Source organism: Actinoplanes sp. NPDC089786, assembly GCF_040684855.1.
In the GTDB taxonomy this organism is placed as follows: domain Bacteria; phylum Actinomycetota; class Actinomycetes; order Mycobacteriales; family Micromonosporaceae; genus Actinoplanes.
Genome location: NZ_JBFBGU010000006.1, coordinates 1 through 57,671, shown reverse-complemented (window position 1 = coordinate 57,671; position 57,671 = coordinate 1). Strand labels below are relative to the sequence as shown.

Sequence of the window (57,671 nt, the reverse complement as noted above, 5' to 3'; positions counted from 1 at the left end):
CACGGCGGTTGGTCTCGACTACGTTGAGCTGCGGTCCTACCGTGTCAGCCATGACTGAACCGCCTCGTCCGCCGGGTGACGGAAATCCGTACGACCCGACGACGCCGCTCAACCCATATCCGGGTAACGAGCCGACCTCCGGATCGGCCCCGCCTCCGCCTCCGACGCCGCCGACGTACGGCTCGCCGCAGCCGCCGACCTACGGCTCCCCGCCACCGTCCTCCGGCGCCGGTGGATACGGCCCGCCGCCCAGCTCAGGGGCGGGTGGGTACGGTCCGCCGCCGTCCTCCGGCGCCGGTGGCTACGGCCCGCCGCCCGGCTCGGGCGCGGGGGGCTACGGCGCGCCCCCGCCCGATCCCGGCTACGGCCAGCCCGGGGCCTACGGCCAGCCCGGTGGTTACGGGCAGCCCGGCTACGGCGCGGCCGGCGCCGGTCCCGCCCCGGTCGGCTATGCCAACAATGACGAGAAGACCTGGGCCCTCGTCGCCCATTTCGGTGGCATCCTCGTCGGCTTCATCGCGCCGCTGGTGGCGATGTTGGCCAAGGGCAACGAGTCGCCGACCGTCCGCGCGCACTCGGTCGAGGCGCTGAACTTCCAGATCACCTGGGGCATCGCCACGATCGTCGCCTCGATCCTGGCGGCGTGCACGGTGGGCATCCTGTTCTTCCTGCCGATGATCACCTGGGTGGTCGTCATCGTGTTCTCGATCATCGCGGGCATGAAGGCGAACGAGGGTCAGCTCTACCACTACCCGGCCACGTTCCGGATGGTCAAGTAACGAGGTCGCGTACCACGGCGTCGGCCAGGAGCCGCCCGCGAAGGGTGAGTTCGAGCCGGCCGGCGCCGTAGGCCGCCGCGTCGAGCAGGCCGTCGCCGAGGAACCGCGCGGTCACCGACGGGTCGAGCCCGGCCAGCGGCATGCCGTCGCGCAGCCGCACGCGCAGCATCACATCTTCCATGCGCTGGTCCGAGGCGGTGAGGATCTCCCGGCCGTGTCCGGGCGAGTCGCCGTCGGCGAGCTTCCGGGCGTACGCGGACGGGTGTTTGACGTTCCACCACCGGACGCCGCCGACGTGGCTGTGTGCGCCCGGGCCGGCGCCCCACCAGTCGCCACCGGTCCAGTAGAGCATGTTGTGGGCGCAGCGGGCGGCCGGGCCGGACGCCCAGTTGGACACCTCGTACCAGGTCAGACCGGCCGCGGCGAGCCGCTGGTCGGCGGCCAGGTAGCGGTCGGCGGCCACGTCGTCGTCGGGGTAGGGCAGGTCGCCGCGGCGCATCCGGGCGGCCAGCCGGGTGCCGTCCTCGACGATCAGGGCGTACGCGCTGACATGGTCGACGCCGGCCGCGACCACCGTGTCGAGCGACCGGGCGAAGTCGTCCGCGGTCTCCCCCGGCGTGCCGTAGATCAGGTCGAGGTTGACGTGCTCGAACCCGGCCTCGCGGGCCTCGGTCGCGGCCTCGGGCGCGCGCCCGGCGGTGTGCCGGCGGTCGAGCACGGCCAGCACGTGTGGTGAGGCCGACTGCATGCCCAGCGAGATGCGCGTGAAGCCGGCCCGGCGCAGCGCCCGCAGCGAGCCGGGGGTGACCGACTCGGGGTTGGCCTCGGTGGTGATCTCGGCGCCCGGCGCGAGTCCCCAGGTGGCGTCGATCGCGTCGAGCACCCGGGCCAGGTCGCCGGGGTCGAGCAGGGTGGGCGTGCCGCCGCCGACGAACACGGTGTCCACCCGCCGGGGGCTGACCACCTTGCCGGCCAGGCGGAACTCGGCCAGCACCGCGTCCAGGTAACCCTCCTGGCTCGCCTCGGTCGAGGTGTACGTGTTGAAGTCGCAGTAGCCGCAGCGGCTGGCGCAGAACGGCACGTGGACATAGACCCCGAATCCGTTTTGTCCGGCTCCGGCGGCGACATCGTCGGGCAGCGACCCGTCGGCGGGGACGGGCTCACCCTCGGGCAGCGGACCAGGCATCCGTCAAGTGTGCACCGCCGCCGATAGGGTCTCCGCATGGAGCTGGTCCACACCTCGACGTCCGCCGGGATCACCACGCTGACCCTGGACAGCCCGGCCAACCGCAACGCGCTGTCCAGCACGCTGATGTCCGAGCTGCTCGACGCGCTGGCGACCGTGCTCACCGACGCCTCCGCCCGCGCCGTGGTGCTCACCCACACCGGCCCGGTCTTCTGCGCCGGCGCCGACCTGAAGGAGACCCAGCAGGTCACCTCCGGCCGCGGTCGGCTGCCGGCCGAGATGATGTCCGATCTGCTCGCGGCCATCTGGGAGTTCCCCAAGCCGGTCGTCGCGCGGGTCGGTGGTCCGGCTCGGGCCGGCGGGCTCGGCCTGATCGCGGCGGCGGACATCGCGGTGTGTACGCGGGACGCGACGTTCGCCTTCACCGAGGTGCGTCTCGGGGTGATCCCGGCCGTGATCAGCGCCACCGTGCTGCCCCGGCTGGCCCCTCGCGCCGCGGCCGAGCTCTACCTCACCGGCGACACCTTCGACGGGGCCCGCGCGGCCGAGATCGGCCTGGTCACGGCGGCGGTGCCGGCCGACGAGCTGGACGACACCGTGGCCCGCTACTGCGACTCGCTGGTCCGCGGCGGTCCGCTCGCGCTGGCCGGGACCAAGCAGATTCTGCGGCGTACGCCGGCCGAGTCCGTCCGCGCCGATCTCGCCGACCTGGCCGCCAGGTCGGCCGGATACTTCAAGTCCGAGGAGGGTCGCGAGGGCGTGGCGGCGTACCGCGAGAAGCGGCCGGCCGCGTGGATCCCGCAGTGACCATCTCCTGATGCGCTCGTTGTCTACGCTTGGCGTCCGTCAGCGAGAGGGGTGTGGGTGAGCAAGAAGCCGGTCGCGGTGCTGCTGGTGCTCGGCATCGCCGCCGTGGCCGGGGTGATCGCCGTGGTCAACTCGATGGGCAGCTCGATCAAGTCGATCAACCTGCCGCGCATCGGACCGGCCTGCGTGGTCTCCGCCGACGGCGGCGAGGTCGCCCTCGACACCGTCCAGATGGCCAACGCCGCGACCATCACCGCGGTCGGCGTCATCCGGAAGATGCCCGAGCGGGCGATCGTGGTCGCGCTCGCCACCGCGCTCCAGGAGTCCAAGCTGGAGAACCTGGAACACGGCGATCGTGACTCGCTCGGCCTCTTCCAGCAGCGTCCCAGCCAGGGCTGGGGCAAGCCGGACCAGCTCGTCGACCCGCGCTACTCGTCGAAGAAGTTCTACTCCTCGCTCAAGCGGGTCAAGGGTTGGCAGAACATGCGGGTCACCGACGCGGCCCAGCGGGTGCAGAAGTCGGCCTACCCGGAGGCGTACCAGAAGTGGGCCGAGGAGGCCGAGGTGCTGGCCAAGGCCCTGACCGGCAAGGCCACCGGCGCGGTCGCCTGCACGATCACCGGCGAGCCGGCGATGCGCGGCCAGACCGCGATCCGCAAGGTGACCGCCGGGCTGAAGCTGGACTGGGGCCGCGGGCTGGGCCAGCCGGTGACCCAGCCGACCGGCCTGACCCTCGCCATCAGCAACATCGACACCGGTTGGCGGTACGCGCACTGGCTCGTCTCGCACGCCCGGGACACCGGTCTCGAACGAGTACGTTTCGCTGACCTGGAGTGGCATGCCCCTACCGGCAAGTGGCAGCCGGTAACCGACGATCGCAAGGCCGGCAATGCTCATGTGGTCGTCGAAGTCTTCAGCTGAACAGAGAGCCAACACATTCACATTGCTCTCCGTGATGTCGACCGGGTTCGCAGGTCATAGCGCTGCGTATACACCGCCATGGACAGATAGCGACCGCGGCTGGTACTAGTTAGTCGTGCTGAGCGCCCTCGAGTGGATCGTGCTGGGAGCCGGCAGCGCCGCCGCAATCGTCTTCGGGGTCTGCCGCCACCGACCGGCCCGAGTCGGACCCTGGCTCCTGCTGGCCGGGTCCATCGTGGTGCTCGCCATCGGCGACGCCGCCCTGGCCCTCGACCACGGCGCGTTCGCCGAGGCCTGCTACTACGGCATGTTCGTGCTGGTCGCCTGTGGACTGATGCAGTTCACCCGCGGTGGCGCGGTGCTGGTCGACCGCGCCCGCCTGATCGACCTGCTCGCCTTCTCCTGCTCGGCGCTGCTGGTCGTCTGGGTCTTCGTGATCGGCGACACCGGCCAGTTCGGGCAGATCTCGGCCGCCGACGTGATCGGCGACGTGCTGCTGATCGGGGTGGCCGCCCGGCTGATCGTGGCGAGCAACCGCAACGTGTCGGCGATCCTGCTGCTGGTCGGGGCGGTCGGCATGCTGGGCTCGGACATCGCCTGGGGCCTGGCCGAGAACTGGGCCACCGAGTCCGGCTACCGGGTGCTCTACCTGGCCTGGGGCGCGGCCGCGCTGCACCCCTCGATGGCCCGGCTCACCGCGCCGATGCCGGTCCGCCCGTCGCCCTGGCGCGGGCACTGGGCGGCGCTGCTGGGCATCTCCGTCGCCACGCCGCCGGTGGTGCTGTTCGTCGAGGCGGTCAGTGGTGGCGTCACCGACGGCGTGCTGATCGCCGTGGTGGGCGCGCTCACGCTCACCATGACGATCACCCGCCTCGCCGACTCGGTCGGGCAGAACAGCCGGGCCCTGTCGCGGGAGCGAGCCCTGCGGGAGGCCAGCGCGGCGCTGGTGGCGACGGCCGACCTGGATGGCGTGGACCGGGCGGTGCGGGCGGCGGTCCGCGGCCTGATGCCGGCGTACGCGCTGGAGAAGGTCGTCTTCGCGATGGACGACCGCCAGCTCACGTGCGAGGCGGTGCCGCCGGCCGGCGCCGATCCGCGCGGCCGCAGCTGGTGGGTCGAGGACTCGGACAACGACGCCGCCACCCTGGTCTGCCCGCTGTGGCTCGAGCCGCTCGCGGTGGCCCGCCCGAGCGGCGGCGCGCTGGTCGTGGCCGGTCGCCGCGAGGACCTGACCGCCACCCAGGACGCCCTCGAGGTGCTGGCCGGCCAGGCCGCGCTCGCCCTCGACCGGATCTCCCTGGTCGAGGCGGTCGGCCGCCGCGACAGCGACCTCTACCTGCGGGCGGTCATCAGCAACACCGCCGACCTGATGATGGTGATCGACGAGGACCAGCGCATCCGGTACGCGAGCCCCGCGCTCCGCGACCTGATCGGCGCGGACGAGCTCCCGCCGCTGGCCACCCTGACCGAACTGGTCCACCCCGACGACCGCACCCAGGTCCGCCAGGCCCTCCAGGACGACGGCGACGGCGTGCTCTTCTGCACCCTGCAACGCGCCGACGACCGGCAGGTCCTGGTCGAGGCGACCTACCGCGACCTGCGCGACGACCGCCTGGTCCAGGGCTACGTGGTGACCATGCGCCACGTGCCGACCGGCCACGAGCCCGACGAGCGCCTGCCCCACGTCGACCACCTCGACGACATGCCGGCCTGGGTCAACCGCCGCAACGCCCGGCAGAAGTTCCGCTACTGAACCGTCACCGGGATACGCACCGGCCCGCGCACGAGGACGAAGACCAGCAGGAGCGCCATCACGCCGACACCGGCCCACATGGCCCGCTGCCGGCCGTCGACGAAGGCCCTCGTGCAGGACGAAGGTCAGCCCGACCGTGGCCACCATCGAGGTCAGCGAGCCGACGACGTCGAAGCCGTGCCGCGTCTCCTCGCGGGAGTTCGGCACCGCCCGCAGCGCCAGCACCGCCGCCACGATCACCAGGACGACCGGCAGGACGAACAGCCACCGCCAGGTCGCCACGTCGACCAGCAACGCCGACAGGTACATGCCGAGCAGGCCACCGCCGGCCGCGACGCCGGTCCACACGCCGATCGCCTTCGACCGCTGCTCGTCGGGGAACGTCGAGGTGATGACGGCCAGGGTGACCGGCATGATCATCGCGGCGCCGACCCCGCCGGCGACCCGCGCGGCCAGCGCGGATGCGGCCGCGGACCACCTCGGACAGATCGACCTGCGACATGGCCGTCATGCTGCGGCTCGGCCGGACCCTCGACCGGGAAAGGCGAGAGCGCCGGACCCGTGGGGGAAACGGGCCCGGCGCTCTCTTGCCCTTCGGGCGCCTCGCGTCTTTCTCGGCGCCTCGCGTGCTTCTCTTGCCTGTCTTGCCTGGCGTCTTGCCTGTCTTGCCTGGCGCCGTCTTCGGCGCTTCGCGTGCTTCCGCTTGCCTGGCGCCGTCTTTGGCGCTTCGCGTGCTTCCGCTTGCCTGGCGCCGACTTCGGCGCCTCAGGTCAGCGGGTCAGGCGCCGGCGACGGGTGCCGACGCCGGCGACCAGGGCGACGCCGATGGCCGCGAGCACGACCTGGAAGGCCAGCTCGGCCCAGTTGATGAGGCCGCCGGAGTCGGTGTTGACGCCGAACGCGCGGGCCAGCACGGTGCCGAGAAGCGCGGCCACGACACCGACCAGCATGGTCAGCCAGACCGGGATGTGCTGCTTGCCGGGTACGACCAGGCGGCCCAGCGCGCCGATGACCAGACCGATGATCAGGGCCATGATGATTCCGGTGACAGTCATTGGGGGTCCCTCCTCAGGGATGGAGCAAGGTGTTGCGTCCGTCGAACCGAGGAGTTCCCGACCCTTCCAGAACCCAAACCGCTCGATCGAGATCTAGTCCCGTTCGAGCGGTTATGACCCTGAATTACTTCTTGTTCGCCCCTTTTGCGTCGGGGGAATCGGAGGTGCTCAGCGCCGCGATGAAGGCCTCTTGCGGCACCTCGACCCGGCCGACCATCTTCATCCGCTTCTTGCCTTCCTTCTGCTTCTCGAGCAGCTTGCGCTTCCGGCTGATGTCACCGCCGTAGCACTTCGCGAGCACGTCCTTGCGGATGGCGCGGATCGTCTCGCGGGCGATGATCCGGCTGCCGATGGCCGCCTGGATCGGCACCTCGAACTGCTGGCGCGGGATCAGCTTCTGGAGTTTCGCGGCGATCCCCACGCCGTACCCGTAGGCCTTGTCCTTGTGGACGATCGCGCTGAACGCGTCGACCGGCTCGCCGTGCAGCAGGATGTCGACCTTCACCAGGTCGGCGACCTGCTCGCCGGACGGCTCGTAGTCGAGCGACGCGTACCCCTTGGTCTTGCTCTTGAGCTGGTCGAAGAAGTCGAAGATGATCTCGGCCAGCGGCAGCGTGTAGCGCAGCTCGACCCGCTCGGTGGAGAGGTATTCCATGCCGAGCAACTGGCCGCGGCGGCCCTGGCACAGCTCCATGACCGCGCCGACGTACTCGTTGGGCACCAGGATCGTGGCGCGCACCACCGGCTCGTGGATCTCGGCGATCTTGCCCTCGGGGAACTCGCTCGGGTTGGTGACCGTGGACTCCTGAAGATCCTCGGTGATCACCTGGTAGACCACGTTGGGCGCGGTGGAGATCAGGTCGAGGTTGAACTCGCGCTCCAGCCGCTCGCCGATGATCTCGAGGTGGAGCAGGCCGAGGAAGCCGCAGCGGAAGCCGAAGCCGAGCGCCGTGGACGTCTCGGGCTCGTAGGTGAGCGCGGCGTCGTTGAGCTTGAGCTTGTCGAGCGCGTCACGCAGCGCCGGGTAGTCCGAGCCGTCGATCGGGTAGAGGCCGGAGTAGACCATCGGCCTCGGGTCCTTGTAGCCGCCCAGGGCCTCCTTGGCCGGCCGGGCGTGGCCGGTGACGGTGTCGCCGACCCGGGACTGGCGCACGTCCTTCACGCCGGTGATCAGGTAGCCCACCTCGCCGACGCCGAGCGCGCCCGCCTTCTCCATCTCGGGCGAGACGACGCCGATCTCCAGCAGCTCGTGCACGGCGCCGGTGGACATCATCTTGATCTTGTCGCGGGCCTCGATCCGGCCGTCGATCACCCGGACGTAGGTGACCACACCGCGGTACACGTCGTACACCGAGTCGAAGATCATCGCCCGGGCCGGCGCGGCCGCGTCGCCCACCGGCGCCACGAAGTTCCGCACGATCTCGTCCAGCAGGTGTTCCACGCCGACGCCGGTCTTGCCGGAGACGCGCAGCACGTCGTCGGGCTCGCAGCCGATCAGTTTGGCGAGTTCCTCGGCGTACTTCTCGGGCTGGGCCGCCGGCAGGTCGATCTTGTTGAGCACCGGGATGATGCGCAGGTCGTTCTCCATCGCGAGATAGAGGTTGGCCAGCGTCTGCGCCTCGATCCCCTGGGCCGCGTCGACCAGCAGCACGGCGCCCTCACAGGCGGCCAGGCTGCGCGACACCTCGTAGGTGAAGTCGACGTGGCCCGGAGTGTCGATCATGTTGAGCACGGCCGTGTCGCCCTTGCGGTCGCCCTGACGGATCACCCAGGGCATGCGCACGGCCTGCGACTTGATCGTGATGCCGCGCTCGCGCTCGATGTCCATCCGGTCGAGGTATTGCGCTCGCATCTGCCGTGGGTCGACCACCCCGGTGATCTGCAGCATGCGGTCGGCCAGCGTGGACTTGCCGTGGTCGATGTGCGCGATGATGCAGAAGTTGCGGATGCGACCCGGGTCGGTCGCCCCGATGATGTTCACGACGGGGTCGGGCAACGGTCGTCCGTTCTCGTAGTAACTCAGGGTCCAAGCGCCTCCCATCGTCCCACGCCGCGCCGCGTGGTTTTACTCCGGCGGCTCCAGGCTGCTGCTTCGGAGGCTCCCGCTGTTACTCCGGAGGCTCCAGAAACAGCGCGGACAGCCTCGGAAGGCGCTTGCCCATCTCGTCCTCGTCGTCGAAGTCCCACAACTCGGCCGGGTCGGGACGGGTCACCTTGACATCGGACGGCGGCAGGTCGGTGCCCGTGGCCTGCTGGTAGGCGGACTGCGCGATGGACAGCACCTCGCCCGCCTCGAACACCGCGCCGCTGGCCGCCGCCGCCCGCACCGCCGGCAGCTCGGCCAGCGAATCGGGCTCGCGCACCGACCGCGCCACCACGTCACGCCCATGGGCGATCAGCCACCCCCGGAACGAGTCGAAGCCCTCCTCGGAGCACCCGCCGTTGATCAGGTAGGCCGCCGCCCACAGGTCTTCGGTGCCGGAGGCCGCCATCACCTTGTCGAGGTGTCGCCCCCAGGCCGCGATCTCCTCGGGGTCACGCGAGGTCAGCTCGTCGACCGCGCGCTCGGCCACCACCGCGGGCGAGCCCGGCCGGTCGGCGGTCGCGCGGGCGATGACCGCCCAGAAGTCGTCGGTTCTCATGGAACAGGATCGTGCCATTCGGGTACGACAAAATGCGGCCGAGCCTCGAACGGCAGGATGGACGTCATGCGTCCGGTATCGCTGCCCGAGATCCCGTACTCGGCGACGGCCGTACGCCCTGATTGGGATGATCTGCCGGCCGCCGTGCGCGACGCCGTCTCGCGGCGCCTGGACGCGCCGATCACCTCCGCCACGAGCGCGACCAGCGGATTCACCACCGCGTTCGCCGGGGTGCTGACGACCGGGTCCGGCCGGCGCGTGTTCGTCAAGGCCGCACCCTTCGGAAACACCGGCTATGCGTACGCCCGCGAGGCGCACATCACAGCCCTGCTGCCGGACGGCGTGCCCGCCGCGCGCCCGCTGTGGACCTGCGAGGTGGACGGCTACTACGTGCTGGCCCTGGCGGCGATCGACGGCCACATCCCCGCCCTCCCGTGGCGGCCGGCCGAACTGGCGGCCACGCTGGCGGCGTGGCGCTCGGCCGCTCTCGCCCTCACCGATCCACCGGCGGCGCTGCTGGCGGCCGGGCTTCCCCGCCTGCCCGACCTGGTCCGCGACGAGCTCTCGTGGTGGAGCGCGGGCGGCGTACCCCCCGATCTGGTTCCGCCGTGGGCTCGGTCACACCACGCCGAGCTGGCCGCTCTCGAACAGGGACTCCCGCCCCTGGTCGCGGGCGGCGGAGTGGCACACGGCGACCTCCGCATCGACAACGTCATGATCGACACCGCGGGCGACGCCTGGCTCTGCGACTGGACCTGGCCCTGCCTGGGCGCACCCTGGTTCGACACGGTGACGCTGCTGGTCAGCGCCTGGGCGAGCGGGCACGACGCCGACGCCATGCTGGCCGATTGGTCACCCCCGCCGGAGGGCGTGGACGGCGCCCTGGCCGCGATGAGCGGCTACTGGCTGACCCGGGCCGGCGGCGCCACCGGCACGGCCGCGCCGACCGCCCGGCAGCACCACCGCTACAGCGGCGTCCAGGCCCTCGCCTGGCTGGCCGCCCGCCGGGGGTGGCCGACCGGTTTTGGTGGGACTGGGGCGGACTGGTAACGTGGTTCTTCGCGTTGTGGTGACGCGCCGCTGACTGCTGGCGTGACCCGCGACGGAAGACATCATCCGCTCGGAACCTTCCGAACTAGTCAGGACAAGGCTGTCGCGTGGCGAACATCAAGTCCCAGATCAAGCGCAACCGGCAGAACGAGAAGGCCCGGCTGCGCAACAAGTCGGTCAAGTCGTCGCTGAAGACGGTCATCCGCAAGCTCAACGAGGCGAGCGACGCCGGTGACTCCGCGACGGCCACGACCCTGCTGCGCGTTGCGTCGCGCCAGCTCGACAAGGCCGTGAGCAAGGGCGTCATCCACAAGAACCAGGCGGCGAACCGCAAGTCGGCGATCGCCAAGCGCGTTACGTCGCTGTCCGCCTGATCCCGCGCGGCCGCGGCTCAACCCGCGGCTGACGCCGGCGCATCGGCACACCCGGGCATCGCCGGTTCTCCTTCGGGGGTTCCGCCGCGGTGCCCGTTTGCCGTGTCCAAGCCAGGCCCGCCGCGCCCGCATTCAGGGCTTTGCGGTTGCCTTGAGCTCCCGGCGGCCGCAATCAAGGTTCCTGCGCCCACCCTGAGGTCCTGCGCCCGCGACCAGGTCTCTCTCGCCCGGGATCGCGCCGGCGATGACCGAGTCCGGCTTCCCGCTTCGCCAGCATCCCGCCTCGCCGGCTTCCCCATCGCGGCCGGCCCTCATCGCGGCCACGCTCCGCTTTGGGGGGCCGGCCACCGCCGGAAAACGGTGGCCGGCCCAAGGGGCGAGGAAGGACTTGCTCTCGCGTTCCAACAGCGCGCGGGCACCGCGACCGTATGATCGCAACGCAGCCCTCGTGACCAGCCAAAGCCAAAAACGAACAGGTTCTAAGCTGTTCCTCAGAAAGAAAGTGACGAACCGGTCACTCGTAGCGGCGCGCGGCCGACTGCCGGGACCGCCGCCGAGTGGTCTCGGGGTCTTCGGCCCAGACGTGAGCGGCCTCGTTCGGCGAAGCCGGGTCGGGAACCGTCGTGATGTTCGACTCCCCGGAATGCCCGCGGTCGGCGGGCGCCTCACCGGACAGCCCCCGCTCGCGCCGCACCTCACCGGACCCCCGTCGCTCCCCCGGCAGATCACCGGACTTGCGCCGCTCACCGGGCAGATCACCGAACCCGCGCCGTTCTCCAGACAGATCGTCGAACCCGCGCCGCTCACCGAGCCCACGCTGGTCATCCGACCGGCTGAGATCCCAGAACGCCCCGATCGGCCCACCCGGCTGCTCTTCCGGCCGACCATGTTCAGGACTCGGCTCAGCCGACTCCCCCGGCCGACCGCGCCCCCGACCGGCTTCGCCCGGCCCAACGGGTTGAATCGGCAACTCGGCCGGCCCACCGGGCGGACCCAGCAGGTCGCCGGGCCACGCCCGCTCACCGCGCGTCTCCCCCGAGTCGGACGCGCCGCCCAGCCAGCCACTGCCGAGGCCGACGCCGGGCCCGGTCTGGTCGGCCGGATCGTCGAGGAGGTTGCCGGGCCACACGTCGCGCCGGATGACACTGCGCTGACCCGGCGTCGTGCCGGACCTGAGCCGATCGCCCCCATCGCTCTCGGCCAGGCCGGGGAACGAGGGGCCGAGGCTTCGCAGGTCGACGGTCCGCGCGCGGGACAGCGAAAGGTCGTCCATCGCGAACTCGGAATGGGCCGGCGCCGGGGCCGAGGCCGCCACGGCCGGACGGACCAGCGGGCGCTCGCCGCCCGGTCCGCCGGAGGTAGCGGTGGTCGCCGGGCGGCTGAGCACGCCGGCGATGATGTCGTTGAGCTTGACCATGCCGGCGACGGTCAGCGGCAGCACCAGCACGCCCCACCAGCTGACCAGTTCGGCCAGGGCCAGCAGGACGCCGAGCGCCACCGTGCCCTCGAGGAACACGAAGCAGAGGAAGCCGCTCGGCGCGAGTTGTCGCAGGCCGAGCAGGCGGGCGTACAGCGGAAGGTCGTGCGCGGGAGCCGCCCGGCGCGACCGGATCATGCGGCTCATCTCGCCGGGCCCTTGCGGGCCGCGGCCACGGCGAAGACCGCCTGCTCCAGGGCCCAGCCGCGATCTTCGGCCCCGCCCTTGACGGCCGCGTTGCAGTCGGCCGCCGCCTGCATCGCGTCGACCAGGCCCTCGGGGCTCCAGCCGCGGGCACGTTCCTGGGCGCGCTGGATCTTCCACGCCGGCATGCCGAGGCTGCTGGCCATCTGGTAGGGATTTCCGCGCCCGGCCGACGCCACCCGGGCGACGGTGCGCACGCCGTCGGCGATGGCATCGGCGATCGGCACCGGGTCGACGCCGACATGCAGCGCCCAGCGCAACGCCTCCAACGCGCCGGGCACGTCACCGATCATGGCCGCGTCGGCCACCGTGAAGCCGCTCGCCTCGGCCCGCCCGCGGTAGTAGCGCGCCACCACACCCGGCGTGATCTTGCCGTCGGTGTCGGCCAGCAACTGTGAACAGGCCGCCGCGATCTCGCGCAGGTCGTTGCCCACCGCCTGGATCAGCGCCGACGCCGCCGCCTCGTCGCACTTGCCGCCGTGGCGCCGGAACTCGTCGCGCACGAACGCGACCCGCTCACGGTCGCCCTTGAGCTTGGCCGCGGCCACCACGGTCGCGCCGGCCGATTTCAGCCCGTCGGCAAACGCTTTTCCCTTGGCGCCACCCGGGTGGGTGACGATCAGGGTCACGTCGGGGTCGGGATTCTTCGCGTACGCCAGCAGCGCCGCCGCCAGATCCTTACGCGCGTCTTGACCACCGCGGACGACCAGCACCCGCCGCCCGCCGAACAGCGACGGGCTCAGCATCTCGGCGACCTCACCGGGCGTGAGCTGGCCGGCCTCGTACTCCCGCACATCGGCGCCCGGCTCAGCCGCGCGGGCCGACGCGACGGCCGCCTCCACGGCACGGGCGGCCAGCAGCTCCTCGTCGCCTTGGACGAGCAGCAACGGGGCGGGGGGTGCGTCGCTCACGCCCAACATCGTCGCACGCGGGTGTGACAGTTCGACCGGCCACACCCCCGGGCCGTCAAGCGCTGGACACCGGACGAATACCAACATATCGACCCGCGAACATGCCCCGGGAACCGCAAATCCCCTCGATCAGGCTGAATGTCTCCGCGGCCCCGGACAACCCGGTCGCATGACATCGAACCCGATCATCCGACCCCTCCCCGCACCAACGGCCTAACCCGGGCGTGTCGGCCGAGACGCGGGACAACCCGCAGCGGTCACGCGGAGGTCTCCCCGCGATCGGCGCTGGTAGTCAATGGGGAGGTCTGCGTCGCGCGTACCCAAAGGGTGTTGGGGTTGGGTCCGGGCTTGACCGTGACCGCCCCGCCCTTCCGCACGAAGGCCTCGGGCAGCCACGAACGGGTGAGGTCGGCGGACGTTATGGGTGCCGCGTGAACAGAAAGATGATCAATGCCCCCTCGTGACGACGGACAGACCGTTGCCGGTCGCGACCGCGGCGAGGTCACCCGATTCATCGGTACGCAGAACGCGCGCGCCGCCACGCCGCAACCTCTCCAGCAGCGCCCCGTTGGGGTGACCGTAGTCGTTGTCCCGGCCGACGCTGACCAGCGCCACCTGTGGATCAACCGCGTCCAGAAACGCCGGTTCCTGATACGCGCTGCCGTGATGAGCAACCTTCAAAATGTCCGCTTCGACACGTGCCGCCCGCGAGAGCAGCGCATGTTGCTCCTCGGTCTCGGCGTCGCCCGGGAGCAGGATCACCCGGCCGTCGATCACGGCTCGCAGCACGAGCGAGTTGTTGTTGGCGTCGGACGAGGTGCCGTGCAGGAGCTCGGGCGGACCGATCACCTGAAGCGTGACGCCGCCTGCCCGATATGTCCACCCTGGACCGACGTTCGTGACAGCCGACAATTCGGATACTGCCCGTCGACCGGCCGGCGGCTCGGTGAAGTCCGGCCCGATCACGGCCTCGACGGCGCGGTGGCGGAAGACGCCGGCCACGCCGCCGATGTGGTCCACGTGGAAGTGGCTGACCACGAACACCACCACGGTGTGTACGCCCAGCCGCCGCAAGCAGGTGTCGACCGCGGTGGGTTCCGGGCCGGCGTCGACCACCACGGCCCGGCCGTCCCCCGCGGGCAGGACGACGGCGTCACCCTGGCCGACGTCACAGGCCACGACCAGCCAACCGGCCGGCGGCCAGCCCGAGGCGAGGATCCGCACCGGCAGGGCGCCGAGCACACCGCCCAGGGCGATCACCGCCACCAGCCGCCGGACGATCACCCGCCGCGCCGCCACCAGCAACGCCACCGTGATCACACCGAGCAGCAGAGCGCCCGTGACACCGCCCGGCCACGGCAGCGCCCCGGCCGGCAACCGCGCGCCGTAGCTCGCCACCAGCACCAGCCACCGCGCCGGCCAGTGCCCGAGCCAGGCCGCGAACTCCGCCCCGCCGGCCCACACCGGCGACACCACCGCGGCGGCGATCCCGAGCAGCGTGGCCGGGGCGATGGCCGGGACGGCGAGCAGGTTCGCGGGGACGGCCACCAGGCTCACCGTCCCGGACAGGCCGGCCACCACCGGTCCACACGCGACCTGAGCGGCGGCCGGCACGGCCAGGGCCTCCGCCGCGCCGGCCGGCCAGCCGCGGCGGCGCAGGGCGTCCCGCCACGTCGGGGCGAGCAGCAGCAGGCCGCCGGTGGCCAGCACGGACAGCGCGAACCCGGCGTCACCGGCCAGTTCCGGGTCGACGACGACCAGCCCGGCCACGCCCGCGGCCAGGGCCGGCAGCGCCGCCCGCGGCCGGCCGGTGGCGAGTCCGATGAGGCCGATCGCGCCCATCGCCGCCGCCCGCACGACACTGGGCGACGGGCGCGCCAGGATCACGAACCCCACCAACGCGACCGCGCAGACGACCGCGGCCAGGACCGGACCGGCCCGCAACCGGCGCGCCGCGAACAGCACGACGCCCAGCACGATCGCGACGTTCGCACCACTGACCGCGTTCAGATGAGTCATCCCGGTGGCCTGGAAGTCGGCCTCGAGCGCCGGGTCGAGGCGGCTGGTGTCGCCCACGACCAGGCCGGGCAGCAGGCCGCCGGCGTCGTCCGGCAGCGGCTCGCAGGCTCGTTGCAGGCCCGCCCGCAGCACCCCGGCCGCGCGTTGCGCCCAGGACGGCTCGCCGTGCGGCTCGGGCGGCTCGCGGACGGAGAACACGACCGCGCGCAGGTCGCCGCCGCGGGGTGGCAGGAGGCGGCCGGTGGTCGTCACGCGCTGGCCCGGCAGCAGCGGGCGCCAGCCGTCGTGGCTGCCCAGGACCAGCCCCCGGGCGTGCAGGCCGAGGTTCCCGACCTGGCGGACATCCACCGCGACCAGATAGGTGGGCGGCTGACCGGCCGACCTCGCGAGCGATCGTGGGTCGTCCCGCACGATCAGTTCCGCGCGTACGGTCTCTCCGCTCTCGATCAGCTCACGCAGCGGCACCGACTCGCGGGCGAGCACCCGGGCGGCCGTGGCCACCGCGCCGCATCCGGTCCCGAGCAGCAGCGCGATCACGATCCACGCCGCCCCTCGTGGCCGGCGCCGGAACACCGCCCCGCCCACGGCCGCCAGCGCGAAGGCCGTCCCGGCCAGCCCGAAGCCGAGTGGCGCCGAGGCGTACAGGCAGCCCAGCGCGGCCAGCCACGTGGCCACCGCGAAGCCGGCCAGCCGCAGGTCGGGGATCACACCGTCACCAGGTCCTTGAGCTGCTCGAACCGCGAGCTGCCGATGCCGCTCACCTTGCGCAGGTCACCGACCGCCTTGAAGCCGCCCTGGGCGTCGCGGGCCTCGAGGATCCGCTGGGCGAGCACCGGCCCGACGCCGGGCAGGGTGTCCAGGTCGGCGACCGTCGCGGTGTTGAGATTGAGCGGGCCGCCGGGAGCAGCGCCGGGCGCGACGGCCACGGCGACCGACGGTGGCGGGGCGCCGACCATGATCAGCTCGCCGTCGACGACCTTGCGGGCCAGATTGAGCGGGCCGGGGTCGACGCCCCGCCGGGCCCCGCCGGCCGCCGCCAGCGCGTCGGCCACCCGCGCACCGGCCGGCAGCGTGACCAGCCCGGGCCTGGCGACCTTGCCGGCGACCGCGACGACCACCTGGGCCGGGGCCGATCCGCTGGGCGGCGGGATCGCCATCGGGTCCTGTTCGTCGTGCTTCACCGCGGCGGGCGCCTTCGGCTCGTCCGGCGCCAGCGTCTCGGTCTGCGGTCGCGCCCGCCAGGCCAGGAAGCCCGCGATGATCACGACCAGCGCGGCCACGGCGGCCAGCGCCTTCACGCCGGGCCGGCCGAGATCGAAAGCGGCCAGCCGCCCGCCGAACGCCCCGGCCGCGCCGAGCCGCGGCGGCGCGTCGCCGGGATCCTCCGCCGCGGCCGGTCGCCACGGCTGCCGGACCGCGGCCATGGCGGCCAGGTCGGCCGGCGCCCGCGGGCCCGGCCCGGGTGGATCGGGCGGTGATTCGGGCGGCTGGTCGGGCGGCTGGTCGGGCAGGTCGACGTCGTCGGGCCAGCTCGGGATGAGCTCGGACCAGGACACCGGGCTGCGGTCCGCGAAGGCGTCGTGGATCGGCGGGTCGGCGGCCAGCACCGACCGGAACCGGGCTTGGACCACCTCGTCGTTGTCATCACGCTTGGGCACGCGGCGAAGCTAGGCAGCGGGGCCGGCCCGTCGCCCCCGGCCCTGTGGATAACCGTCGATTGTGGATAACTCCCGGGCCGGCTTGGACGAGGTGCTAAACCTGTGGCCATGACCGAGGACGAGGTGGTGACCACGCTGCGGGCGGCCGGCTGCGTGTTCGCCGAGGACGAGGCCGCGATGCTGGTCAAGGCCGCTTCCGGCGACGCGGCTCTGGCCGCGATGGTCGGGCGGCGCGCGCGGGGCGAGCCGCTCGAGCAGGTGGTGGGGCACGCCGACTTCGCGGGGGTACGGGTCCGCCTGCGCCCAGGCGTCTTCGTCCCGCGCGTCCGCAGCGAGCTCCTGGTCCGCGAGGCGGTCCGGCGCACCGCTCCGGGCGCGGTCGTGGTCGACCTGTGCTGCGGGTCCGGCGCCCTCGGCCTGGCCGTCACGCGTCAGCGGCCGGCGATCACGCTCTACGCGGCCGACGTCGACCCGGTGGCGGTCGCCTGCGCCCGTGACAACCTGACCGGCGTCGGCGAGGTGTTCCAGGGCGACCTCTATGCGGCGCTTCCCCGGCCGCTGGCCATCGACGTCCTGCTGGCCAACGTGCCCTACGTGGCGACCGGGCACATCCCGCTGCTCCCGGCCGAGGCGCGCGACCACGAGCCACACACCGCGCTCGACGGCGGCGGCGACGGGCTCGACGTCTTCCGCGCCGTGGCCGCCGGGGCGCCCGGGTGGCTGGCGCCCGGCGGGGTGCTGCTGTCCGAGATCACCCGGGCCCAGATCGAGCCGGCCACCGCGGCGGCCCGGGCGTCCGGCCTGCGTCCCGAGGTGGTGAGCGACGAAGATCTTGAGGCGACGGTGATCGTGGCGGTGCGGTAGGGTCTGCGACCTGGCAGAGAGGGGCCGCGCCGTGGGGCTGTTGCACCGGATCGCCCGTGCGCGGCTGGCCAGCCAGATCATCCGGCGGCTGCGACGGGCCGGGGTGACCGACGCCCGCTACCAGTCGGCCGCGTTCGCGGTGCGTTTCACCCGGCCGGGCGCCGACGAAGCGACGGTCCTGCCGCTCGAGCCGCTGCTGAAGTCGCTGCCCCGGCGAGGCCAGAAGGCCACGACCGCGGGCCCGGCGCCGGCCGCGGCGAGAGAGAAGACGCGGGCGCGACGAGGCGGCGGGCGGCGGAAGCGGCGGGCCGAGGTCGACAGCTACGTCGCCGGCTGCCTCAGCGAACCCGGGCTGCCGCGCGACTGGGCCGAGGTGTGCCCGATGCTGCGGCCGCTGCTCCGGCCGGCTCACCTGCGCGCCGGCATCCCGGCCAGCGGCCCGGACGCGCCGCTGCGGCGGCCACGGCTGCCGTTCCTGTCCGAGTTCGTCGTGGTCGATCAGCCCGACACCATGACGTACGTCGGCGCCGACCAGGTCGCGAGCTGGGGCGTGACCGCCGACGAGGTGTTCGCGGCCGCGCGCGGCAACCTGTCCGGGGCGGTGCTCCACGGGGTGGCCGACGAGCCGGTGATCGTGCAGTTCGCGGGGGACGGCGCCTACTGGACGTCGCACCTGCTGCTGGACGGCTGGCTGGCCCGGCTGTCGGCGCAGGTCGGCGGCGAGCCGGTCGCCTTCGCGCCGGACCACGCGACGCTGATCGTGACGGCCGACGGCAGCGCCCACCTGCCGGAGCTGTTCGCCCGGGCCGAGGTGATGTACCTGGCCTCGCCGCGCGCGATCACCCCGATGGCGTACGTCAGCGGCCCGGGCGGGCGCACGATCCCCTACCAGGCCGCGCCCGGGGAGCCGCTGCACGACTGTGTGCGGCGGGCCGAGACGATCCAGCGGATCCAGGAGTACGCCCGCCAGGCCGAGACGCTGCCCGGGGCGACCGAGCTGACCCTGGTCGACGGCCTGCGGACCCGCGCCGTGGCCACGCCGGGCGCCCTGCTCCCGGCGGCCGACGAGGTCGACTGGGACGGCACGATCCGCCCCTGGTCCGACGCCCGCCCCGAGCTGACCCCGGTCCCCGACCTCGACCCACCCCGCTGGACCCGCCCGGCCTGATGCGCCGGCGTGTCAGAGCAAAGAGACCGGCCCGAGGCATCGGCGTGCTCAGAGCAAAGAGAGCAGCCCGATACACGGGTGTGCTCAGAGCGAAGAGAGAGCAGCCCGACGCACGGGTGTGCTCAGACCAAAGGGCGTCAGCGGCGATGCACCACCACGCCGGCCACGCCGGGGCCGACGTGCGCGGCGACCACCGCGCCGATCTCGGCGATGTAGCAGTCGCGCAGCCGGTCGCCGAGCCGCATCGACACCGCGTCGGCCAGGGCGGCGGCCCGGTCGGGCCGGCCGAGGTGGTGCACGGCGATGTCGACCTCGCCCGGGCCCGAGGCGTCCACCGCCAGGTCGACGAGCTTGGCCAGGGCACGACCGGCCGTCCGGACCCGGTCGCGCATGACGATCGCGCCCTCGACGACGTGCAGGATCGGCTTCACCGAGAGGGCGGTGCCGACCAGGGCCTCGGCGGCGTTGATGCGGCCGCCCCGGCGGAGGAACTCCAGCGAGTCGACGTAGAAGAGGGTGCTCGTGCGGGCGGTTTCGTCGACCGCGACCTGGCGTACCGCGTCCAGCGATCCGCCGGCCCGGGCGGCCGTCGCCGCGCCCAGCGCCACGAAGCCCAGGCCCATGCCGGTGGTCTGGCTGTCGACCACCCGCACCCGGTCGCCCACCTCGGCCGCGGCCAGCCGGGCCGCGTCGTAGGTGCCGGACAGCTGCGCCGAGAGGTGGATCGAGACCACGCCGTCGGCGCCGGCCGCCAGCAGCTTGCGGTACGCCTCGGCGAACTGGGCCGGCGCCGGCCGGGACGTGCTCACCTCGGAGCGCCGGGCGTTCAGGGCGCGGGCCACCTCGGCGGGGGTGATCTCGCTGCCCTCGAGACCGGAATCGCCGTTGATCACCACGGTCAGGGGCACGACGGTCAGGTCATACGTGCCGCCCAGCTCGGCGGGCAGGTAGGCGGTGGAGTCGGTGACGACCGCGACGGTCATGCGGGCACCGTAGCTGATGACGGGCGGGTCGGCGCGGAGAGAGCCTCAGCCGGGCCGGACGGCCGTGACGAGGAACGGCGTGCCCTGCTGGCAGGTGGTCATCAGGCTCGGGTCGGCCCGGCCGGTGACGACCACGGTGGCGCCTTCCTTCGCCTCGGCCTTCAGCGCGGCGTCGTCGAAGATCAGCAGGTGGCTCTTTCCGCCGCCGGTCAGTACCAGGCAGTTCGGTTCCACGCCGGCGGAGACCTTGCCGGTGATGGTCTGGGCGCCGGTGTCCCCCGGATCGCCGCCCTTGCTGGGCGCCGGCAGGTCGGAGGATTCCGGCAGACCGGGCGACGCCGACGACGCGGCCGGCGGCTGACCACCGGGGGAGGCGGCCGGCGGCTGACCACCGGTGTCGGTCGAGCGCGCACACCCGGCGGTGGCCAGGGCCGCCACGACCGCGATCAGGACGAGAGGTCGGGTGATCTTCATCGGGATGAGACGCTACGGCACCGAGATCGGTTCCTGGCGCAACGACTCAGCCGGGCCATGGAACAGGCCGGGCGACCCAGGCCAGGCCACGGAACAGGCCGGGCGACCCAGGCGGGCCCGGGACGGGACCGGACGACTCAGACCGGCGGCGGGACGGGCCGGTCGGAGAAGACCCCGACGTTGTACGCGGCCAGCTGCCAGCCCCGGGACGTGTCGTGGGTCAGCTCGACCCAGTGGCAGTTCTGCAGGGCCCGCCACGTGCGGAGCTGCTCGCGCGGCCAGCCCAGCAGGTGCCCGAGGCCGGAGCGGGCGCCGGCCCCGTGGGTGGCCACCACCACGGTGCCGCCGGAGGGGACCAGCCCGGCCGCGTCGATCAGCGCCGAACCCACCCGTTTACCCAGGTCGTCGAGGGTCTCGACGTCGCCGCCGATGACGTCCTCACCGCGGGTCCAGCGGGCGTACTCGTCGGGCCGCCGCTCGGCGACCTCGGTCATCGTCAGACCTTCCCAGAGCCCGAAGTAGCGCTCGCGGAGCCGTTCGTCGGTCGAGACCTCGAGCCCGGTCACCGCGGACAGCGCGGCGGCCGTGTCGGCGGCCCGGCGCAGGTCGCTGGAGACGATGGCGCCGGGTTTGAACCGGACCAGCAGCGCCGCCGCCTCGACAGCCTGCTGATGGCCCAGCTCGTTCAGGGACACGTCGGTCTGACCCTGGACCCGGTGCTTCGCGTTCCAGTCGGTGTTGCCGTGGCGCCAGACGATGAGCCGCGTCACGCCGCGCCGGTGGCTTCGGCGTCGGCCATGTCGCGGTCGACGAACTCCAGGCTGGGGCAGTCTTTCCACAGTTTGTCGAGGGCGTAGAACTCGCGTTCCTCGGCATGCTGGATGTGGACGACGATGTCGATGAAGTCGAGAAGCACCCAGCGGCCCTGACGCTCGCCCTCGCGGCGAACCGGCTTCGCCTTCTCGGGGAGCGCGAGCAGAACCTCTTCGACGGCGTCGACGATCGCGGCGACCTGTCGTTCGTTGGAGGCGGAAGCGATCACGAAAGCGTCGGTGATGGCGAGCTGGTCGCCCACGTCGATGATGACGATGTCTTGCGCCTTCTTGTCCGCTGCGGCCTGGGCGGCCGCCATGGCGAGTTCCAGAGCGCGTTCGGTGACGGGCAAGAGCATCCCCTCTGACTAAGGTCCTTCGAGACTCAAGCGTCTCACACAGGGGTGACATTCCCCGAGTCGCGATACAGGCCGCGCTTGGCGATGTATTGCACGACACCATCCGGCACCAGGTACCACACCGGTTTCCCGGCGGCGACCCGCGTGCGGCAGTCACTCGATGAGATGGCCATCGCGGGCACCTCGACCAGCGTGACCGTGTCGGCGGGGAGGTGTTCGTCGGTCAGTTCGAAGCCGGGCCGGGTCACCCCGATGAAGTGCGCCAGCGAGAAGACCTCGAGCGCGTCCTTCCAGGAGAGGATCTTGGCCAGCGCGTCGGCGCCGGTGATGAAGAACAGCTCGGCGTCCGGCCCGTGCAGGGCCCGCAGGTCGCGCAGCGTGTCGACGGTGTAGGTCGGCCCGCTCCGGTCGATGTCGGCCCGGCTGACCTGGAACTGCGGGTTCGAGGCGGTGGCGATGACCGTCATCAGGTAGCGGTCCTCGGCCGGTGTGACCCCGCGCGGTTTCTGCCACGGCTCGCCGGTCGGCACGAACACCACCTCGTCGAGGTGGAACCGGCCGGCCACCTCACTCGCCGCGACGAGGTGACCGTTGTGGATCGGGTCGAACGTGCCACCCATGATCCCAACGCGCTTGCCGCCCATCGACGAAGAATAGATCAACCATCGAGACGCTTGCGTACGGCACTGAGCAGATCACTGGCCGTGAAGGGCTTCTCCAGCAGCGCTACCCCGGGCGCGAGCGTCCCCTGCGAGGCGAGCACCGGCTGGGCGTACCCGGACATGAACAGCACCCGGGTGCCGGGCCGCACGTCGGTCAGCCGCTCGGCCAGCTCGTTGCCCAGCATCCCGGGCATCACCACGTCGCTGACCAGCAGGTCGATCTTGCCCTCGTGGAGCGCGGCCAGTTCCAGCGCCTGCCGGCCGCCGTCGGCGGTGAGCACCCGGTACCCGGCGCCGGAGAGGATCCGCCCGGCCACGTCGCGCAGCGCCGCCTCGTCCTCGACCACCAGCAGCGTCTCGCCGTGCCCGTCGCTCGGTGGCTGGGCGGCGGCCAGCGGATCCACCGGCGAGGAGGAGCCGACCGGCAGCAGCACGGTGACCGTGGTGCCGACCCCCGGCTCTGAGGTCAGCGACACCGCGCCGCCGGACTGGCCGGCGAGGCCGTAGACGGTGGCCAGCCCGAGCCCGGTGTTGCCGCTCTTGGTGCTGAAGAACGGCTCGAACGCGCGCTCGGCCACGTCCGGCGGCATGCCCTCGCCGGAGTCGCTGACCCGGAGCCGCACGTACTCGCCGGGGGTCAGCTCGCGATGCCCGGCGCCGATCCGCTGGTACGCGGTGTCGATCACCAGCTCGCCCCCGTCGGGCATGGCGTCGCGGGCATTCGCGGCCAGGCTGGCGAGCATCTGCTCGATCTGGCCGGGGTCGCAGGTCACCGGGGGCAGATCCGGCCCCGGGCGTACGGTCAGGCTGATCCGGTCGTTGATCTCGGCCCGCACGGCTTCGTCGAGGCCGGTGACCACCTCGTTGAAGTCGACGACCCGCGGGCGGGCCACCTCGCGGCGGGCGAAGGCCAGCAGCTTGTGCGTGAGGTCGGTGCCGCGCTCGCCGGCCCGGACCACCTGCCGCGCGTCGTCGGCGATCGCGGCCAGGTCGGGCTTGTCCGAGGACGCCTCCTCGATCACGAAGTGCGCGTAGTTGAGGATCACGCCGAGCAGGTTGTTGAAGTCGTGCGCGATACCACCGGCCAGCCGGCCAAGGCTCTCCAGGCGCTCCGCCCGCTCATTCACCACAAATGCCAGCTTACGGGTTGAAACTGGGCGCAAACCCAGACACGCTCATCAACGACGCGCCAGTAGTGCCTTGCGCATGTCGTCGTCCTGGTCGATCACCGTGCGCCGCAGCGTGGCGTTCACGTCGGGCCGGGCGAGCAGGCCGGCCGCCAGGGCGCGGGTCGACTCGGCCACGGCCAGCGACGGATAGAGCGCGGTCCCGATCAGCTCGGCCCCGGACCCGCCCCGCTCCTTGAACAGTTCCGGCATCTCGGTGAAGTAGCGGGCCACGTACGCGTCGGTCAGCGCGGCCTGCTCGGGCTGCCAGAAGCCCAGCGCCGCCGCCTCGGCCATCCGCGCCGAGGTGCCCGGGTCGACGATCCGCCGCCACGCGGCGGCCTTCGCCTCGGGGGTGGGCAGCGCGGCCCGGCAGCGCATCGCGAACCGCTCGCCGGTGGCCGTGCGGTCCCGGGCGAACTCGGCCTCGATCTCCGCCTCGGTGGCGGCGCCCAGCTTCACCAGCCGGTAGAGGATGTACCAGCGCACCTCGGCGTCGACGGCCAGGCCCTCGGGCACACCCTCGTCGTTCAGCCAGCCCCGGATCCGCCCGGTGTCCACGGTCGACGCGATCAGCATCCGGGCCGCGGCGAGCTGCCGCGACCCGGCCGGCTCGGCGACGGTCAGCAGCCGGTCACAGGCCTGGGCCATCAGCTCCAGCGCGGCCGGGCGGGTCTCCGGGGTGGAGTAGCGGTCGACCAGCCGGCGGGTCATCGCGAGCACGTCCTCGATGACCACCACCTCGGTCTCCATCGGCAGCGCGGCCATCACCAGGGTGACCAGCTCGGCCACCGGCCGCTCGGCGTCCCGCGCGGCGTCGATGACGGCGCCCCAGATCACCGCGCGGGCCAGCGAGTCGCCGAGCAGTGGCAGGAGCATCGGCACGGCGGCCAGCGAGGCGTCGTCCAGGCGGATCTTGGCGAAGGCCAGGTCCCCGTCGTTGAGCAGCAGCAGGTCGGCGGCCGGGGTTCCGGTCAGCTCGGGCAGCACAGTCCGCGCGGCGCCGGCCGGGATGTCCACCTCGATCAGCCGGCGGCGGGTCACGGTGGCGTCGGCCCGGTGGTCGAACACGCCCATCCCGATCCGGTGCGGGCGCAGCACCGGGTACTTCTCGTGCGCGGTCTGCACCACCGCCACCTCGGCGTAGGTGCCGTCCTCGGCCAGCGTCACCTCGGTGCGCAGCGTGTTCACCTCGGCCGTCCGCAGCCAGGCCTCGGCCCAGCCGGTCAGGTCGCGGCCGCTCACCTTGGTCAGCGTGCCGAGCAGGTCGGCCAGCGTGGCGTTGCCGAACTGGTGCGCGGCGAAGTGCTCGTTGACCCCGGCGAAGAAGACGTCGTCACCGAGGAAGGCGACGAGCTGCTTGAGCACGCACGCGCCCTTGGCGTACGAGATGCCGTCGAAGTTGAGCAGCGCCAGCTCGGTGTCGTCGACCCGGGCCGGCGCCACCGGATGGGTCGACGGGAGCTGGTCGGCGCGCAGGCCCCAGGACTTGCGGGCGACCGCGAAACTGGTCCACGCGCTGGTGAAGCGGGTCGCCTCGGCGGTGATCCGATATCCCATGTGCTCGGCGAACGACTCGTTCAGCCACAGGTCGTCCCACCAGCTCATGGTGACCAGGTCGCCGAACCACATGTGGGCCATCTCGTGCGCGATCACGGCGGCCCGCATCTGCCGTTCGCTGTCGGTCACCGCCGACTGGAAGATGAACTCGTCCCGGAACGTCACCAGTCCCGGGTTCTCCATCGCTCCAGCGTTGAACTCGGGAACGAAGGCCTGCTGGTAGTGCCCGAACGGGTACGGGATCTCGAAGATCTCGGCGTACCGGTCGAGGCACTGCTTGGTGATCTCGAACAGCTCGGGCGCCTGCTCGTCCAGGTGCGCGCCCAGCGACTGCCGGCCGTAGACGGCCAGCGGCACGTCACCGTGCTCGTCGCGCACCACGTGGTACGGCCCGGCCAGCAGCGACACGAAGTAGGTGGCCAGCGGCGCGGTCGGCGCGAACTCCCAGCGCCCGTCCCCGGCCGAGGCGACCCGGCCGTTGGCGGCCACCTCCCACTCGGGCGCGGCGGCCACCCGCAGCGTGTACGGCGCCTTCAGGTCGGGCTGGTCGAAGCAGGCGAACACCTTGCGGGCGCCGTCCAGGAACAGGTTGGCGTAGAGATAGGTGCGCTTGTCGCCCGGGTCGACGTAGCGGTGCAGCCCCTCGGCGTCGTTGGCGAACCGCATCCGCGCCTCGACCACCAGCTCGTTGGCGGCGGCCAGCCCGGCCAGCGGCAGCCGCTTGTCGGCCAGGCCGGCCGGGTCGACGTCGGCGCCGTTCAGGGTGACCGAGATCAGCTCGGCCGGCTCCAGGTCGGCGAAGGTCGAGCCACCCGGGGTCGCGGCGAACCGCACCACGGTCCGGGACAGGAACGAGCCGGCCGGATCGGTCAGATCCAGGTCGATCTCGTACGACTCGACTTCGATCGTCGCGGCCCGATCGGCGGCCTCGGCACGGGTCAGGCTGGGCATACGCCAATCATGCCGGTAGAAAGTCCGGGATATCCTCGTCTCGCGCGCGTGTCGACAGCACGGCGTCACCAACGTGCTGACATCCTGGCCGCCGCGCCCGGTCGGCCATGGGCCTCTACGCCTATTGAACCAACGCCGGAAGGCGCTTCTCGAAGCACACGCTGAGCGGGTTGCCGACGTACTCCCCGTACACCGGGATGGGCCGGTAACCCGCCGAGCGGTAGAGCGCGATCGCGCCGGTGAGGTAGACGCCGGTCTCCAGCCGCACCGTGGTGTGGCCGGCCGCCAGCGCCTCTTCCTCGAGCGCCACGACCAGTGCCCGGGCGATGCCCTGACCGCGGTAGGACGGCCGCACGAACATCCGCTTCAGCTCGGCCACCCCCTCCTCCAGGGGCTGCCAGCCACCGCAGGCGACGGCCCGGCCGCCGATCAGCGCGACCAGGTAATGGACGTCAGGGGCCGGGTAGACGAGCTCGTCGCCGGACTCGGCCAGCTCTCGCTGCTGCGCCGTGACCAGGGCGGCGACTTCGGGGTCGAGCGCCTCGCGCGCCTGGATCTGCACGCTCGAAGCCTAGTCGTCGTCCGTTTCGCCAGGGTTGCGCCCAGCTGGCCGGGAATCTATCCCTCGGTGTCGTCGCCCTCCACCAGGACCGGTCGGGTCGCGTTGGCCACCGTGGTGATCGTGCCGTCGTCGGACATGTGCAGCAGCTCGTCGTCCGAGCGCATCCGGCGTGCCTTGCGGGCGGCCAGGCGCTGGGCGGCGCTGGGCCGGTGGTTCTCGTCCTCCAGCCGGGAGTCGGTGCCACGCGGGCCCTGGACGTAGGCGCTGGCGGCGGGCTGGTAGTCGAACTCCTGGGCGCCGATCCGCACCGGGTCGCCCGGCTGCGCGCCCTTCTTGGCCAGGGTGGCCTCCACCCCGAGGCGATCCAGCCGGTCGGCCAGGTAGCCCACGGCCTCGTCGTTGTCGAAGTTGGTCTGCCGGATCCAGCGCTCGACCTGGACGCCGCGGACGACCCACACGCCTTCGCCGTCCTGCTCGACGGTGAAGCCCTTCTCGTCGACCGCGCGCGGCCGCACCACGGTCCGGGACGGCTCGGCCGGCGGCGCGGCCAGCCGGTGCTCGTCGACCGCCCGGGCCAGCGCGAAGATCAGTTCCTTGAGGCCCTCGCGGGTCACCGCGCTCACCATGAACACCTGGTAGCCGCGCGCCTCCAGGTCGGGCTTGACCATCTCGGCCAGGTCCCGCCCGTCCGGGATGTCGATCTTGTTGAGGACGACCATCCGCGGCCGGTCCTCCAGTCCGCCGTACGCGGCCAGCTCGGCCTCGATCGCGTCCAGATCGGCCAGCGGGTCGCGCTCGATCTCCGGCGCCGCCGAGTCGAGCACGTGGAGCAGCACCGAGGTCCGCTCGATGTGCCGCAGGAACTGCATGCCCAGGCCCTTGCCGGTGGCCGCGCCCGGGATCAGGCCGGGCACGTCGGCGACCGTGAAGGTCTCCTCGCCGGCCTGCACCACGCCCAGGTTGGGCACCAGGGTGGTGAACGGGTAGTCGGCGATCTTGGGCTTGGCCGCCGAGATCACCGAGATCAGCGACGACTTGCCGGCCGACGGGAAGCCGACCAGGCCGACGTCGGCGACGCTCTTCAGCTCGAGCACCACGTCGAGCTGGTCGCCCGGCTCGCCCAGCTCGGCGAAACCCGGCACCTTGCGCCGGGTGTTGGCCAGCGAGTGGTTGCCGCGACCGCCGCGACCGCCGCGGGCCACCTCGAAGGAGGCGTCCGCCCCGATCAGGTCGGCCAGCACCTCGCCCTCGGTGGTCATCACGACCGTGCCGTCCGGCACCTTGAGCACCAGGTCGGCGCCGTTCGCGCCGTCCCGGTTGGCGCCCGCCCCGCCGGCGCCGTTGGTCGCCTTGACGTGCGGCCGGAAGTGGAAGTCGAGCAGGGTGTGCTGCTGCGGGTCGACCTCGAGCGTGATGCCGCCGCCGTGGCCGCCGTCGCCGCCGTCCGGGCCGCCGAGCGGCTTGAACTTCTCCCGCTTCACGGACACGCAGCCGTGCCCGCCGTCACCTGCCTGCAGATGAAGGACGACGCGGTCGACGAAGGTGGTCACTGTTGTCTCCTGCCCGAAAACACAAACGGGCCGCGGGACCCTGAGGTCCGCGGCCCGCCGGAAAAAAGAAGTTACTGCGCGACCGGCACGATGCTGACCGTCTTGCGGCCACGCTTGGTGCCGAACAACACGTTGCCCTGCGCGAGGGCGAACAGCGTGTCGTCGCCGCCCCGGCCGACCAGGTCGCCCGGGTGGAACTTCGTGCCGCGCTGGCGGATCAGGATCTCGCCCGCGTTGACCAGCTGGCCGCCGAAACGCTTGACACCGAGCCGCTGGGCGGCGGAGTCGCGACCGTTCCGCGAGCTGGAAGCACCCTTTTTGTGAGCCATGACTGCGCCCCCTACTTCCCGGTGGAGATGCCGGTGACCTTGACGCGGGTCAGCGGCTGACGGTGACCCTGGCGCTTGTGGTAGCCGGTCTTGTTCTTGAACTTGTGGATCCGGATCTTCGGACCCTTGGTGTGCTCGGCGATCTCGCCGGACACCGTCACCTTGGCAAGCTTGGCCGCATCGGTCACCAGATCGTCACCGTCGACGAGGAGGAGCGGAGCGAGCGTCAGCGAGTCGCCGGGAGCACCAGCAAGCTTCTCGACCTCGATCACGTCGCCCTCGGCAACCTTGTACTGCTTGCCGCCGGTCTTGACGATCGCGTACATCGGACGCGGACTCCCTGACACTTACGCAGCCCACGATTGCGCTGCTTGGCGGATGGTGCTCGTCTTACCGTGCTCGTCTAACGCTCGGCCCCAAGGGCCGCACAGGAAGAGGGCGCCTGGAAAAGCGCCGTTGATAAGCCTACTTCATCGAGGCGGCAGAGCCCAAACCGGGGTCAGCCCCGCCCGCAGGCCTTGTCCAGCGTTCCGCTGAGCTCTCCCAGCTTGTCGGCGTCCAGCTTGCGCACGTCGCCGTTGAGCGCCTTGACCTCGGTGCTCATCTCGCCCAGGGCCTTCTTCAGCCCGGCGTCGCCGGCCAGGGTGGAGAGGTCCTTCAGGACGAACGAGAAGTTCTGCACGTCACGCTTGGTCTTCTGCTCGACCTCGGCCTTGACGGCGTCGGTGGCCCCGGTGAGCACCTTCAGGTCCCGCGTGAAGGTCGCGCCGAACTGGGCGGTCACCTTGTCGGCCTGGGTGCAGATGGCCTTGGTGTCCTTCGACAGCGCGGCGTCACCCCCGGCCGCCTTGGCCGGGGCGCCGCTGGGGGCGGCCGCGGTGGCCGGCGGCGGGATCGCGCCCGGGGTCGCCGTCGTCGCGGCGGCGTCGGGCGACGACGAACACGCGGCGATCGGCAGGCTGAACAGCAGCGGGAGCAGGAGTAGCAGGCGTCGCATCGGGAGAGAGTAACCGACGTCGATGGCGATGGCGGCTCGGCAGTTAACTTTCTTTACCGAACCGCCATCCCCGGATCGATCAGGGGCGGGTACGCCGCCGGGTTCCCCCGCGCCGCGACCGTCGCCGGCCACCGGCGCCGGCGCCCACCGGCTCATCGTCCTCGTCCTCGTCCTCGTCACCCGCGGCGTCCGGGTCGTCGGAACCGGCCAGCGGCGCCGCCGAGCCGTTCGACTCGAAACGGGACAGGTCGTACCCGCTCATGTCGTAGTCGTCGTCGTTGTCGCTGGTGGTCAGCACCTTCTTGGAGCCGATGATGCCCGACCCGGTGACCGGAGCCGCCGGCGCGACCGGAGCGACCGGCGCCACCGGCTCGTCCGCCTCGACCGCGACCTCGAACTCCAGCGGCTCGTCGTCCGGCTCGTCGATGACCACGAGCTCGGCCACCGGCTCTTCCACCGGCGCCGGCTCGGTGTTCCGGCCCCGCCGCCGGGACGACGACTTGGTCGGCGTGGCCGGCGTGGTCGCCGCGGCCACCGACTTCACCTGGTTCACCGCGCCGGACGAGCGCTTCTCCGGCACCGGCTCGGTGTGGATCATCACCCCGCGGCCCTTGCAGTGATCGCAGGTCTCGCTGAACGCCTCCAGCAGGCCCGCGCCGATCCGCTTGCGGGTCATCTGCACCAGGCCCAGCGAGGTGATCTCGGTGACCTGGTGCTTGGTCCGGTCACGGCCCAGGCACTCGGTCAGCCGGCGCAGCACCAGGTCGCGGTTGCTCTCCAGCACCATGTCGATGAAGTCGATCACCACGATGCCGCCGAGGTCGCGCAGCCGCAGCTGACGCACGATCTCCTCGGCCGCCTCCAGGTTGTTGCGGGTAACCGTCTCCTCCAGGTTGCCGCCCGCGCCGGTGTACTTACCGGTGTTGACGTCGACCACTGTCATCGCCTCGGTGCGGTCGATCACCAGGTGGCCACCCGAGGGCAGGAAGACCTTGCGGTCCAGGCCCTTGAGGATCTGCTCGTCGATCCGCTTGTCGGCGAAGACGTCGGAGACGCCGGCGTGCCGGTGCAGCCGCTCGACCAGGTCGGGCGAGACGCTGTTCAGGTAGTTCTCGATCTCGCCGTAGGCCTGGTCGCCCTGGACCACGAGGTCGTTGAAGTCCTCGTTGAAGAGGTCGCGGACCACCCGGATGACCAGGTCGGGCTCCTCGGACAGGGCGGCCGGGGCGTGCCCCTGCGCGGCCTTGGCCTGGATGTCCTCCCACTGCGCCTGCAGCCGCTTGACGTCGCGGGCCAACTCGTCCTCGCTGGCGCCCTCGGCCGCGGTCCGCACGATCACGCCCGCGCCATCCGGCACCAGCTTCTTCAGCACGTCGCGGAGCCGCTTGCGCTCGGTGTCCGGCAGCTTGCGGCTGATGCCGGAGGCGTTGCCGTTGGGCACGTAGACCAGGTGCCGGCCAGACAGCGCGATGTGGCTGGACAGCCGGGCGCCCTTGTGCCCGATCGGGTCCTTGGTCACCTGGACCAGCACCGAGTCGCCGGAGCGCATCGCCTGCTCGATCGAGCGGGCGCGACCCTCCAGCCCGGTGGCGTCCCAGTTGACCTCGCCGGCGTAGAGCACCGCGTTGCGGCCCCGGCCGACGTCCACGAACGCCGCCTCCATGCTGGGCAGCACGTTCTGGACCTTGCCCAGGTACACGTTGCCGACCATGGTGCCGGAGGTGGACCGGGACACGTAGTGCTCGACCAGGACGCCGTCCTCGAGCACGGCGATCTGGGTGCGGTCGGGCTTCTGGCGCACCACCATCACCCGGTCGACCGCCTCGCGGCGGGCCAGGAACTCCGACTCGCTGAGGATCGGCGGACGGGTCCGGCGCTGCTCGCGGCCGTCCCGGCGGCGCTGGCGCTTGGCCTCGAGCCGGGTCGAGCCGGAGACGCCCTGCACCTCGTCGCTGCGGCGCGGCTCACGGACCCGCACCACGGTGTGCACGCCGTCCTCGACGCCACCCGAATCGTCGCTGCCACCGGAGCCCTTGCGCCGGCGCCGGCGGCGGCGGCGGGTCACCCCGTCGCCCTCGTCGCTCTCCTCGTCGTCCTCGCCCTCGGCCTCCGCCTCGCCGGCGTCGGCCGCGGCGGGCTCGGCGTCATCGCCCTCGTCGGACGGGCCCTTGCCCCGGCCCCGGCCACGACGGCCACGGCGGCGACGGCGGCGGCCGGCGGCCGAGTCATCGTCGTCGTCACCCTCGTCGGCGGAGTCCTCGTCCTCGACGTCGTCCGCGCTCTCGTCGATCTCGTCCAGCGGGGGCAGCTCGACGACCGCGGCCGCGGGGGCCTCGGTCTCGGCGGGCGCCTCCTCGGCCCCGCCGCGGCGACGGCGACGGCTGCTCCGGCGCGGCGCCTCCTCGACCGGCTCGTCCTCGGCCACCGGCTGCTCCGGGACCTCGGCCTCGACGACGGCCGGGACGGCCTTCTTCCGGCTGCGACGGGCCGGGGCGGGCAGTTCCGCCACCTGCGCGTCGGGCGGGATGAACAGCACCGCGGCGGGCACGGCGGCGGCCCGCGGCCGGGCCGGCTTGTCCTCCTCGACCAGCTCGTCCTCCAGCGGGAGGACGACGATCGCGGTGTCTTCATCGTCATCGGGCTCGACGACGGCCACCGGCTCCTCGACCGGCGGCGGCGCGGCCTTCTTCCGGGCCCGGGTGCGCTTGACCGGCTTCTCCGCGGGCGGCGCCTCGGCCTCCGACACCTCGGCCTCCGGCGTGGCCGGTGCCTCGGCCGGCACCCCGGCCACCTCGTCGACCGGCGAGGAGGAGACGGCCGGCGACGCCTTCTTCCTGGTCCGGCGGACGCGGGCCGGCGCCTCGGTCGCGGCTGCCTCGACGGCCGCGCCGGGCTCGTCGGCGGGAGGTTCCGGCGGCACGGCCGCCGGGGCGGCCTTCTTCCGGGCCCTCGTCCGCTTCACGGGCGTGACGGCTGCGTTGCTCTCGGTGGCCTCGGCAGGCTGAGGTGTGACCTCACCCTCGTTTCCACCCTGAGGCTCGTTATCGAGCATGGGCTCTCCAGTTCTGGCGGCCCCGGGCGCGTGTGAGCGCTGCCACGCAGGGTCGCCGCAAGTTTTTCGGGCCCGCCCGCCGTGGTGGCGGCCGAGTCGACCGAAGTCTCCGACGGACGCCAGCCGAATCGGCTAACGCCCTCCGATGGGTACGTCCTCGCGATCCGCGTCCAACGGATCGACGAAATTCCCCTGCGCGGTGAGTGAACCCTGGGCCAGCCGGGTCGCTCGAGGCGGCGCCGGCGGCTCCAGACCGGCCACCACGCGTAGACCGGACAGGACGTCATCGGGTCGAACGGCGGGCGTGACCTGCCGTACGACAAGGTCGAGTATCGCACACGGCGACGCGACCTCCCCGGAAGGTGCGCCAGGTTCGTCGATCACGGTGCCGGAAGTCACCGCCACCCGCGCGTCGAAGGTCCGCCGGCCCTGCTTGGTCATGCGCTCGACCTGCACTTCCGGAGCGCTCATGAACCGTTGCAGAGCGTCCGCGGCGTCGGCCGTCGCCACGCCCGGGAGCTCCAGGCGCCACCGCGACGCGTCGATCCGCTCGGCCAGGCTGGTCCCCTCACGGGCGATCACCGCGTCGAGCACGTCCAGGCCGGGCGACAGCGCCGCGTCCAGCGCGACCCGCAGCTCGGCCGGGTCGACCGGGGCCTGGAGGGCGATCTCCAGGTATTCGGCCTCGCTGGCCACGCCGGTGGGCGCCGCGCTCGCGTACGAGATCTTGGGGTGGGGGTGGAAACCCTGGGAGAAGGCGATGGGTACGGCCGCACGCCGCAACGCCCGTTCGAACGCACGAGCGAAGTCGCGGTGTGAGGTGAAGCGCAACGGGCCACGCTTGGCGTACCGGATCCGGATCCGCTGGACCACCGGCGCCTGACCGCCGGCGGGCTGGTTCTTGGGCGCCATCTCAGACCGGCACCCGGAGGCTGTTCACCGGGGTCAGCGGCAGCAGCTTCTTGCCGGTGGGCCCGATCTGGATCTCGGTGTCCATGGACGGGCACACGCCGCAGTCGAAGCAGGGCGTCCAGCGGCAGTCGTCCTGCTCGTACTCGGACATGGAGTCCTGCCAGTCCTGCCAGAGCCAGTCCTTGTCGAGACCGGAGTCGAGGTGGTCCCAGGGCAGAACCTCGAGCTGCTCGCGCTCGCGGGTGGTGAACCAGTCGAGGTCGACGCCGAACGCGGGCAACACCTCGGCGCAGGCCTCGACCCACCGCGCGTACGAGAAGTGCTCGGACCAGCCGTCGAACCGGCCGCCCTTCTCCCAGACCCGGCGGATCACCTGGCCGACCCGCCGGTCGCCGCGGGACAGCAGGCCCTCGATCAGCGACGGCTCGCCGTCGTGGTAGCGGTAGCCGATCGCCCGGCCCAGCGACCGGTCCGAGTTGATCTCCTGCTTGAGCATCTTGAGCCGAGCGTCGATGACCTCGGGCCGCTCCATCTTCGCCCACTGGAACGGGGTGTGCGGCTTGGGCACGAACCCGCCGATGGAGACCGTGCAGCGGATGTCCTTGGTGCCGGCGGCGGCCCGGCCGGCCTTGATCACCTCGTGGGCCATCCGGCCGATCTGCAGCACGTCTTCGTCGGTCTCGGTGGGCAGGCCGCACATGAAGTAGAGCTTCACCTGCCGCCAACCGTTGGAGTAGGCCGTGACGACCGTCCGGATCAGGTCCTCCTCGGTCACCATCTTGTTGATGACCTTGCGGATCCGCTCCGAGCCGCCCTCGGGGGCGAAGGTGAGGCCGGTGCGGCGCCCGTTGCGGGAGAGCTCCTGGGCCAGGTCGATGTTGAACGCGTCGACCCGGGTCGAGGGCAGGGACAGCGAGACGTTGGTGTCGGCGTACTGCTCGGCCAGGCCGGAGCACATGTCGCCGATCTCCGAGTGGTCGGCGCTGGACAGCGACAGCAGGCCCACCTCGTTGAACCCGGAGAACTCCAGGCCCTCTTTCACCATCTGGCCCACCGTGTTGATCGAGCGCTCACGCACCGGGCGGGTGATCATGCCCGCCTGGCAGAACCGGCAGCCGCGGGTGCAGCCCCGGAAGATCTCCACCGCGTACCGCTCGTGGACCGTCTCGGCCAGCGGGACCAGCGGCTTCTTCGGGTACGGCCACGCGTCGAGATCCATCGTGGTCCGCTTGTGCACCCGGAACGGCACGTCCGGCCGGTTGGGGACGATGCGCTGGATCCGCCCGTCGGGCAGGTAGTCGACGTCGTAGAAGCGAGGGACATAGATACTCTCGGTACGCGCCAGACGCAGCAGCAGCTCGTCGCGCCCGCCGGGACGGCCCTCGGCCTTCCACTCCCGGATGATGCCGGTGATCTCCAGCACGGCTTCCTCACCGTCGCCCAGCACGGCGGCGTCGATGAAGTCGGCGATCGGCTCGGGGTTGAAGCTGGCGTGCCCGCCGGCCAGCACGATCGGGAACTCGTCGCCCCGGTCGGCGGCCAGCATCGGGATCTGGGCGAGGTCGAGCGCGGAGAGCAGGTTGGTGTAGCCCAGCTCGGTGGCGAACGAGACACCCAGCACGTCGAAGGCGTGAACCGGGCGGTGCGCCTCGAGGGTGAACTGCGGGACGCCGTTCTCCTTCATCAGCGCCTCGAGGTCGGGCCAGACCGCGTAGGTGCGTTCGGCCAGCACGTCGGGCTGCTCGTTGAGCACCTCGTAGAGGATCTGCACGCCCTGGTTGGGCAGGCCCACCTCGTACGCGTCGGGATACATCAGCGCCCAGCGGACGCTGGCGGAGTCCCAGTCCTTGACGACGGCGCCGAGCTCGCCACCCACGTACTGGATCGGCTTGCTGACCCGGGGCAGCAGCAGTTCGAGCTGGGGGAAGACGGAAGCGACGCTCATGGGGACCCAGACTAGCCGCCTTCAGTCCGGCTTTGGGTGGTGGGCGGGGCGGCGGACGTGCGGCTTACCCGCCCAGGTCGGCCGCGGCCTTGTCGAGATCGGTGGCGAGGAGATCGTCCCGGAAGGCGCACAGCTGGAGCGTCATCCGGGCCGGCCCGGTCGCGCCGACGACCAGCCGGATGCCGCGGCCCCGATCGTCCATGTCGCCGACGATCCAGTCGAGCAGCCGCACCCCGGCGCTGTCCAGGAACGACACCGAGGTCAGGTCGATCACGACCGGGTCCTCGCCGCCCACGTACCCGACGATCTCCCGGCCGATCGCGGCCGCGGTGGCGAGGTCGATCTCGCCGGTGATCGAGACCACGGCGACCGGTCCACGGCGCGAGTAGGCGACCGCCTTGCCCGCCTCGTGGTTCACGCGTTCTCCTTCCGGGTGCGCCGCATGGTCACCACGGTGCCGGCGCTCCGATCGAACGACACATGATCCATCACCTGTCGGATGAGTTGAAGCCCCCGCCCACGCGACACGTCGGAGCGGGCCGGCCGCCACACGCCCCGGTCGGCCACGACCACCTCGACGGCCTCGCCCGACACCGTCGCGACGATCTCGACCTGACCGAACGGGTCGTCCCGATAACCGTGCTCGATCGCGTTGGCGACCGCCTCCGAGCAGGCCAGCAGCACGCCCTGGACGCTCTCCTCGTCCACCTGGTGCGTGATCAGCCAGGCCTTCATCTCCTTGCGGAGCAGTGCAATCTGCATCGGGTCAGCGCCGATGGAACGCTCCAGGCGCTCGTCGGTGCCCAGGGTCAGGCAGAGCAGGCAGACGTCGTCGGTGTGGTCGGTGCCCACCATCAGGTCGGCGAACCCGGCGGCCAGCCCGGCCGTGGGCGCGTCCCGGCGCCGGGCCCACTCCCGGGCCATCGTGTCCAGGCCCTGGTCGATCGGGCGGTTGCGGCGCTCGACCAGGCCGTCGGTGTAGAGCAGCAGGCGGCTGCCGGAGGCCAGCTTGACCTTCTCCTCCACCCGGTCGCGCTTGCCGGCCCGCGAGCCGAGCGGCGCGGACCGGGCGCCCATCAGGTAGCGGGCCTGGCTGGCCGGCTCGTGCAGCAGCGGCGGGAGGTGGCCGGCGCAGGCGTACGTCATCACGTTGGTGGCCAGGTTGATCTCGCAGTAGGCCACGGTCGCCATCTTCGCGGTGATCACCCGGTCGACGAACCGGTCGAGCTTCCGCAGCACCTTGGCCGGTCCGGCGTCGGCCGAGGCCACGGCCCGGACCGCGCTGCGCAGCTGGCCCATGGTGGCGGCCGCGTCGATGCCCCGGCCGACCACGTCACCGACCACGACGGCCAGCTTGTCCGGCGAGATCATGAAGGCGTCGAACCAGTCGCCGCCGACCTCCAGGCCCTGCGCCGCCGCGTGGTATTCCGTCTCGACCACGAACCGCGAGTCGCGGGGCGTCGACCCGGAGAGCAGGCTGCGCTGCAGCGTACGGGCGACCGCCCGCTCCTGCTCGTAGAGCCGGGCGTTCTCCAGGGCCAGCGCGGCGCGCGAGGTCAGTTCGGTCAGGAAACCCGACTCGGCCACGGTCCGGCGGGCGCCCTCGAGCCGCAGCGCCAGCGTGCCCAGCACCAGGCCGCGGGCGGTCAGCGGCAGCACCGCGGTGCCCACCTCGGTGGCGTCGGCAGCCGGCCACAGCGCCTCGCCGCTGACCGTGACCCGGGCGATCTGGTCGGCGATCAGCTCGGGGTCGGGTGGCGGGCCGCCCGACTCGGCGAGCAGCCCGGGCGGGCCACCCACCTGCAGGCGCACCGAGGCCCACTCGGCGACCTCCGGCACCAGCCGCTCGACCAGGCGCTTGGCCCGGGCGGTGAGCCGGTTCTCCTCGTCCATCTCGCGGGTCGTCCCGGCCAGGAAGGTGACCCGCGCCTCGCGCAGCCGCGCCGCGTCGTACAGCCGGGCCCGGTCCAGCGACTGCCCGCCCTGCTGGCCGAGCAGCCGGATCACCAGCAGTTCGCTCTCGCTGAGCTCGCGCGGCTCGGCGAAGCTGAACGCGAGCACCCCGCGAACCTCGGTCTGGTCGTCGGCCGGGCCGGTGGCCAGCGGCAGCAGCACGGCCAGGGTCCGACCGGCGTCGCGCATGGCCTCGGCCAGCCCGCCGAACCGGTCCTCGGCCTTCTCCGGCGCGCTGATCACCTCGAGCTCGCCCCGGCGGGCCACCTCGGCCGCCGCGCCGGCGGTCACGCCCGGGTCGGCCGCCGAGACCTCGATCAGCCCGCCGCGGTCGGCGCCGGTGAGCCAGACGCTGCTCGCGGTGGCGCCGAAGGCCGGACCGGGCGCGCCGGCCAGAACCTCGGCGACCTCGGCCTCGGTGGCCGCGGCGGCCAGGCCCGCGACGATCGTCTGGAGTACGCGCACCCGGCGCTCGGAGTCCTCGGCGATGCGGCGGGCGTTCAGCAGTTCCCGCTCGTACCCGCGCCGTTCGGTGGCGTTGAAGATCATGGTTCGGATCAGGCGGGGCAGTCCGGCCGGGTCGCGGCCGAGCATCGAGTTGATCAGCGCGGGCAGCCGTCGGCCGTCGGCGCAGACCAGATCGAAGGCGACCTCGTGCACATCGTTCTGCATCCGCAGGAGCGGCGCGTAGTGACTCTCGTGGTAGATCTGCCCGCCGGGCGTCAGCAAATCGCGGAAGCGACGGACGCCGACCAGCTCAGCGCGGGTGTAGCCGGTCCAGGCGAGGAACGTCTCGTTGACCTTGACGATGGTGCCGTCGGGCGTGGTGGTCAGATATCCGCACGGAGCGTGCTCATACAACTCGCTGGGATCCTCCTCCCACGGCACGCGCAGATCCTGAGTCACGTCCCGGTCATCCATGCCTACAAGTAGGCCCGAATGGCGGCGATCGTCTCGTCGGGCGCGCTGAGGTTGGGACAGTGACCCGTGGCATTCATGTAGACCAGTGTGCTACCCGGGAGTTGGGCATGCACGTACTCCCCCACGGGTGTCGGGGCGATGACGTCGTCCGAGCACTGGAGCACGAGCGCCGGCGTCCGCAGCCGGGGCAGGTCGGCGCGGTTGTCGGAGAGGAACGTGACCCGGGCGAAGTGCCGGGCGATCTCCGGGTCGGTGCGGCAGAAGCTGTTCTTCAGTTCGTCGGCCAGCTCGGGCCATTCGGGATGGCCCATGATCACCGGCGCCATCGCGCTCGACCAGCCCAGATAGTTGCTGTCCAGCGAGTCGAGCATGTCCTCGAGGTCGGCGCGCTGGAAGCCGCCGGTGTAGCCCTCGTCGTCGAGGTAACGCGGCGACGGGCCGATCAGCACCAGCTTGGCGAACTTCTCGGGCTCGCGGATCGCGGCCAGGATGCCGATCATCGCGCTCACCGAGTGGCCGACGAAGACCACGTCGCTCAGGCCGTGCTCGTCGATGATCTCCAGCACGTCGTCGGCGTACCCGTTCAGGGTGGAGTACTTCTTCTCGTCGTACTCCCGCAGGTCGGACTTGCCGTTGCCGACGTGGTCGAACAGCACGATCCGATGGGTGTCGGCGAAGGCGGGAGTGACGAGGCGCCACATGTTCTGATCACAGCCGTAGCCGTGGACGAACATGATCGGCTGCCCGGAGGGGTTACCGGTCACGGTCACGGCGTTGCGCGCGGTCGTATTCATCGTGGGGTCACCTTACGACTCCGGAGCGTTCCGCACGACGGTCAGGTTGTCCGGCATTTGTGAGCCGGTGTCTGGTTCGACGGCCGTCCAAGGCCTGGCACACCCCGGATAACCTGGGGTTTGGCGTCACACCAGGGGTGCGACGCCCAGCCTTAGGAGGATACGAACGGATGGCCGATCAGCCGGGCGGGAATCCCCCGGACGCCCGATCGCCCGACCCGACGAGGATCGCGGCGGACGGTGACCCCTCGACTGTGGACGCTCCGGCGCGCTGGAGCGGGTCGGCCGCCATCCCCCCGCCGCAGCCGAAGAAGTCCCTCTGGCCGCGCCGCACGGCCGCCGCCGCGGACGAGGACGACGACTGGGGCACGACGCCGGCCGTCGACCCGTGGGCCGGCCAGGACACCCCCTGGGACCCGCTGCAGCTCCCGGCGCCCATGCCGGCGCCCGTGCCGATGCCGCCGACCCGCATCGAGGCGCCGGCGCCGCCACCGACCCGCATCGACGCGCCCGCCCCGGCTCCTGCCCCGGCGCCACCGCCTCTGCCGCCCCCGCCGCCTCCGAAGCCGACGCGCGCCGAGAAGCGCGAGGCGAAGCGGGCCCAGAAGCAGCCCCCGCCGCCGGTCAACCGCGTCCCGGTCCAGCCCCGGCCCACCTCCGTCCCGCCGGAATACGCCCGGCAGGTCGTCCAGCGGCCGCCCGGCCCGCCGCGCCCGCCCGGCCTGCCGGGACCCCAGCGCCCGCCCCGGAAGGGCCTGCCGCCGCCGCGCAAGAAGCGCCGCCCGCTGCGCACCCTGGGCACGTTCGCCCTGCTCAGCCTGGTCTTCTGCGCCGGCGTCCCGGCGATCTTCCTGTGGCCCGCGGCCGGCCAGTACCCGGTCAGCGCCAGCCTGCCCGACTCCGTCTCCGACCTCGACCGCCGCGACGACGCCACCAGCCGCCGCGCCGCCCAGCGCCTGGCCGCCGAACTCAGCGACGGCGGCCAGGCGTTCGCCGGCATCTACGCCGACGGCAACGGCAAGCGGGTCACCATCTTCGGCACCACCGGCCTGCGGATCACCCCGGAGCAGGACGTCGAGGCGCAGATCCGGCAGCTCACCCCGGACTACGACATCGAGGACGTGCGGCCGTTCGACATGGGCGAGACCGGCGTGCACGAGCGCTGCGGCAAGGGCCGGGCCGGCCGCAACACCGTCGTGGTGTGCGCCTGGGCCGACCACGGCAGCCTGGTGACCGTGCTGATGACCAGGCGTTCCATCGCCGACAGCGCCGATCTCACCGCGGTTCTGCGGAGTGCGGTGCTCAACCGCGGGTAGAAAAAACCCGTGACCCGATGGCTGTTCGCCGACCAGCTCGGCCCGCACTTCCTCGACGCGCCGGAGCAGCCGGTCCTGCTGATCGAGTCGAAGGCGGTGTTCCGGCGCCGCCGCTTCCAGTGCTGATGGACGGGGCCGAGCCGGCCGGCGGCCGGTGGAACCTGGACGCCGACAACCGGGAACCACCGCCGAGGACGGCTGCTCTGGGCGTACCCGAGCCCCCGAAGATCGTCGAGGACGAGATCGACGAGCAGGTTCGCGCCGACCTGGACCGCTGGGAACGCGAGGACGGCGTCACGTTCCTGGGCCGCGACGGGCCGCGGCTGTTCCCGGCGACCCGGCGTGAGGCGCTGGCCCGGCTGAACCACTTCGTCGAGCACCGGCTGCCCACGTTCGGCCGGTACGAGGACGCGATGCTGGCCGGTGATCCGTGGATGGCGCACAGCCTGCTCTCGGCGCCGATCAACCTGGGCCTGCTCGACCCGATCGAGGTGATCCACCGGGCCGAGGACGCCCACCGCGCGGGCGACGCGCCGCTGGCCTCGGTCGAGGGCTTCGTCCGGCAGATCCTCGGCCGGCGCGACTTCGTCTGGCACCTCTACTGGTACTTCGAGCCGGGCTACCGCCGCGCCAACGAACTGGGCGCCGCCGGCCGCGTACCCCGATGGTTCGCCGATCTCGACGCCGGCTCGGATGAGCTCCAAGCCGTACGCGGGCGGTGGCGCCTACATCGACCGGATGAGCGACTACTGCGGCGGCTGCCGGTACGACCCCAGGGTGCGGGTGGGCGACAACGCCTGCCCGTTCACCGCCGGTTACTGGGCCTTCCTGCACCGCAACGAGCCCAAGCTGCGCGACAACTACCGGATGCGTCAGCCGTTGCGCGGGCTGGACCGGCTCAAGGATCTCGACCAGCTGGTCGAGCAGGAGGCGGCCCGCGGCAGTCGTGCGCCCTAGGTTTTTGACAGGCGCTAGGCGGCTGGGTCGTCGTCCCTCTGCGGCTTGGTGGGCGCGTAACGCGACACGTACTCCTGGCCGGTCAGCTTCTGGATCTCGGCCATCACCTCGTCGGTGAGCACCCGCAACGCGGTGCGGTCGTCGGGCCGGCCGGCCGCCTCGATCGGCTTCCCGAACTTGATCGTGGCCTTGCCCCAGCCCACCAGCTTCGGGTACGGCTGACCGATGGGCTGGATCTTCTCGGTGCCGATCACGCCGACCGGGATGATCGGGACGCCCGCGCCGACGGCGAGCCGGGCGGCGCCGGTGCGGCCGCGGTAGAGCTTGCCGTCCGGCGAGCGGGTGCCCTCGGGATAGACGACCACCATGTCACCGGCCTTGAGCGCCGGGATGGCGGCGTCGAACGCGCCCAGCGCGGCCCGGCCGCCGGACCGGTCGACCCGGATCGCGCCGAGGCCCTCCATGATGAAGCGGTTGAACCGGCCGCGCAGACCGGTGCCGTCGAAGTAGTCCGACTTGGCCCAGAAGGCCAGGTGTCGCGGCACCGTCGCGCCGAGGAAGAGCTCGTCGGCGACGGACAGGTGGTTGCTCGCGAAGATCGCGCCGCCGCTCTTCGGAATGTTCTCCAGGCCTTCGACACGCGGCCGCCAGCCCAAGATCATCGCATTACCGACGGTGATCTTTCCGAACGAATAGAGCAGCGGCAACGGGTTCCTCCGGGAGGGAACAACGTGTAGAGGGGGCGTGAAGAGACTAAACCACGCCACCCTGAAAGTCCGCGCCGATCTCCCGGCCCGGGTGACCCTGGGCCGGGAGTTCGACCTGCGGTTACCGGATCAGGGAGCCGGCAGCGTGGTGGTCCAGAGCGACACGCCGTCACGGTCGCGCAGGTGCACGGTGAACGCCTTGCTCCGCCCGTCGATCTCCACCTCGCCGAAGTGCTGGAAGCCCTGGGCGGGTGAGGTGTTGGCGGCCGGCGGGGTGTGGCTGAACACCACCTCCGGCCCCGAACGTGGCGTCCATCGCGTTCGGGCCGAACGCCCCGGGCTGCGCCTCAGGCCGTTGATCAGCCACTCGCGCTGCTCGGCGCCGAGCAGGCCGCCGTCCGGGTCGGCGTACGTGTTGCCGTCGTTGACGTCCTTGAACGTCCGCATGTCGAGCACGAAGATGTCGAGCAGCGGACCGTACGACAGCTTGCGGTAAACCGTTCCCGCCGACTCGGGCGTCGGCACCCATTCGTGGTACGCCCGCATGGCCCGGGCCGCGAGCACGTCCACCCGCTTCTCGGTGTAGCGGGCGTCGTCCAGGATCTCCCCCGGGTACCAGTTGTTGGTCACCTCGTGGTCGTCCCACTGGTTCAGCTGCGGCACCTGGGCCGCGAACCGCCGGTAGTGCTCGTCGAGCAGGTTGTAGGCGTACTGCCCACGGTATTCCTTGAGGGTCTCGGCGACCTTGGACTTCTCCTCGGTCACCAGGTTGTTCCAGACCGCACCTTGCCGGTGTGATCGGTGTCCGGCGTGAGCACCGGGCCGCGGACCAGCCGCGCGCCCTGGAAGTCGGGCCGGCGGGCCACCTCCACCCACATCCGGCCGGGCCGGTCGGCCCTCGTCCACACCACGGCGGACTCGGCCGCCGCGTCACCACTCTGCACGCCATGGGTCAGCACCGGCCGCCCGTGTGGCACGAAGACGAAAGCCGCCGGCCCGGCCAGACCGGCCCGCAGCAGGGTCCTTCTCCTGATCGAGGTCATGATGATGGCCTATCGGCTCGATGTGACGAGGGCACCCTCGGAAGATGGACGGCACCTAAACTCGTCCGGGTGATCCGCATCGAGATCGATGAGCCGACGCTCGCCCGCACCCGGATCGCGATCAGCCCGCTCTGCGAACTGCTCTGCGGTCTCTTCCTGCTCGAACGCAACCCGGGCCCGGTGCCGTGGCCGTACCAGGACTGGGCGGCGCGGGCCCGCGAGATCCTGCGCACCGACCCGGCGGTCGAGCCGGTCCTCCTGTACTTCCGGCTCGGCTCGGTCTGGCCCGACTTCCTCGGCCCACACCCGCCGAGCGCCCTGCCGACCCTCGACGAAGAGCTGGCCGGTCTCCGCGCGACCCCGGCCGAGGTGATCGAGGCACAGTTCGCCAAGCACTACCCGGACGGCGAGCCGGAGATCCTGCGGCCGTTCCGCACCGACCGGGCGGCGGCGCTCGCCCGGCTGTCCGACGGCCTGGCCGCCTACTGGGCGGCGGCGCTGGCGCCGTACTGGCCGGCCATGCGCGCCGCGCTCGAGGAGGAGGTGCTGCTCCGGGCCCGGGCGCTGGCCGCCGACGGGCCGGACGCGCTGCTGGCCAAGCTGCATGACCGGGTGCTCTGGGAGCGCCCGATCCTCACCCTGGTGAAGCCTCTGGAGCAGAGCTTCGACGCGTTCGACAAGCGACTGCTGCTGGTCCCGCTGATCTTCTCGCGCGGCGCGCTGCTGTGTTCCGGCGACGATCCCGACGTGATCATGGTGACCTACCAGTCCCGGGGCGCCGCCGTCCTCGCCGATCGCGTCGCGCCATCGGCTCCGGCGGATCGGCTGGCCATCCTGATCGGCCGCGGGCGCGCCACCGTGCTGCGCGCCCTGACCAGCCCGGCCACCACGACCGGGCTGGCCACCGCGCTGAGCCTGGCCCCCTCGACGGTGTCCGAACATCTGAGCGCGCTCCAGGCGGCGGGCGTCGTGCACCGCCGGCGGGCCGGGCGCCGGGTGCTCTACGGGCTCGAGCCGGCCGGCGTCGCGCTGGTCACCCTGCTGGATTCGGGAGCGGCCGAATTCGTTTCCTGAGGACGGTTCACGTCATTACCGTCCCGGGCCATGGGGGATGCCATCGAGGCCGCGCGACTGCGGCGTACGTACCGGAGCCGCACCGGTTTTGTCCGGCGCCGGACCACCGAGATCGAGGCCGTGCGCGGTGTTGATCTGACCGTGGCCCGCGGCGAGCTGTTCGGCCTGCTGGGCCCGAACGGGGCCGGCAAGACCACCACCATCAAGATGCTCAACACGCTGCTGATCCCGACCTCGGGCACGGCGCGGATCTGCGGGTTCGACGTCGAGCAGGAGACCCGGGAGGTACGCCGGCGGATCGGGTACGTGTTCGGCGGCGACCGCGGCCTCTACGACCGGCTGTCCGGCCTGGACAACCTGCGCTACTTCGCCGAGCTGTACGGGGTGCCGGCCCGCGACCAGAAGCGGCGGATGGCCGAGTTGCTGGAACTGGTCCGGCTGACCGGCCGCGAGCGGGAACGGGTCGAGGGCTACTCCCGGGGCATGCGCCAGCGCCTGCACATCGCCCGTGGCCTGCTGCACTCCCCCGAGGTGCTGTTCCTCGACGAGCCGTCCATCGGGGTCGACCCGGTGGCCGCCCGGGAACTGCGCCGCACCGTCGCCGACCTGGCCGCGACCGGCACCACGGTGCTGCTGACCACGCACTACATGGCCGAGGCGGACGAGCTCTGCGACCGGATCGCGGTGATCGCCGACGGGCGGATCCAGGCCTTGGGCACGCCGGCCGAACTGCGCCGGCACGCGGACGGGCGCCGGGTGGTGGAGGTCGAGGCGTACGGGGTGCCGGACGACACCGTGGCCGGCTTGCAGGGGCTGCCCGGGGTGCGGGAGGCCGCGGTCGAGGCGCGCGGGGCGCTGCAGATCCTCACCGTCCAGTCCGATTCCGGGGTGGACGTGCAAGGTGAGGTGCTGCACGCGCTCGGGGGCGTGCGCCTCGGCCGGGTGTCCACCCGGGAGCCCACGCTCGAAGACGCCTACGTCGCGATCGTCAGCGCCTCATGAGAACGCTGCGGATGATCACCGTCGGCACGCTGCTTCACGTGAAACAGCTCAGCCGCTCGGGGCTCGAGCTGACCATCAGCCTGTTCATCCCGATCGTCCAGGCGACCATGGCGGTGTACCTGTTCCGTTCCGGCGGCTCGGCCGATCGCCTGCTCGAGGCCGCGGTCGGCGCCGGGATGATGGGCGTCTGGTCCTCGGTGCTGTTCGGCTCGGGCGGCGCCATCCAGAACCAGCGCTGGCAGGGCACCCTGGAGATGATCATGCTGGCGCCGCGCCGGCCGGTGCTCGTGCTGCTGCCGATCACCCTGGCCACCGCCCTCACCGGCACCTACGCGCTGCTCGCGACGCTGCTGTGGGGCCGGCTGCTCTACGGGATCCGGCTCGACCTCGCCCACCCGGTCGCGTTCGCGGTCGCGGCGCCCGTGGTGATCCTGTCGCTGGGCATGTTCGGGCTGCTGCTCGCGGCCACGTTCGTGCTGCTGCGCAACGCCAACGCGCTGGCCAACACGCTCGAGTATCCGGTGTGGCTGGTGTCCGGGATCCTCGTACCCATCACGGTCCTGCCCACCTGGACCACCCCGATCGCCGCCGCCCTGCCGACCACCTGGGCCGCACGCGCCCTGCGCGAGGCCACCACCGGCGGCCCGGTCTGGCCGTCCGTGGCGATCTGCGCCGCCGTCTCCCTCGCCGGCCTGACCCTGGGAGCGATCGCCCTGACCCACGTCGAACGCCGCGCCCGCGCCGCCGCCACCCTGGCCCTGGCATGAACACGATCCGCCTGCTCACGGTCGGCGGCACGATCGCCTACCGCGCCCTGTTCAACTGGACCTCGCCCGGCATGTTCGTCGGCACGCTGCTGATCGGGCCGCTGTTCCAGCTGCTGTTCTTCGCCTACCTCGGCCGGCAGCTCCAGGTCGGCGACGACCGCTTCTTCATCGTCGGCAACGCGGTGCTCGCGGCCTCGCTGGCCTGCGTGTTCGGCGGCACCATGGCGATCTCCAACGAGCGGCGCTACGGCACCCTCGGGCACGTCCTGCTGTCACCACGCAGCCGGACCGCGGTGTTCCTCGGGCGCGCCCTCCCGTACGCCGGGAACGGCCTGCTCATCGCCGTGTTCACGCTGGCCGGGGGCGCGTTGCTGCTCGGGCTGCGCATCCCGCCGGCCGCGCTGCCCGGGCTGGCCGTGGCGCTGGCCGCCGGATCGCTGTCCTGCGGATTCTTCGGGCTCACCCTGGGCGCGCTCGGCCTCCGGTTCCGTGACGTCTGGGTGGTCTCCAACGTCTCGGTGGCCCTGATGCTCCTGCTCACCGGCGTGAACGTGCCGGCCGCGGCCCTGCCCGGGTGGATGGCCGCGATCGGGCAGGTCCTGCCGATCACCCACGCGGCCGCGGCGGCCCGCCTGCTCTCCGCCGGCTCCCCCTTCGCCGAGGCGGTGCCGCAGCTCGGTCTGGAGGTGCTCGTCGGCTCGGCCTGGGCGCTGCTCGCGGCCGCCCTGCTCAAGATCTTCGAGCTGGAATCCCGGCGTACGGCCAGCCTGGACACCCTGTGACCACGGTCACGTCACGTTCCCCGGAGCCGGCTCGTCCCCCTCACATGAGCCGACTGAACATGAACGATGTCGCGCCCGGGGCCTACCAGGCCGTCCTGGGCATGGAGATCTACGCCCGCCAGAACAACGACCCTCAGCTGTACGAGTTGGTGAAGCTGCGCGCCTCGATGGTCAACGGCTGCGGCTTCTGCGTCGACATGCACGCCACCGAGGCACAGAAGGCCGGCGAGTCGAGCCGGCGCCTGTTCGCGGTGTCGGCCTGGCGCGAGGCCGGCAGCCTGTTCACCGAGCAGGAGCGGGCGGCCTTCGCCCTGACCGACGCCGTCACCAAGCTCGGCGAACACGGCGTCCCCGACAACGTGTGGGACGAGGCCGCCCGCCACTTCGACAAGACCGAACTGGGCAACCTCCTGATGGCCATCGTCACCATCAACGTCTGGAACCGCCTGGCCATCGCCACCAAGCAGGACCTGCCGGACGCCTAGGGCAGCGTCCTGTGCCTGTGGACAGTTCTCGAGATCGTCATTTCCCCGCGCTAGATTCTCGGCCCACCCAGTGCCGGGGTGGGGGAGGCGGCGGGTCGTCGGTCAGCGCAACCCACCCACCACCCAGGTGGGCGACCGTCAGGATGACGCGAGCGTGCGGATCGGATGGCCGGCGGCGAAGGCCCGGATGTCCTCGACGGCGTCGGTGAAGAACACCTCGTAGGTGGCGCCGGTGACATAGCCGAGATGCGGGGCGAGCAGGGTCCGGGGCGCGCTGCGCCAGGGCGAATCGGCCGGCAGGGGCTCGATGTCGAACACGTCGAGCCCCGCGCCGCCGATCGTGCCCGCGTACAGGGCCTCCAGCAGGGCGGCCTCGTCGACCAGCGGGCCACGGGACGTGTTGATCAGCAGGGCCGACGGCTTCATCCGGGCCAGGTCGGCCCGGCCGATCAGTCCCCGGCTCGCCGGGGTGAGCGGCACGTGCAGGGTCACCACGTCGGAGGTGGCCAGCAGCTCGTCCTTGGTGATCTCGCCCGCCTTCTCCAGGCTCCGGCTCCAGGTCACCACGTCCATCCCGAAGGCGGCGCCGACCGCGGCGACCGGTGTGCCCAGTCGCCCGAGACCGATCACGCCGAGCCGTCGCCCGCTCAGGCTCAGGCCCACGGTGTGTTGCCAGCCGCCCGCCCTGATCTGCTGGTCCTCGGCGACCAGGTGTCGGGACAGCCCCAGGATCAGCCCCCAGGTCAGCTCGACCACCGCGCCGGGTGGACCCGACCTGGTGCCGCAGACCACGATGCCGTTCCGCTGCGCGGCGGCCAGGTCGATGGCGGCGTTCTTCATGCCCGTCGTGACGAGCAGGCGCAGGTTGGGCAGGCGGTCGAGCACCTCGGCCGGGAAGGGGGTGCGCTCGCGCATGGCCACGATCACGTCGAACGGGGTCAGATCAGCTCCCGGCCCGGCTCCCAGCCCGGCTCCCAGCCCGGCTCCCAGCCCGGCTCCCAGCCCGGCTCCCAGCCCGGCGAAGAACATGACATCGAGGCCCGACCAGTCGGCGTACCCCGAGGCCACCTGCTGGTAGTCATCGAGGACGGCGACCCGCACGGCCGGTCAGCCGAGCTCGGGGAACCAGAGCTGGAGCTCCCGCTTGGCGCTCTCGGGCGAGTCGGAGGCGTGCACCAGGTTCTCGCGGTTCGACAGGGCCAGGTCGCCCCGGATCGTGCCGGCCGCGGCCTTCCGGCCGTCGGTGGCGCCGATCATCGCCCGGACCACCTCGATCACCTCGTCGCCGGACACCACCAGCGCGACCAGCGGCCCGGAGGTCATGAAGTCCTTGAGCGGCGGGTAGAACGCCTTGTCGACGTGCTCGGCGTAGTGCTGGTCGGCCATCTCGGCATCCATCGACCGCAACACCATCGCGTCGACCGCGAGTCCCTTGCGCTCGAACCGGCCGATGATCTCGCCGACCAGGCCACGGCGCACGGCGTCAGGCTTGATCAGCACGAGCGAACGCTCGCCGGACGGGCTGGTCACGGTTGGTTCCTCCGATGGTCGACACGCGGAATGTCAGCCTATCGGTACCGACACCGGCCACGCCGCCAACCTCCGGTTACCGCACTTTCCCTCCACCCCTGCCGCGCCATAGCCTGACAGGGACAAAAGGGGGGTCCACTGTGGCGAACCAAACCGGGCGGCCCGTCGCGCCGGCGCGCAAGCTCGTGGCGGCGGTGCTGGGCACCTTCGCGGTGTTCGTGATGGTGTTCGGGCTCGGCCTGTCGAGCTGGCCGATCGTCGCCCTGGGCGCCGCGCTTCTGGCGCTGGCGATCGCCCTGGGCATGGTCAACGTGGTCCGGCGCGGCGCCCGCGCCTGGGTGACCGGCCACGGTCAGGTGAAGGCCATTTCCGACCCACCACCCTCTGGCGCGTACGGGCGGGCCGAGCTCCAGCTGGTCGTGGTGGCGCCCGGACTCCCCGTGACCGAGGTGCTGGTGCGCGACCCGCGCGTACCCATCGGCAAGTGGCCCCGAGTCAACGAAACCCTGCCGATCTCGGTCGACGTCGACGACATGCGCCGCTGCAAGATCGAGTGGGGCGACGTCGAGGACCGCTCCGACGACGGCGACCCCCCGCCGCCGGCTCCCGCCGAGCCGCTCGAGGAGTTCCTCGACGACGATCTCCTGGGCGAGCCCGAGCCGCCGCCGTGGGTGAACCGGGACCGCTCCTGGGGCCGCGGCCCCGACGAGCCCATGTCCCCCGCCGCCGCGCCGGTCGCCACCGAGGAACGCCCCGGCACCACGGTGGTGGTCCACGAAACCCCCGCCGGCGTGGTCCTCGAGGGCGAGTACGTCGACCACGACGACAACCCCCAGGTTCTCCCCCAGCGCGCGGCCCGCCGCCCCCACCACGCCGAGCCCCACGCCACGGCGGTCCCCCTGGTCGACGACGACCCCTTGACCGACGACCCGCTGCTCAGCGACCCCCCGCCCGCCGACGCCCCACCCCACCGCGACGACCCTTCCTACGCCGAGGCCCCGCCCAGGCCGTCGACGCCCGCCGACGCCCCACCCCAGCCCGGCGATCCCTCTCAGGCCGCGTCCGCCGACGCCCCGCCCAGGCCCGACGCTCCCTCCCCCGCCGAGGCGTCGCCCAGGCTCCACGACCCCGACGACCCCACCATCGACCCGCGCGCAGCCGGCCCCGCCCCCTGGCGAACCGCCCCCGAACCCCGCCGCGCGGAATCAGACGTTCCTCCCTGGGCCGAGGCGCCGCCCCGCCAGGCCGAAGCAGAAGAGTCCGGCGTCGGGGCAGCCGACCTGACCGATCCAGACACGACCCACCGGTCCAGGGCCGAGGCGCCTCCCAGGTCCGACCGGGCCGAGGCCGACTCCCCGCCCGACCCCGAGACGGACATTCCTCTCGAACCAGAAGATGTCCCGAAACCGGAATCCTCCCGGCCCACCCCTCACCAGCGCACCGCGTTCTACGAGCAGCCTCCCGAGCCCCGACCGGCCAGGTCCTCGTACACCCCCGTGACCGACCAGACCCACCCGGCGTACCAACCCGTCCAAGAGTCACCCTCCGCAGCCGCCGCCGAACCGCCGACCGCAGCGAGTGACACCCCCCAGTCACCCACCGCAACCTCGGACCTCGAATCGGACCGCCGCCGCCCCAGCCCGCGCCCCCGCAAACCCTCAGAACCCCTTCCGGGTACGTCCACCCAGTCCGCCGAGACCCCGCCACCTCCCCCCGCCGGGGTGGTCCCCGAGCAGCGCACCGCCTACGACCCGGACATCGACCTCCCCTTGGACGACAGCGACCTCCAGCCCCCGCCGGAGTTCGCTCCCGAGGCCCGCCGAAGCCTGGACAACGACCTCATAGCCCCTCCGGTGGACGCCCCCGAAGAGCCCCGCTCCTGGGCCGCCGGCGCCACCCCAGCAACCCCGCCCACCGAGATCCCCATCTCGAAGCGCCCCCCTTCCACACCGGAAGACCAGGTCACCCCACCAGAACAAACAGCAGCCGCAGCCGCCGCCGACCGAGCCGCCGCCACCGGCGACACGTCCCCCCGCCCCTGGGAAGCCAGCCGCATCCCCCACGAACCACCCCCCGCACCCACCAGCAACGTCGCCGCTTCCCGCCCCTGGGAGACAAGCCGCACCCCAGGCCCCCGAGTGGCAGGCAGCACACCCGAGTCCTCCCGCCCCGTAGACCCGGCAGCCACCCGATCCGAGCCGCTGGCCGACGAGCCGCTGCTGGAAGACCCCCTCCTGGACGACCTCCTGGACGACCCGGGCCCACCCCCATGGGAGGTCCGCCGCGCAGCCGCGGAGGCCGCCGACCCCACCGACCGCCCTACCATCTCCGGCGTAGAAACCACCCCGGACTCCCCACCCGAACCCGGCCCCACCACCCAGAGCGCACCCCCCGCGCCGAGCCACACCCCCACAGGCTCAGCACCCGCGCCGGGTCATACGTCCGCCGGTGCAGCGCCCACGCCGGGTCCCGCCACCACCAGCGGAGCACCCGCGACCGGTCCGACCACGCCCTCGACGCCCGAAGCGCGCACCACCAGCACGGCCACCTCACGGCCGGAGGCCTCCGCGACTTCGGCATCCGAGCCCACGTCGGCGGACACCCCGCGCGAGACCGGCGCAGGCCCAGTGATCGGCGCGGCCGCTGCCGCCGGCGTCGCCTCAGCCGCAGCAACAAACGTCCGATCGAGCAACGCCCAGCAAGAAAGCCGAGCCTCAGCCGAGCCGATCACGTCCCCGGCCGACCCGAAGACGACCGACCCGAGCCCGGCCAGCTCCCCGAACGCGGCCAATCCGGCCAGCCCGGCCAGCCCGGCCAGCCCGGCCAATTCGGCCAATTCGGCCAGCGCGGCCGGCGAGGCCGATTCGCCCAAGCCGGTGGTCGTCTCGGCGACCGCCCGCCCCGCCGCCAAGAACACCCGCCCGTGGTCAGACCTGGAGGGCTCAGGCTACGAACCGAGCGAGCGCACCGAAGAGGTCATCACCGCCTACCCCAGCGCCCGCCCCGGTCCGGCCGGCGCGATCCACGGCGTAGGCATCACGGTCCTGGTCACCAACATGGACCGCTCGATCGACTTCTACCGCGACACCCTCGGCTTCTTCCAGATCGACACCGGCACCGGCAGCGCGGTCCTGGCCTCGGGGGATACCCGCCTGGTCCTCCGCGCCGTCCACTCGCTGTCGCCGGACATCGGCCGCCTGATCTACCTCAACCTGGAGGTGGGCGACGTCGACGCCGTCTACGAGGAACTCAAGACCAAGGGCGTGAAGTTCCTGCACGGCCCCCGCCCGGTCAACCGCGGCGACAAGCTCGAGCTCTGGGCCGCCACCTTCTACGACCCGGACGGCCACAACATCGCCATCACCCAGTGGCGCGCCATCCGCTGAGGACAAGAGCCGCGGACGTCGGCCCGATCGAAGAAAGACCGGGCCAGAAGAAAGGCCGGGCCAAAAGAAAAGGCCCGGCCAAAAGAAAAGGCCGGGCCGCCACCAAAGGCTTAACCCAAGATCTTCCGGCGTACGTGCAACGCGTAAGCCCAGGCCGCCCCGAAGATCAACCCAACCGCCGCCAGCGACCAGTAAAACAGCCCACTGACCAGCAACAACGCCTGCAGCACAGTGCCGGCCGGCCAGGCCCACCGCCGCTTCATGCTCCCGGCGACCACCACGCACAGCACCGCGAGCGCCACCACCGCCCCGATCCCCCACCCGCTCAGATGCCCGCCGAGCACCCGAATCGGCTGAATCGCCAGCAGCAGCACGATCGCCTCGAGAATGAGCGTGCCCGACCCCAGCCCGCGCACCGCCGCCGCCGGATTCCGTAGCCCCGAGGGCCGGTCCCCAGACGAAGAGGAATCCGACGGCGGGGAAGAGTCCGGCGCCGACGTCACCTCTTCAGCAGCTTCCGCGCATCAGCCACGGTCATGATCGAGCCGGTGATCAGCACGCCCACGCCACTGAGCTCGCCGTCGGTGTCGGACTCGGCCAGCACCACGGCCTCCTCGATCGCGTCCGGCATGTTCTCGGCCACGGTCACCCGGTCTTCGCCGAAGATCTCCTCGGCCGCCTGCTTCAGCTCTTCGAGCGGCATCGACCGGGGCGAGCTGTTCCGCGTGACGACGATCCGCGCGGCGATCGGCTCGAGCAGGTCGAGCAGCCCGGACGCGTCCTTGTCGCCGAGCACCGCCACCACGGCGACCAGGTGCCGGAACGAGAACTCCTCTTCCAGCGCGGCCACGGTCGCCGCCATGCCGTGCGGGTTGTGCGCGCCGTCGAGGAGGATCGCTGGCGCGCTGCGTACGCGCTCCAACCGCCCGGGCGAATCCACCTGCGCGAAGCCCGCGCGCACGACCTCGGGCTCGAGCTGCTTGTCTTCGCCCGCGCCCAGGAACGCCTCGACCGCGGCGAGCGCCAGCGCCGCGTTCTGGGCCTGGTGTGCGCCATGCAGTGGCAGGAAGATCTCGTCGTACACGCCGCCCAGACCCTGAAGGGTGAGCAGCTGGCCGGCCACCGCGATGTCCCGGCGCACCACCCCGAACTCGCTGCCCTCGCGGGCCAGCGTCGCGCTCATCTCGGCGCTGCGTTCGAGCAGCGGCCGCATCGCGTCCTCGGTCTGGAGCGCGGTGATCACCGTGGCGTCCTTGTGGATGATGCCGGCCTTGGCCCAGGCGATGTCCTCGATCGTGTCGCCCAGCCACTCGGTGTGGTCGAGCCCGATCGGGGTGATCACGCAGACGCCCGCCTCGATCACGTTGGTGGCGTCGTCCTCACCGCCCATGCCGACCTCGATCACGGCCACGTCGACCGGCGCGTCGGCGAACTTCGCGTACGCCATCGCCGTGGTCAGGTCGAAGTAGGTCAGCGGCTCGGTCACCCGCGAGTCGATCAGCTCGGCCAGCGGCTCGACCTCATTGTAGGTGGCGACCAGCTCCTCCTCGGAGATCGGCTCGCCGTCGAGGCTGATCCGCTCGCGGATCGTCTCCAGGTGGGGGCTGGTGTAGCGGCCGGTGTGCAGCCCGTGCGCCCGCAGCAGCGAGTCGATCATGCGCGCGGTCGACGTCTTGCCGTTGGTGCCGGTCAGATGGATCGACGGGTACGCCCGCTGCGGGCTGCCCAGGACGTCCATCAGGTCCTTGATCTTCCGGAGGTCGAAATCCATCCGGGTGAAGCCGCGTTTCAGCAGCGCGGCGTCAACCTCGTCGTACTCGCTCATGATGAGCCTCCCTCAGACCGTGGCAACGCCGAGAGGGCCGTCGCGATTCTCGTGAGATCCGCCTCAGCCGTCGCGAGCCGGTCCTTGATCTTGGTGACCACCTGCTCGGGCGCCTTGCTCACGAACGACTCGTTGTTCAGCTTGCTCCGGCACTGCGCGGCCTCCTTCTCGGCGGCGGCGCGGTCTTTCTCCAGGCGGGCCCGCTCGGCCGCGACGTCGATCGTGCCGCGGGTGTCCAGGTCGACGGTGATGCCGCCGGCCACGTTCAGCGTCGCCGTGGCGGTGAAGTCGTCGGCGGGCGCGTCGAGCCGGGCCAGCGACCGGATCAGCGGCTCGTGCGTGTCGATGCCGACGTTGCCCAGGCCGGTGAGCGCGGCGTGGACCCGCTGCCCGGGCCGCAGCCCCTGGTCGGACCGGAACCGCCGCACCTCGGTCACCACCTTCTGCAGCGCGGCCAGCTCATCTTCCGCGGCGTCGTCGATCCGCCCGGCCTCGGCCGCCGGCCAGGCCGCCGTGACGACGGTCGTCTCGCCGGTCAGGTTCGTCCACAGCTCCTCGGTGACGAACGGGATCACCGGGTGGAGCAGGCGCAGCAGCTGGTCGAGCACGTGCCCGAGCACCCGCCGCGTCTTGTCCGCCTCGGCGCCGCCGGCGGCCAGCACCGGCTTGCTCAGCTCGACGTACCAGTCACACACGTCGTCCCAGGCGAAGTGGTAGAGCGTGTCGCAGAACTTCGCGAACTCGTACGTCGCCGCCTGCTCGCCCACCTCGGCGATCACGTGCTGAAGGCGGGACAGCACCCACCGGTCGACGGCGTTGAGCTCACTCTGCTCCGGCAGCCCGCCCGCGACCGTGGCCCCGTTCATCAGCGCGAACCGCGTCGCGTTCCACAGCTTGTTGCAGAAGTTGCGGGAGCCCTGGCACCACTCCTCGCTGATCGGCACGTCGGACCCCGGGTTGGCGCCGCGCGCCAGCGTGAACCGGGTGGCGTCGGCGCCGTACCGCTCGATCCAGTCGAGTGGGTCGACCACGTTGCCGAACGACTTCGACATCTTCTTGCCATGCCCGTCGCGCACCATCCCGTGCAGCGCGACCACGTCGAACGGCTGCTTCCCGTCCATCGCGTACAGCCCGAACATCATCATCCGGGCGACCCAGAAGAACAGGATGTCGTACCCGGTGACCAGCACCGACGTCGGATAGAACTTCTCCAGTTCGAGGGTACGGTCGGGCCAGCCCATGGTCGAGAACGGCCACAGCGCCGACGAGAACCACGTGTCCAGCACGTCCTCGTCCTGCCGCCAGCCCTCGCCGGTGGGCGTCGCGTCGTCCGGCCCCACGCACACGACCTCGCCGTCCGGCCCGTACCAGACCGGGATCCGGTGCCCCCACCACAGCTGACGCGAGATGCACCAGTCGTGCATGTTGTCGACCCACGAGAAGTAGCGCTTGGCCAGCTCGGCCGGCTCGATCGCCACCCGCCCGTCCCGCACAGCGTCGCCGGCCGCCTGCGCCAGCGGCCCGGTCCGCACGAACCACTGGAGCGACAGCCGCGGCTCCACCGTCGTCTTGCACCGCGAGCAATGCCCCACCGAGTGCACGTACGGCCGCTTCTCGGCGACGATCCGGCCCTCCGCCCGCAGCGCCGCCACGACCGCCGGCCGGGCCTCATAACGATCAAGACCTTCAAACGGTCCGGGTACGGTGACCACGGCGCGTTCGTCCATCATCGTGATGCTCGGCAGCCCGTGGCGCTGCCCGATCTCGAAGTCGTTGGGGTCGTGCGCCGGCGTGACCTTGACCGCGCCCGTGCCGAAGCTCGGGTCGACATGCTCGTCGGCGACGATCGGGATCCGCCGCCCGGTCAGCGGCAGCTCGACCTCGGTGCCGATCAGGTGCTTGTAGCGCTCGTCCTCCGGGTGCACGGCCACCGCGGTGTCACCGAGCATCGTCTCGGCCCGCGTGGTCGCGACCACGATCGCGTTGTCGCCGGCGCCGTACCGGATCGAGATCAGCTCACCGTCGTCGTCGGTGTGCTCGACCTCGATGTCGCTCAGCGCGGTCAGGCAGCGCGGGCACCAGTTGATGATCCGCTCGGCGCGATGGATCAGGTCGTCGTCGTACAGCCGCTTGAAGATCGTCTGCACCGCGCGCGACAGTCCGTCGTCCATCGTGAACCGCTCGCGCGACCAGTCGACCGAGTCACCGAGCCGGCGCATCTGCCCGAGGATGGCTCCGCCGGACTCGCCCTTCCACTGCCACACCTTCTCGACGAAGGCCTCACGCCCCAGGTCGTGCCGGGACTTGCCCTGGGAGGCGAGCTGGCGCTCCACGACGTTCTGCGTGGCGATGCCGGCGTGGTCCATGCCCGGCAGCCACAGGACCTCGAAGCCCTGCATTCGCTTGAGCCGGGACAGCGTGTCCTGAATGGTGTGGTCGAGCGCGTGACCGACATGCAGCGAGCCGGTGACGTTGGGCGGCGGGATGACGATCGAGAACGCCGGCTTGTCACTCTTGGGGTCGGCCACGAACAGCCCGGACGATACCCACGACTCGTACCGCCGCTGCTCTACCTCACCCGGCTGGTACTGGGCAGAGAGTTCTCCGGTGGGACGGCCGTCGGGGGCGCTGGTCTGGGTTGTTTCGCTCACCCGGCAATTCTACGGAGGTGGTGTACGGAGCCGGCCACGGGATTGCATGGTTGTGGATAACCGGGTGGCTGTGGATTGTTAGGCTGCCCCGATGTCCGAGCGCAGCAGCGGTCCGACCGAGTCCGACCCCATGACCACATCCCCTCCCAGTGAGCCATCTGCGCAGGTCGACGCAGGTCAAGCGCCTGACCGTCCCATCGAGGTGGGCGACAGCCCGTTCCCGCTGACCGGCTCCGACGACAGCGAGCCGGCCAGCAGGCCGAAGTCCCGCACCCGGACCATCCTGCTCGCCGGCCTGCTGGCCGTAGGTGTCGCCGGCGCCGTCGTGGTCAGCATCACGGGCGCGCGCATCTACTCCCAGAAGGACGCCACGCTCACGCCGCCGGCCGAGATCAGCGGGCTCCATGTCGACGACAGCGAGAACGGTCGCAACACCGCCGACTACCTCACCACCGCCCTGTCCGCCGAGGTCGACCTGGACAAGACGGTCGGCGCCGTCTACCGCGACGCCGCCGATCCACAGAAGGGCGTGCTGTTCTTCGGCGGCACCGCGCTGATCTGGAGCCCGGGCGACGACCTCGACTCCGCGTTCACCCTGATCGCCGACGACCAGGGAGCGGTCACCGGGGTGCACGACGTGCCGGCCGGCGACCTGGGCGGCACGATGAAATGCGGCGCGACGAAGACCTCCGAGGGCGCCATGTCGGTCTGCGGCTGGTCCGACCACGGCAGCCTGGCCGTGGGCCTGTTCCCCGGCCGGGCCGAGGACGAGGCCGCCACGCTTCTCCGCGGCTTCCGCACCGTGGCCCAGAAACGCGAATAGCCCACCCGCGCGGTTCTTACCCGCGGGTGGGCCAAGCAATTTTCAGGGCAGTAACGAGTTAACCCCGGAAACGGGTCGAGGCCCCGCCAGTAATGGCGGGGCCTCGACAAACGTTGAGTCCGGCGGCGTCCTACTCTCCCACACCCTCCCGAGTGCAGTACCATCGGCGCTGGCAGGCTTAGCTTCCGGGTTCGGAATGAGACCGGGCGTTTCCCCACCGCTATGACCACCGAAACAACCATCAACAAACACAACCACACTCCCAAACCCATCCCCGCAGACGTGCCGGCTTGATGCCGGCCGCCCCCACGGGAATGCTGGGGTGGTTGTTTGCTGTGAATCACACAGTGGACGCTACGCATAATGTTTTTCTGTATCAAGGGTGGTTAAGCCCTCGGCCTATTAGTACCGGTCAACTGAACCAGTTACCTGGCTTACATCTCCGGCCTATCAACCCAGTCGTCTAGCTGGGG

General features: G+C 71.8%; 48 protein-coding genes, 2 rRNA genes and 3 pseudogenes. 17 read left to right on the top strand and 36 right to left on the bottom strand.

The window, feature by feature from the left end:
- The first annotated feature begins 50 nt into the window (after positions 1-50).
- Positions 51-779 (top strand): DUF4870 domain-containing protein, encoded by a 729-nt coding sequence (locus tag AB0O15_RS20590; RefSeq protein WP_364320589.1) that lies wholly within the window; start codon positions 51-53, stop codon positions 777-779.
- Here the strand turns inward: AB0O15_RS20590 and hemW are convergent.
- Positions 772-1,965, bottom strand: a complete 1,194-nt coding sequence (gene hemW, locus AB0O15_RS20585; RefSeq protein ID WP_364320587.1) for a radical SAM family heme chaperone HemW — start codon at positions 1,963-1,965, stop codon at positions 772-774. The genes AB0O15_RS20590 and hemW overlap by 8 nt on opposite strands.
- Positions 1,966-2,001: 36 nt before the next feature.
- On the opposite strand from hemW, the gene AB0O15_RS20580 reads away from it, so the two are divergent.
- The 3 genes from AB0O15_RS20580 (at position 2,002) to AB0O15_RS20570 (ending at position 5,446) form a co-directional block, all read left to right on the top strand.
- Positions 2,002-2,772: an enoyl-CoA hydratase-related protein gene (locus AB0O15_RS20580; protein WP_364320585.1), complete on the top strand. Its 771-nt coding sequence runs from the start codon at positions 2,002-2,004 to the stop codon at positions 2,770-2,772.
- A gap of 51 nt (positions 2,773-2,823) precedes the next feature.
- Positions 2,824-3,693, top strand: coding sequence for a hypothetical protein (locus AB0O15_RS20575; RefSeq protein WP_364320583.1), 870 nt, complete (start codon positions 2,824-2,826; stop codon positions 3,691-3,693).
- Between the two features lie 115 nt (positions 3,694-3,808).
- The gene (locus AB0O15_RS20570) at positions 3,809-5,446 is read left to right on the top strand and encodes a PAS domain-containing protein (RefSeq protein ID WP_364320581.1); all 1,638 of its coding nucleotides are present in this window, start codon (positions 3,809-3,811) and stop codon (positions 5,444-5,446) included.
- A 192-nt stretch (positions 5,447-5,638) separates the two neighbouring features.
- Here AB0O15_RS20570 and AB0O15_RS20565 read toward each other — a convergent pair.
- From AB0O15_RS20565 to AB0O15_RS20550, 4 genes and pseudogenes are all read right to left on the bottom strand, one after another.
- Positions 5,639-5,902: pseudogene (locus AB0O15_RS20565) on the bottom strand (MFS transporter); the annotation flags it as partial.
- Positions 5,903-6,216: 314 nt separating this feature from the next.
- Positions 6,217-6,501, bottom strand: a complete 285-nt coding sequence (locus AB0O15_RS20560) for a GlsB/YeaQ/YmgE family stress response membrane protein (protein ID WP_364320579.1) — start codon at positions 6,499-6,501, stop codon at positions 6,217-6,219.
- A 124-nt stretch (positions 6,502-6,625) separates the two neighbouring features.
- Positions 6,626-8,497, bottom strand: coding sequence for a translation elongation factor 4 (gene lepA / locus AB0O15_RS20555; protein ID WP_364320577.1), 1,872 nt, complete (start codon positions 8,495-8,497; stop codon positions 6,626-6,628).
- A gap of 112 nt (positions 8,498-8,609) precedes the next feature.
- Positions 8,610-9,143, bottom strand: coding sequence for a DUF4240 domain-containing protein (locus tag AB0O15_RS20550; RefSeq protein WP_364320575.1), 534 nt, complete (start codon positions 9,141-9,143; stop codon positions 8,610-8,612).
- A 66-nt stretch (positions 9,144-9,209) separates the two neighbouring features.
- On the opposite strand from AB0O15_RS20550, the gene AB0O15_RS20545 reads away from it, so the two are divergent.
- Positions 9,210-10,193 carry a phosphotransferase gene (locus tag AB0O15_RS20545; RefSeq protein ID WP_364320573.1) on the top strand — a complete coding sequence of 328 codons (984 nt, stop codon included), beginning with the start codon at positions 9,210-9,212 and terminating at the stop codon, positions 10,191-10,193.
- Between the two features lie 107 nt (positions 10,194-10,300).
- Complete coding sequence (gene rpsT / locus AB0O15_RS20540; protein WP_364320571.1) at positions 10,301-10,567, top strand: 30S ribosomal protein S20; 267 nt, start codon at positions 10,301-10,303, stop codon at positions 10,565-10,567.
- A 1,390-nt stretch (positions 10,568-11,957) separates the two neighbouring features.
- Here rpsT and AB0O15_RS20535 read toward each other — a convergent pair.
- From AB0O15_RS20535 to AB0O15_RS20520, 4 genes and pseudogenes are all read right to left on the bottom strand, one after another.
- Positions 11,958-12,191: pseudogene (locus AB0O15_RS20535) on the bottom strand (hypothetical protein); the annotation flags it as partial.
- Positions 12,188-13,168: a DNA polymerase III subunit delta gene (holA, locus tag AB0O15_RS20530; RefSeq protein WP_364320569.1), complete on the bottom strand. Its 981-nt coding sequence runs from the start codon at positions 13,166-13,168 to the stop codon at positions 12,188-12,190. The pseudogene AB0O15_RS20535 and the gene holA, both read right to left, overlap by 4 nt.
- Before the next feature lie 438 nt (positions 13,169-13,606).
- The gene (locus AB0O15_RS20525; protein ID WP_364321281.1) at positions 13,607-15,883 is read right to left on the bottom strand and encodes a ComEC/Rec2 family competence protein; all 2,277 of its coding nucleotides are present in this window, start codon (positions 15,881-15,883) and stop codon (positions 13,607-13,609) included.
- Entirely contained in the window at positions 15,883-16,836 is a 954-nt protein-coding gene (locus AB0O15_RS20520; protein WP_364320567.1) for a ComEA family DNA-binding protein, read from the bottom strand. The genes AB0O15_RS20525 and AB0O15_RS20520 overlap by 1 nt, the downstream gene beginning before the upstream one ends.
- Before the next feature lie 108 nt (positions 16,837-16,944).
- Between AB0O15_RS20520 and AB0O15_RS20515 the strand changes: the two genes are divergently transcribed.
- Both AB0O15_RS20515 and AB0O15_RS20510 read left to right on the top strand, forming a co-directional pair.
- Positions 16,945-17,700 (top strand): putative protein N(5)-glutamine methyltransferase, encoded by a 756-nt coding sequence (locus AB0O15_RS20515; protein ID WP_364320565.1) that lies wholly within the window; start codon positions 16,945-16,947, stop codon positions 17,698-17,700.
- A 31-nt stretch (positions 17,701-17,731) separates the two neighbouring features.
- On the top strand, positions 17,732-18,868 hold the full coding sequence (locus tag AB0O15_RS20510) for a hypothetical protein (protein ID WP_364320563.1): 1,137 nt from the start codon (positions 17,732-17,734) through the stop codon (positions 18,866-18,868).
- 137 nt (positions 18,869-19,005) lie between these two features.
- On the opposite strand, the gene AB0O15_RS20505 is transcribed toward AB0O15_RS20510, so the two are convergent.
- The 18 genes from AB0O15_RS20505 to AB0O15_RS20420 all read right to left on the bottom strand — a co-directional run bounded on the left by AB0O15_RS20505 (position 19,006) and on the right by AB0O15_RS20420 (position 38,850).
- Entirely contained in the window at positions 19,006-19,851 is an 846-nt protein-coding gene (locus tag AB0O15_RS20505) for a DegV family protein (RefSeq protein ID WP_364320561.1), read from the bottom strand.
- Positions 19,852-19,896: 45 nt separating this feature from the next.
- Positions 19,897-20,325 carry a hypothetical protein gene (locus tag AB0O15_RS20500; protein ID WP_364320560.1) on the bottom strand — a complete coding sequence of 143 codons (429 nt, stop codon included), beginning with the start codon at positions 20,323-20,325 and terminating at the stop codon, positions 19,897-19,899.
- A gap of 137 nt (positions 20,326-20,462) precedes the next feature.
- Entirely contained in the window at positions 20,463-21,095 is a 633-nt protein-coding gene (locus AB0O15_RS20495; protein WP_364320558.1) for a histidine phosphatase family protein, read from the bottom strand.
- Positions 21,092-21,490 carry a ribosome silencing factor gene (rsfS, locus tag AB0O15_RS20490; RefSeq protein WP_364321278.1) on the bottom strand — a complete coding sequence of 133 codons (399 nt, stop codon included), beginning with the start codon at positions 21,488-21,490 and terminating at the stop codon, positions 21,092-21,094. The genes AB0O15_RS20495 and rsfS overlap by 4 nt, the downstream gene beginning before the upstream one ends.
- 41 nt (positions 21,491-21,531) lie before the next feature.
- Positions 21,532-22,140 carry a nicotinate-nucleotide adenylyltransferase gene (gene nadD, locus AB0O15_RS20485; protein ID WP_364320557.1) on the bottom strand — a complete coding sequence of 203 codons (609 nt, stop codon included), beginning with the start codon at positions 22,138-22,140 and terminating at the stop codon, positions 21,532-21,534.
- Between the two features lie 14 nt (positions 22,141-22,154).
- Positions 22,155-23,285, bottom strand: coding sequence for an ATP-binding protein (locus AB0O15_RS20480; RefSeq protein WP_364320555.1), 1,131 nt, complete (start codon positions 23,283-23,285; stop codon positions 22,155-22,157).
- 51 nt (positions 23,286-23,336) lie between these two features.
- Positions 23,337-25,835 (bottom strand): aminopeptidase N, encoded by a 2,499-nt coding sequence (pepN, locus tag AB0O15_RS20475; protein ID WP_364320553.1) that lies wholly within the window; start codon positions 25,833-25,835, stop codon positions 23,337-23,339.
- 121 nt (positions 25,836-25,956) lie between these two features.
- Positions 25,957-26,397 carry a GNAT family N-acetyltransferase gene (locus AB0O15_RS20470; protein WP_364320551.1) on the bottom strand — a complete coding sequence of 147 codons (441 nt, stop codon included), beginning with the start codon at positions 26,395-26,397 and terminating at the stop codon, positions 25,957-25,959.
- Between the two features lie 56 nt (positions 26,398-26,453).
- On the bottom strand, positions 26,454-27,947 hold the full coding sequence (obgE, locus tag AB0O15_RS20465) for a GTPase ObgE (protein WP_364320550.1): 1,494 nt from the start codon (positions 27,945-27,947) through the stop codon (positions 26,454-26,456).
- A 71-nt stretch (positions 27,948-28,018) separates the two neighbouring features.
- The gene (rpmA, locus tag AB0O15_RS20460; protein ID WP_364320548.1) at positions 28,019-28,276 is read right to left on the bottom strand and encodes a 50S ribosomal protein L27; all 258 of its coding nucleotides are present in this window, start codon (positions 28,274-28,276) and stop codon (positions 28,019-28,021) included.
- Positions 28,277-28,287: 11 nt separating this feature from the next.
- Complete coding sequence (gene rplU / locus AB0O15_RS20455; RefSeq protein ID WP_364320545.1) at positions 28,288-28,602, bottom strand: 50S ribosomal protein L21; 315 nt, start codon at positions 28,600-28,602, stop codon at positions 28,288-28,290.
- Between the two features lie 173 nt (positions 28,603-28,775).
- Positions 28,776-29,273 carry a hypothetical protein gene (locus AB0O15_RS20450; protein WP_364320543.1) on the bottom strand — a complete coding sequence of 166 codons (498 nt, stop codon included), beginning with the start codon at positions 29,271-29,273 and terminating at the stop codon, positions 28,776-28,778.
- Positions 29,274-29,352: 79 nt separating this feature from the next.
- Positions 29,353-32,325 (bottom strand): Rne/Rng family ribonuclease, encoded by a 2,973-nt coding sequence (locus AB0O15_RS20445; RefSeq protein WP_364320541.1) that lies wholly within the window; start codon positions 32,323-32,325, stop codon positions 29,353-29,355.
- A 132-nt stretch (positions 32,326-32,457) separates the two neighbouring features.
- The gene (locus AB0O15_RS20440) at positions 32,458-33,237 is read right to left on the bottom strand and encodes a TIGR03936 family radical SAM-associated protein (protein ID WP_364320539.1); all 780 of its coding nucleotides are present in this window, start codon (positions 33,235-33,237) and stop codon (positions 32,458-32,460) included.
- Between the two features lies 1 nt (position 33,238).
- The gene (locus AB0O15_RS20435) at positions 33,239-35,182 is read right to left on the bottom strand and encodes a TIGR03960 family B12-binding radical SAM protein (protein WP_364320537.1); all 1,944 of its coding nucleotides are present in this window, start codon (positions 35,180-35,182) and stop codon (positions 33,239-33,241) included.
- 64 nt (positions 35,183-35,246) lie between these two features.
- Positions 35,247-35,600 (bottom strand): STAS domain-containing protein, encoded by a 354-nt coding sequence (locus AB0O15_RS20430; RefSeq protein WP_364320535.1) that lies wholly within the window; start codon positions 35,598-35,600, stop codon positions 35,247-35,249.
- Positions 35,597-38,041 (bottom strand): SpoIIE family protein phosphatase, encoded by a 2,445-nt coding sequence (locus AB0O15_RS20425; protein WP_364320533.1) that lies wholly within the window; start codon positions 38,039-38,041, stop codon positions 35,597-35,599. Before AB0O15_RS20425 ends, AB0O15_RS20430 begins: the two co-directional genes overlap by 4 nt.
- Before the next feature lie 17 nt (positions 38,042-38,058).
- Positions 38,059-38,850, bottom strand: a complete 792-nt coding sequence (locus AB0O15_RS20420) for an alpha/beta hydrolase (protein ID WP_364320531.1) — start codon at positions 38,848-38,850, stop codon at positions 38,059-38,061.
- 170 nt (positions 38,851-39,020) lie between these two features.
- Here AB0O15_RS20420 and AB0O15_RS20415 point away from each other — a divergent pair, with 170 nt between their 5' ends.
- Both AB0O15_RS20415 and AB0O15_RS20410 read left to right on the top strand, forming a co-directional pair.
- On the top strand, positions 39,021-40,166 hold the full coding sequence (locus tag AB0O15_RS20415; protein WP_364320530.1) for a hypothetical protein: 1,146 nt from the start codon (positions 39,021-39,023) through the stop codon (positions 40,164-40,166).
- A gap of 125 nt (positions 40,167-40,291) precedes the next feature.
- Positions 40,292-41,131, top strand: coding sequence for a cryptochrome/photolyase family protein (locus tag AB0O15_RS20410; protein WP_364320528.1), 840 nt, complete (start codon positions 40,292-40,294; stop codon positions 41,129-41,131).
- 6 nt (positions 41,132-41,137) lie between these two features.
- Here the strand turns inward: AB0O15_RS20410 and AB0O15_RS20405 are convergent, their stop codons facing one another.
- Positions 41,138-41,830, bottom strand: coding sequence for a lysophospholipid acyltransferase family protein (locus AB0O15_RS20405; RefSeq protein WP_364320527.1), 693 nt, complete (start codon positions 41,828-41,830; stop codon positions 41,138-41,140).
- Positions 41,831-41,959: 129 nt separating this feature from the next.
- Positions 41,960-42,873, bottom strand: a pseudogene (locus AB0O15_RS20400) (alkaline phosphatase D family protein).
- Between the two features lie 69 nt (positions 42,874-42,942).
- Here AB0O15_RS20400 and AB0O15_RS20395 point away from each other — a divergent pair.
- From AB0O15_RS20395 to AB0O15_RS20375, 5 genes are read left to right on the top strand one after another with little or no spacing between them, the layout of a single operon-like run.
- Complete coding sequence (locus AB0O15_RS20395) at positions 42,943-43,947, top strand: ArsR family transcriptional regulator (RefSeq protein ID WP_364320525.1); 1,005 nt, start codon at positions 42,943-42,945, stop codon at positions 43,945-43,947.
- A gap of 30 nt (positions 43,948-43,977) precedes the next feature.
- On the top strand, positions 43,978-44,949 hold the full coding sequence (locus AB0O15_RS20390; protein ID WP_364320523.1) for an ABC transporter ATP-binding protein: 972 nt from the start codon (positions 43,978-43,980) through the stop codon (positions 44,947-44,949).
- A complete protein-coding gene (locus AB0O15_RS20385) occupies positions 44,946-45,716 on the top strand; it encodes an ABC transporter permease (protein ID WP_364320521.1) in 771 nt (256 codons plus the stop codon). Before AB0O15_RS20390 ends, AB0O15_RS20385 begins: the two co-directional genes overlap by 4 nt.
- A complete protein-coding gene (locus tag AB0O15_RS20380; RefSeq protein ID WP_364320519.1) occupies positions 45,713-46,498 on the top strand; it encodes an ABC transporter permease in 786 nt (261 codons plus the stop codon). Before AB0O15_RS20385 ends, AB0O15_RS20380 begins: the two co-directional genes overlap by 4 nt.
- A 59-nt stretch (positions 46,499-46,557) precedes the next feature.
- On the top strand, positions 46,558-46,983 hold the full coding sequence (locus AB0O15_RS20375) for a carboxymuconolactone decarboxylase family protein (RefSeq protein ID WP_364320518.1): 426 nt from the start codon (positions 46,558-46,560) through the stop codon (positions 46,981-46,983).
- 138 nt (positions 46,984-47,121) lie between these two features.
- Here the strand turns inward: AB0O15_RS20375 and AB0O15_RS20370 are convergent, their stop codons facing one another.
- Together AB0O15_RS20370 and ndk are read right to left on the bottom strand one after the other, a co-directional pair.
- Entirely contained in the window at positions 47,122-48,084 is a 963-nt protein-coding gene (locus AB0O15_RS20370; protein ID WP_364320516.1) for a D-2-hydroxyacid dehydrogenase family protein, read from the bottom strand.
- Positions 48,085-48,090: 6 nt separating this feature from the next.
- The gene (gene ndk, locus AB0O15_RS20365; RefSeq protein ID WP_364320514.1) at positions 48,091-48,513 is read right to left on the bottom strand and encodes a nucleoside-diphosphate kinase; all 423 of its coding nucleotides are present in this window, start codon (positions 48,511-48,513) and stop codon (positions 48,091-48,093) included.
- A 140-nt stretch (positions 48,514-48,653) separates the two neighbouring features.
- Here ndk and AB0O15_RS20360 point away from each other — a divergent pair, with 140 nt between their 5' ends.
- Positions 48,654-51,899: a VOC family protein gene (locus AB0O15_RS20360; RefSeq protein ID WP_364320512.1), complete on the top strand. Its 3,246-nt coding sequence runs from the start codon at positions 48,654-48,656 to the stop codon at positions 51,897-51,899.
- A 110-nt stretch (positions 51,900-52,009) separates the two neighbouring features.
- Here the strand turns inward: AB0O15_RS20360 and AB0O15_RS20355 are convergent, their stop codons facing one another.
- The 3 genes from AB0O15_RS20355 to AB0O15_RS20345 all read right to left on the bottom strand — a co-directional run bounded on the left by AB0O15_RS20355 (position 52,010) and on the right by AB0O15_RS20345 (position 56,375).
- The gene (locus AB0O15_RS20355) at positions 52,010-52,315 is read right to left on the bottom strand and encodes a DUF4233 domain-containing protein (protein ID WP_364320510.1); all 306 of its coding nucleotides are present in this window, start codon (positions 52,313-52,315) and stop codon (positions 52,010-52,012) included.
- Positions 52,316-52,398: 83 nt separating this feature from the next.
- The gene (locus tag AB0O15_RS20350; RefSeq protein ID WP_364320508.1) at positions 52,399-53,724 is read right to left on the bottom strand and encodes a folylpolyglutamate synthase/dihydrofolate synthase family protein; all 1,326 of its coding nucleotides are present in this window, start codon (positions 53,722-53,724) and stop codon (positions 52,399-52,401) included.
- On the bottom strand, positions 53,721-56,375 hold the full coding sequence (locus AB0O15_RS20345) for a valine--tRNA ligase (RefSeq protein ID WP_364320506.1): 2,655 nt from the start codon (positions 56,373-56,375) through the stop codon (positions 53,721-53,723). Before AB0O15_RS20345 ends, AB0O15_RS20350 begins: the two co-directional genes overlap by 4 nt.
- A gap of 202 nt (positions 56,376-56,577) precedes the next feature.
- Here AB0O15_RS20345 and AB0O15_RS20340 point away from each other — a divergent pair, with 202 nt between their 5' ends.
- On the top strand, positions 56,578-57,198 hold the full coding sequence (locus tag AB0O15_RS20340) for a hypothetical protein (RefSeq protein WP_364320504.1): 621 nt from the start codon (positions 56,578-56,580) through the stop codon (positions 57,196-57,198).
- Positions 57,199-57,315: 117 nt separating this feature from the next.
- On the opposite strand, the gene rrf is transcribed toward AB0O15_RS20340, so the two are convergent.
- Together rrf and AB0O15_RS20330 are read right to left on the bottom strand one after the other, a co-directional pair.
- A 5S ribosomal RNA gene (gene rrf / locus AB0O15_RS20335) occupies positions 57,316-57,432 on the bottom strand.
- A gap of 148 nt (positions 57,433-57,580) precedes the next feature.
- Positions 57,581-57,671, bottom strand: a 23S ribosomal RNA gene (locus AB0O15_RS20330); the annotation flags it as partial.

Excerpts from the sequence above, each read along its gene's own strand:
- AB0O15_RS20435 (WP_364320537.1), bottom strand. The coding sequence starts at position 35,182 with ATGAGCGTCGCTTCCGTCTTCCCCCAGCTCGAACTGCTGCTGCCCCGG.
- AB0O15_RS20420 (WP_364320531.1), bottom strand. The coding sequence starts at position 38,850 with ATGAATACGACCGCGCGCAACGCCGTGACCGTGACCGGTAACCCCTCC.
- AB0O15_RS20550 (WP_364320575.1), bottom strand. The coding sequence starts at position 9,143 with ATGAGAACCGACGACTTCTGGGCGGTCATCGCCCGCGCGACCGCCGAC.
- AB0O15_RS20445 (WP_364320541.1), bottom strand. The coding sequence starts at position 32,325 with ATGCTCGATAACGAGCCTCAGGGTGGAAACGAGGGTGAGGTCACACCT.
- AB0O15_RS20390 (WP_364320523.1), top strand. The coding sequence starts at position 43,978 with ATGGGGGATGCCATCGAGGCCGCGCGACTGCGGCGTACGTACCGGAGC.
- pepN (WP_364320553.1), bottom strand. The coding sequence starts at position 25,835 with ATGCCCAGCCTGACCCGTGCCGAGGCCGCCGATCGGGCCGCGACGATC.
- AB0O15_RS20350 (WP_364320508.1), bottom strand. The coding sequence starts at position 53,724 with ATGAGCGAGTACGACGAGGTTGACGCCGCGCTGCTGAAACGCGGCTTC.
- AB0O15_RS20385 (WP_364320521.1), top strand. The coding sequence starts at position 44,946 with ATGAGAACGCTGCGGATGATCACCGTCGGCACGCTGCTTCACGTGAAA.
- holA (WP_364320569.1), bottom strand. The coding sequence starts at position 13,168 with ATGTTGGGCGTGAGCGACGCACCCCCCGCCCCGTTGCTGCTCGTCCAA.
- AB0O15_RS20560 (WP_364320579.1), bottom strand. The coding sequence starts at position 6,501 with ATGACTGTCACCGGAATCATCATGGCCCTGATCATCGGTCTGGTCATC.
- rplU (WP_364320545.1), bottom strand. The coding sequence starts at position 28,602 with ATGTACGCGATCGTCAAGACCGGCGGCAAGCAGTACAAGGTTGCCGAG.
- AB0O15_RS20380 (WP_364320519.1), top strand. The coding sequence starts at position 45,713 with ATGAACACGATCCGCCTGCTCACGGTCGGCGGCACGATCGCCTACCGC.
- AB0O15_RS20580 (WP_364320585.1), top strand. The coding sequence starts at position 2,002 with ATGGAGCTGGTCCACACCTCGACGTCCGCCGGGATCACCACGCTGACC.
- AB0O15_RS20545 (WP_364320573.1), top strand. The coding sequence starts at position 9,210 with ATGCGTCCGGTATCGCTGCCCGAGATCCCGTACTCGGCGACGGCCGTA.
- AB0O15_RS20415 (WP_364320530.1), top strand. The coding sequence starts at position 39,021 with ATGGCCGATCAGCCGGGCGGGAATCCCCCGGACGCCCGATCGCCCGAC.
- AB0O15_RS20450 (WP_364320543.1), bottom strand. The coding sequence starts at position 29,273 with ATGCGACGCCTGCTACTCCTGCTCCCGCTGCTGTTCAGCCTGCCGATC.
- AB0O15_RS20500 (WP_364320560.1), bottom strand. The coding sequence starts at position 20,325 with ATGAAGATCACCCGACCTCTCGTCCTGATCGCGGTCGTGGCGGCCCTG.
- AB0O15_RS20375 (WP_364320518.1), top strand. The coding sequence starts at position 46,558 with ATGAACGATGTCGCGCCCGGGGCCTACCAGGCCGTCCTGGGCATGGAG.
- rpmA (WP_364320548.1), bottom strand. The coding sequence starts at position 28,276 with ATGGCTCACAAAAAGGGTGCTTCCAGCTCGCGGAACGGTCGCGACTCC.
- AB0O15_RS20590 (WP_364320589.1), top strand. The coding sequence starts at position 51 with ATGACTGAACCGCCTCGTCCGCCGGGTGACGGAAATCCGTACGACCCG.
- AB0O15_RS20410 (WP_364320528.1), top strand. The coding sequence starts at position 40,292 with ATGGACGGGGCCGAGCCGGCCGGCGGCCGGTGGAACCTGGACGCCGAC.
- AB0O15_RS20440 (WP_364320539.1), bottom strand. The coding sequence starts at position 33,237 with ATGGCGCCCAAGAACCAGCCCGCCGGCGGTCAGGCGCCGGTGGTCCAG.
- hemW (WP_364320587.1), bottom strand. The coding sequence starts at position 1,965 with ATGCCTGGTCCGCTGCCCGAGGGTGAGCCCGTCCCCGCCGACGGGTCG.
- AB0O15_RS20515 (WP_364320565.1), top strand. The coding sequence starts at position 16,945 with ATGACCGAGGACGAGGTGGTGACCACGCTGCGGGCGGCCGGCTGCGTG.
- AB0O15_RS20505 (WP_364320561.1), bottom strand. The coding sequence starts at position 19,851 with ATGACCGTCGCGGTCGTCACCGACTCCACCGCCTACCTGCCCGCCGAG.
- nadD (WP_364320557.1), bottom strand. The coding sequence starts at position 22,140 with ATGGGCGGCAAGCGCGTTGGGATCATGGGTGGCACGTTCGACCCGATC.